37 protein-coding genes and 1 pseudogene are annotated in these 42,612 nt (G+C 66.6%); 17 read left to right on the top strand and 21 right to left on the bottom strand.

Going from position 1 to position 42,612, the window contains the following annotated elements; all coding sequences use genetic code 11:
* Window positions 1–108: pseudogene (locus GO615_RS28975) on the top strand (IS110 family transposase); the annotation flags it as partial.
* Between the two features lie 110 nt (window positions 109–218).
* Window positions 219–1,148 (top strand): carbohydrate kinase family protein, encoded by a 930-nt coding sequence (locus GO615_RS20585; protein ID WP_169131521.1) that lies wholly within the window; start codon window positions 219–221, stop codon window positions 1,146–1,148.
* A gap of 30 nt (window positions 1,149–1,178) precedes the next feature.
* On the opposite strand, the gene GO615_RS20580 is transcribed toward GO615_RS20585, so the two are convergent.
* The 5 genes from GO615_RS20580 to zwf all read right to left on the bottom strand — a co-directional run bounded on the left by GO615_RS20580 (window position 1,179) and on the right by zwf (window position 7,669).
* Window positions 1,179–2,501, bottom strand: a complete 1,323-nt coding sequence (locus GO615_RS20580; protein WP_169131519.1) for an amidohydrolase family protein — start codon at window positions 2,499–2,501, stop codon at window positions 1,179–1,181.
* A gap of 322 nt (window positions 2,502–2,823) precedes the next feature.
* A complete protein-coding gene (gene pgi / locus GO615_RS20575) occupies window positions 2,824–4,461 on the bottom strand; it encodes a glucose-6-phosphate isomerase (protein ID WP_169131533.1) in 1,638 nt (545 codons plus the stop codon).
* Between the two features lie 2 nt (window positions 4,462–4,463).
* Window positions 4,464–5,381: a transcriptional regulator HexR gene (gene hexR, locus GO615_RS20570; protein WP_211167259.1), complete on the bottom strand. Its 918-nt coding sequence runs from the start codon at window positions 5,379–5,381 to the stop codon at window positions 4,464–4,466.
* Between the two features lie 75 nt (window positions 5,382–5,456).
* The gene (gene pgl, locus GO615_RS20565) at window positions 5,457–6,194 is read right to left on the bottom strand and encodes a 6-phosphogluconolactonase (RefSeq protein WP_246262390.1); all 738 of its coding nucleotides are present in this window, start codon (window positions 6,192–6,194) and stop codon (window positions 5,457–5,459) included.
* A gap of 2 nt (window positions 6,195–6,196) precedes the next feature.
* Window positions 6,197–7,669 carry a glucose-6-phosphate dehydrogenase gene (zwf, locus tag GO615_RS20560; protein WP_169131517.1) on the bottom strand — a complete coding sequence of 491 codons (1,473 nt, stop codon included), beginning with the start codon at window positions 7,667–7,669 and terminating at the stop codon, window positions 6,197–6,199.
* 367 nt (window positions 7,670–8,036) lie between these two features.
* Between zwf and edd the strand changes: the two genes are divergently transcribed.
* From edd to gloA2, 9 genes are all read left to right on the top strand, one after another.
* On the top strand, window positions 8,037–9,884 hold the full coding sequence (edd, locus tag GO615_RS20555) for a phosphogluconate dehydratase (protein ID WP_169131516.1): 1,848 nt from the start codon (window positions 8,037–8,039) through the stop codon (window positions 9,882–9,884).
* 25 nt (window positions 9,885–9,909) lie between these two features.
* Window positions 9,910–10,545 carry a bifunctional 4-hydroxy-2-oxoglutarate aldolase/2-dehydro-3-deoxy-phosphogluconate aldolase gene (eda, locus tag GO615_RS20550; protein ID WP_169131514.1) on the top strand — a complete coding sequence of 212 codons (636 nt, stop codon included), beginning with the start codon at window positions 9,910–9,912 and terminating at the stop codon, window positions 10,543–10,545.
* Window positions 10,546–10,607: 62 nt separating this feature from the next.
* Window positions 10,608–11,636, top strand: coding sequence for an aldose 1-epimerase (locus tag GO615_RS20545; RefSeq protein WP_246262389.1), 1,029 nt, complete (start codon window positions 10,608–10,610; stop codon window positions 11,634–11,636).
* Between the two features lie 8 nt (window positions 11,637–11,644).
* Window positions 11,645–13,159 carry a pyruvate kinase gene (pyk, locus tag GO615_RS20540; protein WP_169131527.1) on the top strand — a complete coding sequence of 505 codons (1,515 nt, stop codon included), beginning with the start codon at window positions 11,645–11,647 and terminating at the stop codon, window positions 13,157–13,159.
* Window positions 13,160–13,223: 64 nt separating this feature from the next.
* The gene (locus tag GO615_RS20535) at window positions 13,224–14,861 is read left to right on the top strand and encodes an NADP-dependent glyceraldehyde-3-phosphate dehydrogenase (protein WP_169131510.1); all 1,638 of its coding nucleotides are present in this window, start codon (window positions 13,224–13,226) and stop codon (window positions 14,859–14,861) included.
* A gap of 222 nt (window positions 14,862–15,083) precedes the next feature.
* Window positions 15,084–16,364: a phosphopyruvate hydratase gene (gene eno, locus GO615_RS20530; RefSeq protein WP_169131508.1), complete on the top strand. Its 1,281-nt coding sequence runs from the start codon at window positions 15,084–15,086 to the stop codon at window positions 16,362–16,364.
* A 322-nt stretch (window positions 16,365–16,686) separates the two neighbouring features.
* The gene (gene ppc / locus GO615_RS20525; RefSeq protein WP_169131505.1) at window positions 16,687–19,473 is read left to right on the top strand and encodes a phosphoenolpyruvate carboxylase; all 2,787 of its coding nucleotides are present in this window, start codon (window positions 16,687–16,689) and stop codon (window positions 19,471–19,473) included.
* A gap of 28 nt (window positions 19,474–19,501) precedes the next feature.
* Window positions 19,502–19,780: a SemiSWEET transporter gene (locus GO615_RS20520; protein ID WP_169131503.1), complete on the top strand. Its 279-nt coding sequence runs from the start codon at window positions 19,502–19,504 to the stop codon at window positions 19,778–19,780.
* The gene (gloA2, locus tag GO615_RS20515; protein ID WP_169131501.1) at window positions 19,777–20,181 is read left to right on the top strand and encodes an SMU1112c/YaeR family gloxylase I-like metalloprotein; all 405 of its coding nucleotides are present in this window, start codon (window positions 19,777–19,779) and stop codon (window positions 20,179–20,181) included. Before GO615_RS20520 ends, gloA2 begins: the two co-directional genes overlap by 4 nt.
* A gap of 56 nt (window positions 20,182–20,237) precedes the next feature.
* Here the strand turns inward: gloA2 and GO615_RS20510 are convergent, their stop codons facing one another.
* Both GO615_RS20510 and GO615_RS20505 read right to left on the bottom strand, forming a co-directional pair.
* Complete coding sequence (locus GO615_RS20510; protein WP_169131499.1) at window positions 20,238–20,924, bottom strand: DUF6946 family protein; 687 nt, start codon at window positions 20,922–20,924, stop codon at window positions 20,238–20,240.
* 29 nt (window positions 20,925–20,953) lie between these two features.
* Window positions 20,954–21,910, bottom strand: a complete 957-nt coding sequence (locus tag GO615_RS20505; protein ID WP_211167258.1) for a helix-turn-helix transcriptional regulator — start codon at window positions 21,908–21,910, stop codon at window positions 20,954–20,956.
* A gap of 140 nt (window positions 21,911–22,050) precedes the next feature.
* Between GO615_RS20505 and GO615_RS20500 the strand changes: the two genes are divergently transcribed.
* The 4 genes from GO615_RS20500 (at window position 22,051) to GO615_RS20485 (ending at window position 25,180) form a co-directional block, all read left to right on the top strand.
* Complete coding sequence (locus tag GO615_RS20500) at window positions 22,051–22,860, top strand: ThuA domain-containing protein (protein WP_169131497.1); 810 nt, start codon at window positions 22,051–22,053, stop codon at window positions 22,858–22,860.
* Window positions 22,857–23,972 (top strand): Gfo/Idh/MocA family protein, encoded by a 1,116-nt coding sequence (locus tag GO615_RS20495; protein ID WP_169131495.1) that lies wholly within the window; start codon window positions 22,857–22,859, stop codon window positions 23,970–23,972. The genes GO615_RS20500 and GO615_RS20495 overlap by 4 nt, the downstream gene beginning before the upstream one ends.
* Before the next feature lie 256 nt (window positions 23,973–24,228).
* The gene (locus GO615_RS20490) at window positions 24,229–24,378 is read left to right on the top strand and encodes a helix-turn-helix domain-containing protein (protein WP_169131493.1); all 150 of its coding nucleotides are present in this window, start codon (window positions 24,229–24,231) and stop codon (window positions 24,376–24,378) included.
* 37 nt (window positions 24,379–24,415) lie between these two features.
* Window positions 24,416–25,180 carry an enoyl-CoA hydratase-related protein gene (locus GO615_RS20485; RefSeq protein WP_169131491.1) on the top strand — a complete coding sequence of 255 codons (765 nt, stop codon included), beginning with the start codon at window positions 24,416–24,418 and terminating at the stop codon, window positions 25,178–25,180.
* Between the two features lie 221 nt (window positions 25,181–25,401).
* Here GO615_RS20485 and GO615_RS20480 read toward each other — a convergent pair whose 3' ends face one another.
* The 8 genes from GO615_RS20480 to GO615_RS20440 form a co-directional block, all read right to left on the bottom strand.
* The gene (locus tag GO615_RS20480) at window positions 25,402–26,121 is read right to left on the bottom strand and encodes a hypothetical protein (protein WP_169131489.1); all 720 of its coding nucleotides are present in this window, start codon (window positions 26,119–26,121) and stop codon (window positions 25,402–25,404) included.
* A 608-nt stretch (window positions 26,122–26,729) separates the two neighbouring features.
* Window positions 26,730–27,011, bottom strand: a complete 282-nt coding sequence (locus GO615_RS20470; protein ID WP_169131487.1) for a hypothetical protein — start codon at window positions 27,009–27,011, stop codon at window positions 26,730–26,732.
* Between the two features lie 34 nt (window positions 27,012–27,045).
* Window positions 27,046–27,342, bottom strand: coding sequence for a hypothetical protein (locus GO615_RS20465; protein WP_169131485.1), 297 nt, complete (start codon window positions 27,340–27,342; stop codon window positions 27,046–27,048).
* A gap of 98 nt (window positions 27,343–27,440) precedes the next feature.
* Window positions 27,441–27,971, bottom strand: coding sequence for a PDDEXK-like family protein (locus GO615_RS20460; RefSeq protein WP_169131483.1), 531 nt, complete (start codon window positions 27,969–27,971; stop codon window positions 27,441–27,443).
* 90 nt (window positions 27,972–28,061) lie between these two features.
* Window positions 28,062–28,325: a hypothetical protein gene (locus GO615_RS20455; protein WP_169131481.1), complete on the bottom strand. Its 264-nt coding sequence runs from the start codon at window positions 28,323–28,325 to the stop codon at window positions 28,062–28,064.
* Between the two features lie 162 nt (window positions 28,326–28,487).
* On the bottom strand, window positions 28,488–28,757 hold the full coding sequence (locus GO615_RS20450) for a hypothetical protein (protein WP_169131479.1): 270 nt from the start codon (window positions 28,755–28,757) through the stop codon (window positions 28,488–28,490).
* Window positions 28,758–29,117: 360 nt separating this feature from the next.
* Window positions 29,118–29,504, bottom strand: coding sequence for a DUF488 domain-containing protein (locus GO615_RS20445; protein ID WP_169131477.1), 387 nt, complete (start codon window positions 29,502–29,504; stop codon window positions 29,118–29,120).
* Between the two features lie 58 nt (window positions 29,505–29,562).
* Window positions 29,563–31,086 carry a sigma-54-dependent transcriptional regulator gene (locus GO615_RS20440; protein ID WP_169131475.1) on the bottom strand — a complete coding sequence of 508 codons (1,524 nt, stop codon included), beginning with the start codon at window positions 31,084–31,086 and terminating at the stop codon, window positions 29,563–29,565.
* Between the two features lie 270 nt (window positions 31,087–31,356).
* On the opposite strand from GO615_RS20440, the gene GO615_RS20435 reads away from it, so the two are divergent.
* Entirely contained in the window at window positions 31,357–32,880 is a 1,524-nt protein-coding gene (locus tag GO615_RS20435) for an alanine/glycine:cation symporter family protein (RefSeq protein ID WP_169131473.1), read from the top strand.
* A gap of 169 nt (window positions 32,881–33,049) precedes the next feature.
* Here the strand turns inward: GO615_RS20435 and GO615_RS20430 are convergent, their stop codons facing one another.
* The 4 genes from GO615_RS20430 to GO615_RS20415 all read right to left on the bottom strand — a co-directional run bounded on the left by GO615_RS20430 (window position 33,050) and on the right by GO615_RS20415 (window position 40,039).
* Window positions 33,050–34,528 (bottom strand): efflux transporter outer membrane subunit, encoded by a 1,479-nt coding sequence (locus GO615_RS20430; protein WP_169131471.1) that lies wholly within the window; start codon window positions 34,526–34,528, stop codon window positions 33,050–33,052.
* Between the two features lie 10 nt (window positions 34,529–34,538).
* Window positions 34,539–37,781 carry an efflux RND transporter permease subunit gene (locus GO615_RS20425; RefSeq protein ID WP_169131468.1) on the bottom strand — a complete coding sequence of 1,081 codons (3,243 nt, stop codon included), beginning with the start codon at window positions 37,779–37,781 and terminating at the stop codon, window positions 34,539–34,541.
* Between the two features lie 25 nt (window positions 37,782–37,806).
* The gene (locus GO615_RS20420; protein WP_169131466.1) at window positions 37,807–39,054 is read right to left on the bottom strand and encodes an efflux RND transporter periplasmic adaptor subunit; all 1,248 of its coding nucleotides are present in this window, start codon (window positions 39,052–39,054) and stop codon (window positions 37,807–37,809) included.
* A gap of 124 nt (window positions 39,055–39,178) precedes the next feature.
* Window positions 39,179–40,039: an alpha/beta hydrolase fold domain-containing protein gene (locus tag GO615_RS20415; RefSeq protein WP_169131464.1), complete on the bottom strand. Its 861-nt coding sequence runs from the start codon at window positions 40,037–40,039 to the stop codon at window positions 39,179–39,181.
* Window positions 40,040–40,321: 282 nt separating this feature from the next.
* On the opposite strand from GO615_RS20415, the gene GO615_RS20410 reads away from it, so the two are divergent.
* Window positions 40,322–41,236, top strand: coding sequence for a LysR family transcriptional regulator (locus GO615_RS20410; protein ID WP_169131462.1), 915 nt, complete (start codon window positions 40,322–40,324; stop codon window positions 41,234–41,236).
* A gap of 613 nt (window positions 41,237–41,849) precedes the next feature.
* Here GO615_RS20410 and folB read toward each other — a convergent pair.
* Together folB and GO615_RS20400 are read right to left on the bottom strand one after the other, a co-directional pair.
* Complete coding sequence (folB, locus tag GO615_RS20405) at window positions 41,850–42,308, bottom strand: dihydroneopterin aldolase (RefSeq protein ID WP_169131460.1); 459 nt, start codon at window positions 42,306–42,308, stop codon at window positions 41,850–41,852.
* Window positions 42,309–42,313: 5 nt separating this feature from the next.
* The coding region (locus tag GO615_RS20400) for a sarcosine oxidase subunit gamma (RefSeq protein ID WP_246262388.1) at window positions 42,314–42,612 on the bottom strand (299 nt) is incomplete at its 5' end.

Raw genomic sequence — 42,612 nt, 5'->3', positions numbered from 1 at the left:
AAACCGCCCATGCTCATCATCGGTGCCATGATGCGAAAGCTCGTTCATGTCGCCTTCGGCGTGCTCAAATCGGGAAAGGCTTTCGATCCCGCTATACATGGCGCTTGACCCGGATAACAGTATCTACGAAACCGATCCATCACGACACGCTCCACAGCTCATGCGGTGCCCATCACTTTGCTGCGGTGCCCCCAACCCCAACGAAACGGTTCCCGATCATGTTCCTGGTATGTGGCGAAGCCCTGTTCGATGTCTTCATCGGTAGCGAGACCGACAATGCCCTGCATCTCGACGCGCGCCCCGGCGGCTCACCCTTCAATGTCGCCATCGGGCTGGCGCGGCTCGGCCAGCCGGTGGCCTTCCTCTGCGGACTCGCGAAGGACATGCTCGGCGACCGCCTCGCGCGGGTACTGGCGCGCGAAGGAGTGGACACCCGCCCCTGCCCGCGTTTCGACGCGCCGACCACACTCGGCATGATCGAGCTCGACGCGGCGGGCGTGCCGCGCTATGCGTTCTACGGCAACGGCGCGGCCGACCGCCTGCTCTCGGCGGCCCAGCTTCCCGAGTTCGGTCCCGAACTGCAGGCCATCCATCTCGGCTCGTACGCCACAGTGGTCGAACCGGTCGCCAGCGCACTCGAAACGCTGGTGCGCCGCGAGCGCGACCGACGCCTGATCGCCTACGACCCCAACGTGCGCCTCAACGTCGAACCCTCGATCGACCGCTGGCGCGAGCGCGCCGACACCCTGGCGGGCCTCGCGCATCTGGTGAAGATCAGCGACGAGGACGTGCGTCTGCTCTACGGCGAGACGGACGAGGCGGCGCTCGCGCGGCGCTGGCTCGCAGCCGGCGCGAGGCTCGTCGTCGTCACGCGCGGCGCGGACGGCGCGAGCGCCTGGAACTCGAACGGGCGCACCGATGTGCCCGCCCCGCGCGTGACGACCGTCGACACGGTGGGCGCCGGCGACACTTTCCAGTCGTCGATGCTGGCCTACCTCGCCGAAGCCGGCCGCCTGAGCCCGGACGCGCTCTCGGCAATGGACGCTGACGAGCTCGCCCGCATCCTCGCCTTCGCCGCCCGCGCCGCCGCGATCACCTGCTCGCGCCGCGGCGCGGACATGCCGCGGCGGGGGGAACTCGGCGCATAGGCCATCGCGCACACCCGCCACGGCGACGGATCAACGCTCCTGCTCGATCAGGTCCCGCACGACGAACTTCCCGCCCGAGATCACGAGCCCGGGGTATTCGAGCACTTTGAGCCGGTGCAGCGGGTTGCCCCGGACCGCGATCATGTCGGCCGGGGCGCCCGGCGCCAGCTGGCCCAGTGGCGCGAGCCCGGCCTGTTCGCCGGCCAGGGCCGTGGCGGCGGAGAGGACCTTCTCGGCCGACAGTTGTCCGTGGCCGACGTGCATCATCAGTTCGAGCTCGCGGGAATCGATTCCCCACGGCAGCTCCGTATGCGCCATGTCCGTGCCATAGAGCAGCGTTCCACCCTTCTCGACGAAGCGCTGCGCGTTGGCGAAGGCGCCGCCGCAGTGCGACAGGGTGTCCAGCGTGCCGACGATCCGCACGCGCGCCTCGACGGCCCGGGCGATCAACGCTTCCGGTAGCGCATCGCACGGCATGTGCGCCCATTCATCCACGCCGGCATCGAGCGCGAGTCGGGCACCTGCCACCCCGCTGAGATGCGCCGAGACGATGCGGCCGCGGCCATGCGCCTGTGCGACGACGGTTTTCACGACCTCTGCACTCGGCAAGGGCCAGGGCGGCAGCGTGCCTGCTTCATGCATGCTCCACGGTGCTCCGGCCGAGCCGCCCGGTTCCAGGGCGATCTTTATCACCGACGCCCCCGCTTCGACGATGTGATCGACGACCCGCCGCGCCTGCGCCGCATCCGCGACCTCCACGGCAAGTGCCGCGGCACCGTGACCATGCCCAGCCCCGCTCTTGCCCTGACCGAACACGGGGATCGGGTAACCGCCGGGCGCGGTAATGATCGGCCCCGCGCTCAGGTGCCGGAGGCTGCCATCTCCGCCGCTGACGGGCTTCGGCGGACCGCCCAGATCCCGGACGGAGGTGATTCCATGCCGCAGCACCGTCGAAAAGGACACGTCCTGGGCGGCGAGGTGTCCGTGAAGGTCGATGAAACCGGGAAGGAGCGTCGCACCGGGCAAGGGCACCCGTCCTTCGGCGGGCAGCGCATCGACCGGGCCGACGGCAACAATCCGGCCGCCGCTCACGGCGACGCCGTGGCCCTCGCGCATGTTCCGCCCATCGAAGAGGCGATCGGGAATCAGGACGTAGGAATCGGCGACCCGGTCGGCCGCTCTGCCCGCCTCCCGGGCGAGTCGCGGATCGGGAGCCTTACTGACGCAGGCCGCGAGCGCCACCGAGGCGGCCACCAGCGTCGGCCACAGCATGCACCTGAAGTACGACGAACGGAACACGATCCGACTCCCATGCCGAAACATTGAAGCCGGAATGAGGAAGATGCGCAGCATCTGAGCCTCCTTTGCGTTCCCGATGGGGAAACGCGCGAGCCCGCCTCCGACAACGGGAAACTGCGACCGGGCCGATCTACACCTTGGGTGATTTTCCCCAAAAATCCCCCGGTGTGTTCAACATAGGCGATCTCCAAGCGCAATCAAGCGAAACTGCGCATGCGAGTCGGCTATGCACCGGACCCACCGCAGGGGCGAACGCCGCCACGCCACCGGCTACCGCCAGATGAAGCGCCACGGCATGATCCCGCCCAATCAGGCGTGAGTGTGCCGGGGCGCATCGGTCCCGGCGCGCGCCCAGGCTTCGCGAGGCTGTGGAACCTCAGCCTGCGGCGCGTACCGCCGCGATCAGCCCTTCCGTCGACGCATCGTGCTCGCTGCGCGCCCCGCCGGCTAGTTCGCCCGCGATGCGCGTCGCGATCTGTTTGCCCAGCTCCACGCCCCACTGGTCGAAGGCGTTGACGCCCCAGATCACGCTCTGCACGAACACCTTGTGTTCGTAGAGGGCGATCAGCGCGCCGAGCGCCCGCGGCGAGAGATCGGGCAGAAGCAGCGTGTTGCTCGGGCGGTTGCCGGGGAAGACGCGGTGCGGCACCTGTGCTTCCAGCGCGTCGCCCGACAGGCCGCCGGCGGAAAGTTCGGTGCTCACCTCGTCGGCCGTCTTGCCGACCATCAGGGCCTTGCTCTGCGCGATGCAGTTCGCCAGCAGCAGGCGATGGTGTTCGGCCAGAGCGTGGCTCGCCTTCAGTGGCGCGATGAAGTCGACCGGGATCAGGTCCGTGCCCTGGTGCAGGAGCTGGAAGAAGGCGTGCTGGCCGTTGGTGCCGGGCTCGCCCCAGATCACCGGGCAGGTCGCGGTCTCGACAGGCTTGCCGTCGCGCGTGACCGACTTGCCGTTGCTTTCCATCTCGAGCTGCTGCAGGTAGGCCGGCACCCGGCCAAGTGCCTGAGCATAGGGCGCGATCGAGATGCTCGCCGCGCCGAAGAAGGCGCGGTACCACACGCCCAGCAGGCCCAGCACGACCGGCATGTTGGCTTCGAGCGGCGCCTCGGCGAAGTGGTGATCCATCGCGTGCGCGCCTTCCAGCAACTGCTCGAAGTTGTCGCGGCCGACGTAGAGCGCGATCGGCAGGCCCACGGCCGACCACATCGAGTAGCGACCGCCGACCCAGTCCCAGAAGCCGAACATGTTGGCGGTGTCGATGCCGAAGGCGGCGACGCGCTCGGCGTTGGTGGACACGGCGACGAAGTGCTTCGCGACGTCAGCCTCGCTGCCGCCGTTGGCGAGGAACCACGCACGCGCGCTGGCGGCGTTGGTCATCGTCTCGATGGTCGTGAAGGTTTTCGAGGCGATGATGAAGAGGGTGCGCGCGGGCTTGACCTTCGCGAGCACGCCGGCGAGGTGATCGCCGTCGATGTTGGACACGAAGTGCATCGTCAGGCGTTCGTGGCCGCAGGCGGCCAGCGCCTGACAGGCCATCGCGGGGCCTAGGTCGGAGCCGCCGATGCCGATGTTGACGATGTCGGTGATCGTTTCGCGCGTGAAACCGCGCCAGCGGCCTTCGCGCACGCGCTCGGCGAAGTCGCCCATACGTGCGAGGACCTCACGCACTGCAGGCATCACGTCGCGGCCGTCGACTTCGACCGGCGCGTCGCCGCGGTTGCGCAGCGCGACGTGCAGCACGGCGCGGTCTTCGGTGGTGTTGATGCGCTTGCCGGAGAACATCGCGGCGCGCGCCGCTTCGAGGCCGCGGTCGCGCGCGAGCGCGGTGAGCAGTTCCAGCGTCCGCGGCACGATGCGGTTCTTCGAGTAGTCGAGGAAGAGGTCCGCAGCACGCAGCGAGAAGCGCTCGAAGCGGCCTGCGTCGGCGGCGAAGAGATCGCGCAGATGCCGCTCGCCGAGTTCGTCGCGATGCGCGGCAAGCGCGCGCCAGGAGGGGGAGTTCGTCAGGGAATTCATGGTCACGCTTCGAATCCGCGGATGCGCTTGTCGCGCAGGGTCTGCTTGGTGCGCTCGAGGCGCTTGATGAGTTCGGGGCCGCTCGCGAGCGCGACGCTCACCGACAGCACGTCGATGATCGCCAGATGCGCAATGCGCGAGGTCATCGGGGCATAGACGTCGGGATCTTCCGGCACGTCGGCGGCGAGCAGCACGCTCGCGGTGCGGGCGAGCGGCGAGCCGCTGGCGGTGATCGCGATCACTTCGGCGCCGGCCTCGCGTGCCAGTTCGCAGGCGCGGATGATCTCGGGCGTCCGTCCGCTCGCGGAGATCGCGACGACGACGTCGCCCTCCTCCAGCAAGGTCGCGGCCATGCCCTGGGTGTGCGGATCGCTGTAGGCGACCGACGGGATGCCGAAACGGAAGAATTTGTGTTGCGCATCGGAGGCGACGATACCGGAATTGCCGATGCCGTAGAACTCCATGCGCCCGGCGCGCGTGACGAGCTCCACCGCGCGTTCGAGGCGCCCGGCGTCGAGCTGGTTGCGCACGCTCATCAACGCGCCGATGGTGCGATTGAAGACCTTGGGCGCGACTTCGTCGAGCGAGTCGTCGGGGCCGACGTCGCGATGCACGTAGGGCACGCCGCTCGCGAGGCTCTGCGCGAGGCGCAGCTTGAATTCCTTGAAGCCGGTGAAGCCGAGCGCATTGACGAAGCGCGCCACGGTCGGCTGGCTGACGCCCACACGGTAGGCGACCTCGGCGATCGAGATGTTGAGCACCTCGTTCGGATGGTCGAGCACGAATGTAGCGACGGCTCGTTCGGACTTGCGCAGCTCGTCGAAGGACGCCTCGATGCGGGCGAGCAGCGGACTCGCCTGGCGGGCGCCCGTCTCGGCAGGGGCTTCGCCGGGCGATTGGATGATCGGTTGGTTTTCCATTTCAGTAGCCTGGTTCCAGTGTTGCGCGGCTTCGTGTGCCGCTGCCTCGGATCGGAAGACTAGCCCATCCGCATGTCACGTGGAGGAGCAGAAGAATACATGCATCGGGGTACGCCGTTGTCGCAGAAGTGTGGCGATCGGAAAACTTTCGTTTCCGGCGGCCGCAGCCTCGATCACTTTGCGCTTCACCGCGCCGGCGATCGGCAGCAGGATCCGGCGTGCATCGAGCAGCGCGGAGAGTCCCAGCGTCATGCGCGCGTGCGGCGCGGCGGGCGGAACGGTCGCCGCGAGCGCGGGACCGCCCTCCGACAGCAGCTCGCCCAGCCGCGGGATGCCGGGGAAGATCGACGCGAAATGCCCGTCGTCCCCCATGCCCAGCACGACGACATCGAAGGGGCGTCGAATCTCGTCGAGCCGGGCCGCGCATGCGGCCAGCCCGTCGCCGGGCGAGTTCTCGCCGCCATACAGCGGCACGAAGCGCGCCTCGGCGGCCGGCCCCTGCAGCAGGTTCGCGATCACGAGGCCGGCGTTGCTGTCGGGATGGTCGGCCGGCACCCAGCGCTCGTCGGCGAGCGTGACGGTGACGCGCGACCAGTCGAGCTTGCGCTGCCCCAACGCACGCAGGAAGGGAATCGGGCTGCGGCCACCGGAGACGACGAGGCTCGCGCGCCCCCGCTGGCCGATGGCGTGGCGCAGCATCGCGGCGACGCGGTCGGCGAGCGCCGCGGACATCGTCGCCGTGTCGGGAAAAAGGTCCTGCGCGACGTGGCGCGGGAGATCGAGGGCGTAGTCCAGTTCCATTGCGACTTCCATGCTCAGGAGTCCTGCAGCCAGGCGAGACCGTCGCGCCCGACCAGCGCGCTCGACGCAGCCGGGCCCCAGGTACCCGCGGTGTAGGGGCGCGGCGGCGTCGTGTCCTGCTCCCAGCCTTCGAGGATGGGCTCGATCCAGCGCCACGCGGCGTCGAGTTCGTCGCGACGCATGAAGAGCGTGAGCTTGCCGCGGATCACGTCCATCAGCAGGCGCTCGTAGGCGTCCCACTGGCGGCCGTGGTAGGTCTCGGCGAAGTCGAGGTTGAGCGCGACCGGGCGCAGGCGCATCTCGTCGCCGGGCACCTTGGCCATCAGGTGCAGCTCCAGGCCCTCGTCGGGCTGCAGGCGGATCACCAGGCGGTTCGGTGCGCGCTCGCCGGAGAGCGAGGGGAACAGCGCGTGCGGCACGTCACGGAAGTTCACCACGATCTCGGCGAGGCGCTCCTGCATGCGCTTGCCGGTGCGCAGGTAGAAGGGCACGCCGGCCCAGCGCCAGTTGTTGAGCTCGGCCTTCAGCGCGACGAAGGTCTCGGTGCGGCTGCCGGCGGGGATGCCCGGCTCCTCGAGGTAGGCTGGCACCGGACGGCCCTCGACCGCGCCGGCGCGGTACTGCCCGCGCACGGTGCGGGTGGCGACGTCCTCGGGCGTCATCGGGCGCAGCGCGCGCAGCACCTTGAGCTTCTCGTCGCGCATCGCGTCGGGGTCGATGCTCGCGGGCGGTTCCATCGCGACGATGCACAGGAGCTGCAGGAGGTGGTTCTGCACCATGTCGCGCAGCGCGCCGGTGTTGTCGTAGAACTCGCCGCGCCCTTCGACGCCGACGGTCTCGGCCAGCGTGATCTGCACGTCGCGCACGCAGCCGCGGCTCCACAGCGGTTCGAACAGCGTATTGCCGAAGCGCAGCGCAATCAGGTTCTGCACCGTCTCCTTGCCCAGATAGTGGTCGATCCGATAGATCTGCTCTTCCCTGAAGATCGCACCGACCTGTTCGTTGATTTGCCGTGCGGAGGCGAGATCACGGCCGAGCGGCTTTTCGAGCACGACGCGGCTGTCGGGCGTGACGAGACCGGCGCCGCCGAGGTTTTCGCAGATCGACGCGAACAGGCTGGGGGCGGTCGCAAGATAGAACACGCGCACGCGCGCGGGATTCTCGGCGAGCGTGGCGCCCAGGCGCTCGAAGTCGCCCGCCTCGCGGGCATCGACTCGCACGTAATCGAGCGTGGCTGCGAAGGCCGCCCACGCGCTGTCGTCGAAATCGCGCGCGGCGACGAACTTGCGCGCCGCGGCTTCCACCTTCGCGACATATGCCTCGCGCGAGAGCTCCTCGCGCCCGACGCCGACGATGCGCCAGCGCGCGGTGTCGCCGCCGGCGACGCTATCGCGGTGACGGTAATACAGCGCCGGGAGCAGCTTGCGCATCGCGAGATCGCCGCTGCCTCCGAACAGGATCAGGTCGAACGCTTCAAGAGGGATCAATTTTTTGCCTCGTCCATGTGTTCTTGTGGGGCCGTCGCCTTTCCGGGACTGCGGGAACGCGTCGGTAGTAAATCTACAGACCATTAAAGTCGGAAAAATGTAGCAAGTCAACACAAAATATCTCAACCCGACTTCGCTCCCGTACGGGGCGCAGCTCCGCACCCTTCAAGGCATTTGCCCATTAAAACTCAGTTCAAAGCGCTTCTGATTTCTGGCGAAATCGATCAGCCGGACTACAAGTTTTCACTTTTTCCACAAAAATGGGCTTGCATTTCTACATGTAGCAAATCTACACTTGTGTCAAAGCAAGTCGCCAGAACCCTCGCTGAGAGACAAGAAGGCGACGCCACGACACAAAGGAGACAGCATGTCCCTCAACCCCATCCTCGCCCGCGTCACCGACCGCATCCGCGCCCGCAGCGCCGCCTCGCGCGCCGCCTACCTGACGCGCGTCGACGCCGCCGCACGCGCCGCCGGCACCGCGCGCACCCATGTTTCCTGCGCCAACCAGGCGCACGCCTACGCGGCCTTCGAGCCGAACGACAAGCTGGTGCTGCGCCAGGCGCGCCTGCCCAACCTCGGGATCGTGTCCGCCTATAACGACATGCTCTCGGCGCACCAGCCCTTCGAGCGCATGCCCGCGCTGATCAAGGAAGCGGCCCGCGGTGCCGGTGCGGTCGCCCAGTTCGCCGGCGGCGTGCCGGCGATGTGCGACGGCGTCACGCAGGGCGAGGCGGGCATGGAACTCTCCCTCTTCTCGCGCGACGTGATCGCGATGTCGACGGCCGTGGCGCTGTCACACAACGTCTTCGACGGCACGCTGTGCCTGGGCGTGTGCGACAAGATCGTGCCGGGCCTGCTGATCGGCGCGCTGCAGTTCGGCCACCTGCCGACGATCTTCGTGCCGGCCGGCCCGATGACGACCGGCATCGGCAACGACGACAAGGCGCGCGTGCGCCAGCAGTTCGCGCAGGGACTGGCGACGCGCGAGGAATTGCTCGCCTCCGAGATGGCCGCCTACCACGGCCCCGGCACCTGCACCTTCTACGGCACCGCCAACAGCAACCAGATGCTGATGGAAGTGATGGGCCTGCACCTGCCGGGCGCAGCCTTCGTGAATCCCGGCAACACCCTGCGCGACGGGCTGACCCGCGCCGCCGCCCAGCGCCTCGCGCGCATCACGCGCCTCGGCAACGAGTACATCCCGATCGCGAAGGTCGTCGACGAGCGCGCGATCGCCAACGCCATCGTGGGCCTGCTCGCGACCGGCGGTTCGACCAACCACACGATCCACCTCGTCGCGATCGCCGCCGCGGCGGGCATCCACATCGACTGGAACGACTTCGACGAACTCTCCGCCGCCGTGCCGCTGCTCACCCGCATCTACCCGAACGGCAGCGCCGACGTGAACCACTTCCACGCCGCGGGCGGCATGGGTTTCCTGATCCGCGAACTGCTCGGCGCGGGATTCCTGCACGGCGACGTGACGACGGTGATGGGCGAAGGCCTCGCGCGCTACGCGGAGGAGCCCTGGCTCGACGGCGAGACGGTCGCGTGGCGTGCCACGGTCGCCGAAAGCCTCGACACCGCCGTGCTGCGCCCGGCCGCCGACCCGTTCAGCGCCGACGGCGGCCTGAAGCTGCTGCAGGGCAACCTGGGACGGTCGGTGATCAAGGTCTCCGCCGTCAAACCCGAGCACCGCATCGTCGAGGCGCCCGCGATCGTGTTCGACAGCCAGGACGACGTGATGGCGGCCTTCAAGCGCGGCGAACTGACGCGCGACTTCATCGCCGTGGTGCGCTTCCAGGGCCCGCGCGCCAACGGCATGCCGGAACTGCACAAGCTCACGCCCGCGCTCGCGGTGCTGCAGGACCAGGGCTACCGCGTCGCGCTCGTCACCGACGGCCGCATGTCGGGCGCCTCCGGCAAGGTGCCGGCGGCGATCCACGTGACCCCGGAATGCCTCTCCGGCGGACCGCTCGCCAAGGTGCGCAGCGGCGACCTGATCCGCCTCGACGCCGAGGCCGGCACGCTCGAAGCGCTGGTCGATGCCGCCGAGTGGGCCGCACGCGAGCTCGCGACGGCGAACCTCGACGCGAACCAGCATGGCGTCGGCCGCGAACTCTTCTTCAACGCGCGCGCCAACGCCTGCGGCGCCGAACAGGGGGCCAGCACTTTCGGCTCCACCCTGCCCGGCCCGCTGCCGCTCGCCTGACCCCCGAATTCCGGAGAACTGATCCATGGACATCCATACCCTCCTCGCCGCCAGCCCCGTGATGCCGGTGATCGTGCTCGACAAGGTCGCCGACGCGGTGCCGCTCGCCCGCGCGCTGGTCGCCGGCGGCATCCGCGTGCTCGAAGTCACGCTGCGCACCGCCGCCGCGCTCGAAAGCGTGCGCGCGATCCGCACCGAAGTACCCGATGCGATCGTCGGTGTCGGCACCGTCGTCACGCCCACCGACCTCGCCGCCGCGGCCGAGGCCGGAGCGGTGTTCGCGGTGAGCCCCGGCGCATCGCCCGAACTGCTGCGCGCCGGGCGCGAATCGGCGATCCCGCTGCTGCCGGGCGTGATGACGCCCTCCGACGTGATCAACGCGCTCGCCGCCGGCTACACCGCGATGAAGCTCTTCCCCGCCGCGCAGGCGGGCGGCATCGGCATGCTGAAGGCGCTCGGCGGCCCCTTCCCGCAGGTTCGCTTCTGCCCGACCGGCGGCATCGACCTCGCGAGCGCGCCGAACTTCCTCGCGCTGCCCAACGTCGCCTGCGTCGGCGGCTCCTGGCTCACTCCGGTCGACCGCGTGCGCGCCGGCGACTGGGCCGCGATCACCGAACTCGCCCGCGCCGCCGCGGCACTGCGCCCGAGCGAGGCCGCGTGATGATCGTCGCGTCCGCGCCCGTCGCCCCCTCTGTCGCGAGCCGGAACAGGAACACCTTCCATATGCGCAAGGTGCTGCGCTCCGGCATGGAAGCGATCGAACTGCATGACGAGCGCAGCGGTGCCTTTGCGGTGTTCGCGCACCGCGGCGCAACGCTGCTCGACTGGCGCGTGCGCGACGGCAGCGAACTGGTGGCGCTGACCGACGGCTACCTTTCCGCCGAAGAGCTCGCCAGCCAGAACGGCGTGCGCAACGGCATCCTTGCCCCCTTCCCCAACCGCATCGCAGGCGGCCGCTACCGCTTCGAAGGACGCGATCACGATCTGCTGCCCGGCGTTCCCGCCGCCGACCGGCTGATCTACCACGGTTTCCTGCGCACGATGGACCTCAAGGTCGCGAACGTGCAGGAGACCTCCACCGGCGTCAGTGTGCTGTTCACGGGAGTGATCGCCGCCGATTCCTTCCCCGGCTATCCCTTCGCGCTGAAATTCAACGTGCGCGTGAGTTTCGCCGCACGCAGCATCGGGCTCACGGTGACGGCGACGAACATCGGCGAGCGTGCAGCGCCCTACGCCGCAGGCTGGCATCCGTATTTCCGCCTGGGCGACGCGCCGCTCGACAGCATGGAACTGACGATCCCCGCGACCCGCTGCATCGTCACCGACGCGAAGCTCCTGCCGCTCGACGACGAGGCCGCCTACGCGCCGGTCGGCGAGGCAGCCCTGCCGGACTTCCGTCAGCCGCGCCGCATCGGCGACGCGGTGATCGACGGCTGCTACGGCGGCGCCCGCCCAGAAGCCGACGGCCTGATCCGCAGTCACCTGCGCGACCCCGCGACCGGCCGGCAGCTGACGATCTGGCAGCGCGGCGGCCTGACGCACGTCTTCACCGGCGACACGCTCGCCCGCGACCCGCGCCGTTCGATCGCGATCGAGCCGGTCGAAGCCATGACCGACGTCTTCAACCGCCCGGAATGCGCGCGCGACATCCGCCTGCCCCCGGGCGCGACCTCCAGTTTCAGCTGCGGCGTCGAGTTCGACGTCAATGCCGCAGGCACTCCTCCCAACCCGTTTTCAGCGACCACCGCATGAGACCCCAGATGCCCGGCAAGAACACCAAGATCATCGCAACCGTCGGCCCCGCGAGCGCCGACGAGAACACCTTGCGCGCGCTTGCGGAATCGGGGGCGGACGTCTTCCGCCTGAACTTCAGCCACGGCACGCACGACGACCACCGCGCCGTGTACCAGCGCATCCGCGCCGTCGAGGAGCGCCTCGGCCGCCCGATCGGCGTGCTGATCGACTTGCAGGGGCCGAAGCTGCGCCTGGGCACCTTCGCCGAGGGCGGCGTCACGCTGTCGCGCGGCGACCGCATCCGCTTCGACCTCGACCCGACGCCGGGCAACGCCGAGCGCGTGTCCATCCCGCACCCGGAGATCATCGCGGCTGTCGGCCCCGGCCACGTGCTGCTGGTCGACGACGGCAAGATGCGCCTGCAGGTGGTCGCGAAGAGCGAGGGCGTGCTGGAAATGGAAGCGCAGACCGACGGGCGCCTCTCCGACCGCAAGGGAGTGAACGTCCCCGACGTCGCGCTGCCGCTCTCCGCGCTCACCGCCAAGGACCGCCGCGACCTCGCCTTCGGCCTGGAACTGGGCATCGACTGGGTCGCGCTGTCCTTCGTGCAGCGCGCCGAGGACATCGCCGAAGCGCGCGCGCTGATCGGTGACAAGGCCTTGCTGATGGCGAAGATCGAGAAACCTTCGGCGATGGTCGAACTCGAACAGATCATCGCGCTCGCCGACGGCATCATGGTCGCGCGCGGCGACCTCGGCGTGGAGCTGCCGCCCGAGGACGTGCCGGGCCTGCAGAAGCGCATCGTGCGACTGTGCCGCCGCGCGGGGAAGCCGGTCGTCGTCGCGACGCAGATGCTCGAATCGATGATCTCCGCGCCCGCCCCCACCCGCGCCGAAGCCTCCGACGTCGCGACCGCGGTGTTCGATGGCGCCGACGCGGTGATGCTCTCGGCCGAGACCGCTTCGGGCAAGTACCCCGCCGACGCGCTCGCGATGATGAGCCGCATCATCGCCCGCACCGAGGCCGATCCGCTGCAGCGCCAGCTGATGGAAGCGGTCGGCGCGGATCCGAAGGGCAACACCACCGACGCGATCGGCACCGCGATCCGCGCCGTCGCAGCGACCTTGCCGCTGTCGGCCACGGTCGCCTTCACGGCCTCCGGCTCGACCGCACTGCGCATCGCGCACCAGCGCCCGCGCTCGCCGATCCTGGGCCTCACGCCGTCGCAGTCGGTCGCGCGGCGGCTGTGCGTCGTGTGGGGCGTGCGCTCGCGCCGGTCGGTCGAAGCCTGCGCGGTCGAGGAGATCGTCAACGTCGCACTCGAACACTGCCGCGCCGAAGGCCTCACCGCACCGGGGCAAGCGGTCGTCGTCACCGCCGGCGTGCCCTTCGGCACCCCCGGCAGCACCAACCTGCTGCGCCTCGCGTGGCCGGAGGGGGATATCACGGCTGCCGACACCGAAGGCGAGATCCCATCACGTGGGAGCGGCTTCAGCCGCGAAGGGGCCGCCACCGGAGCGACGCCGTCGATTCGCGGCTGAAGCCGCTCCCACATCAAGTGCGCCCCACGAACAAACTATTCAAGAGAGAACGAGAGAGACAACCATGAACGCCACCACCATCCAGGCCCGCCTGCATTCCCTGTTCCCCACCGAGGCCGACATTCCGGCCGACTGCCGCGTGCTCGCGCCGCTGCACCAGCGCGCGATCCTGCTCAACGGCGAGATGCAGATCTGGAAGGGCGAGACGCGCCCGGTCTATTCCCCGGTCGCGATGCGCGCCGCCGACGGCAGCCTCACGCACGTCGAACTCGGCAGCTTCCCCGTCACCGGGACCGATGAGGCCGACGCCGCGATCGCCGCCGCCGCCAAGGCCTACGACAACGGCCGTGGCCAGTGGCCGACGATGTCGGTCGCCGACCGCATCGCCTGCGTGGAGAACTTCACCAACCAGATCGTCGCGCGCCGCCGCGAGATCGTGAACCTGATCATGTGGGAGATCGGCAAGAGCCTCGCCGACTCGGAGAAGGAATTCGACCGCACGATCGACTACATCAAGGCGACCATCGCCGAGCTGAAGAACCTCGACAACGCGAACTCGCGCTTCCAGATCGTCGACGGCACGATCGCGCAGATCCGCCGCTCGCCGCTCGGCATCGTGCTGTGCATGGGCCCGTACAACTACCCGATGAACGAGACCTTCTGCACCCTGATCCCGGCGCTGATCATGGGCAACGTCGTGCTGTTCAAGCCGCCGCGCTTCGGCGTGCTGCTCTACTACCCGATGCTGGAAGCCTTCCGCAGCGCCTTCCCGGCCGGCGCGATCAACATCGTGTACGGTCAGGGCAGCGTGGTCGTGCCGCACATCATGAGTTCCGGCAAGGTCAACGTGCTCGCGCTGATCGGCACCAGCAAGGTCGCCGACCAGCTGAAGAAGGCCCACCCGAAGACCAACCGCCTGCGCGCGGTGCTGGGGCTGGAGGCGAAGAACGCCGCGATCATCCTGCCGGACGCCGACATCGAGCTGACGGTCAAGGAATGCATCGCCGGTTCGCTGTCCTTCAACGGCCAGCGCTGCACCGCGATCAAGATGATCCTCGTGCACCAAGCCATCGCCGACCAGTTCCTGCGCCGCTTCTGCGAGGAGATCGGCAAGCTCAAGATCGGCATGCCGTGGGAAAAGGGCGTGACCATCACGCCGCTGCCGGAGATGGCCAAGGTCGGCTACATGAACGAGTGCATCGAGGATGCTGTCGCGAAGGGCGCGAAGGTGCTCAACGACAACGGCGGGGCCTCGGTCGAGACGATGTTCTACCCGGCCGTGGTGTTCCCGGTGAAGGAAGGCATGAAGCTCTACCGCGAGGAGCAGTTCGGCCCGGTGATCCCGGTCGCGCCCTTCGAGGACATCGAGACCGCGCTCGATTACGTGATCACGTCCGACCACGGCCAGCAGGTGTCGATCTTCGGCACCAACCCCGACCAGATCGCAAGCCTCGTCGATCCGCTGGTGAACCAGGTGTGCCGCGTGAACCTCAACGCCCAGTGCCAGAGGAGCCCCGACGTCTTCCCCTTCGCCGGCCGCAAGGACTCGGCCGAAGGCACGCTGTCGGTGCATGACGCGCTGCGCTCGTTCTCGATCCGCACCATGGTCGCCGCGAAGCAGACGGAAGCGTCGAAAAAGCTCCTCGACAGCATCGTGCTGGGGAACAAGTCGAACTTCGTGAATACGCGCTTCATCCTGTAAGCGAACCGCTCGCCGCGTTCACACCGCCGCTCCCTCCCCTTCAAGGGGAGGGTTGGGGTGGGGATGGGGGGACTCCGCAGCGTCTGCAAGAGCCCCATCCCCATCCTGTCCTTCCCCTTGAAGGGGAAGGAACCTTCTAAGCCTCCCCTTCAAGGGGAGGGAGCAGTCCGTGCCGACCGAGCCTCTTATGCGATTGACTGCTCCCTTACGAGACACACCGCAATGACCGCCATCACTTCGATCGAAGCCCTCGAAATCCTCGACTCCCGCGGCAACCCGACCCTGCAGGCCACGGTTCGCCTCACCTCCGGCCACGCCGGCACCGCCGCCGTGCCCTCCGGCGCCTCCACCGGCGCGCGCGAAGCGCTCGAACTGCGCGACGGCGACGCCGCCCGTTTCGGCGGCAAGGGCGTCACCAAGGCCCTCGCCAACGTCGAAGGCCCCATTGCCGCCGCCCTGAAGGGCCGCGACGCGCGCGACCAGGGCGCGATCGACGCGCTGCTGTGCGAACTCGACGGCAGCCCCGACAAGTCGCGCCTCGGCGCCAACGCGCTGCTCGCGGTGTCGCTCGCGACCGCCCATGCCGCCGCGAACGCGCAAGGAATCCCGCTCTACCGCCACCTCGGCGACGCCGCACGCGGCTTCACGCTGCCCGTGCCGCTGATGAACGTCATCAACGGCGGCGCGCACGCGAACAACAGCCTCGACATCCAGGAATGCATGATCGTGCCGCACGGTTTCGAGCGCTTCGGCGACGCACTGCGCGCCGGCGTCGGCGTGTTCCACGCGCTGAAGGGCCTCCTCGACAAGAAGGGTTACCCGACCTCGGTCGGTGACGAAGGCGGCTTCGCGCCAAACGTCAGCGGCACGCGCGAGGCGTTGGACCTGATCCTCGAAGCCATCGAGCGCGCCGGCTACAAGCCCGGCTCGCAGATCGCGCTCGCGCTCGACTGCGCCGCGTCCGAATTCCATAGCGAGGAGTCCTACCACCTCGAAGGCGAAGGCAAGCGCTTCTCCCGCGCCGAGTTCTGCGGCTACCTCGCGGACCTCGTCGGCGACTACCCGATCGTCAGCATCGAGGACGGCATGGCCGAGGACGACTGGGCCGGCTGGGGCGTGCTCACCGACCGCCTCGGCCGCCGCGTGCAGCTCGTCGGCGACGACCTCTTCGTCACCAACACCGAAATCCTCGCGAAAGGCATCGAGAAAGGCATCGCCAACGCCATCCTGATCAAGCCGAACCAGATCGGCACGCTGAGCGAAACGCTGGCGGCGATGGAAATGGCGCGCCGCGCCGGCTACGCGTCGATCGCGTCGCACCGCTCGGGCGAGACCAGCGACACGACGATCGCCGACCTCGCCGTCGCCACCGCCTGCGGCCAGATCAAGACCGGCTCGGCGAGCCGCTCCGACCGCGTCGAGAAGTACAACCGCCTGCTCGCGATCGAACGCGAGTTGGGTGCCGACGCGCGATTTGCCGGCTCGAAGGCGTTCCGAACTTGAGGTTCATGGCAGATTCACGAGCAGATGGAGACCGCACGGGCACTCCCTCCCCTTCAAGGGGAGGGTTGGGGTGGGGATGGGTTAAAGCAGCCCCGCCAGAAACCCATCCCCCTCCTGACCTCCCCCTTGAATGGGGAGGAACCGGACCCCAAGCCGAGCTCATCTCCTGCCCGAACGGTATTTGACTGCCGCGCCATCAACAAACGATTGCTCTCCAACCGGCACCGCATCACAACGCTCACTCCCTGGCGGTGGTGCCGGTCCTTTTTATTCCCCCTCGGCCGCGCCGCACGGCGGGCCGTTCGCTTTCCGGAGCCTTGCCGTGAACGCTGCCCTCCCCGCTGATCCGACCGCCGACAAGGACCAGGCCCTGCGCGAAGACATCCGCCTGCTGGGCCGCCTCCTCGGCGACACCGTGCGGGCCCGCGAAGGCGAAGCCGTATTCGAGCTCATCGAACGCATCCGCCGCGACTCGATCCGCTTCCGCCGCGACGCTGATCACGGCGCACGCGACGAGCTGGAGGCCGCGCTCGACCGCCTCTCGCGCGAGGACACCCTGCACGTCGTGCGCGCCTTCAGCTACTTCTCGCACCTCGCGAACCTCGCCGAGGACCAGCACCACATCCGCCGCTCGCGCGCGCACCTGATCGCGGGCTCCGCGCCGCGCGAAGGCAGCCTCGCGCTGGCGATGAACCGCGCCCTCGACGCCGGCCTCGACGCCACCGCCCTGTCCGACTTCTTCGCCAGCGCGCAGATCGTGCCGGTCCTCACCGCGCACCCCACCGAAGTCCAGAGGAAGAGCATCCTCAACTGCCAGACCGCGATCGCGCGCCTGCTCGACCAGCGCGACCGCATGACGCTCACGCCCGAAGAGCGCCGCGAGAACGGCGACGCGCTGCGCCGCGGCGTGCTGACGCTGTGGCAGACGCGCATGCTGCGCCCGGCCAAGCTCTCGGTCGTCGACGAGGTAAACAACGGTCTCGGCTACCACGACACCACCTTCCTGCGCGAAGTGCCGCGCCTCTACGCGAACATCGAGGACGCGCTGGCCGAGCGCGACGAAAGCCTTGCGGCGGACGACCTGCCCGCCTTCCTGCAGGTCGGCAGCTGGATCGGCGGCGATCGCGACGGCAACCCCTTCGTCACCGCCGACATGCTCGAACAGGCGCTGGCGATGCAGTGCGAGCGCGTGCTCGATCACTACCTCGACGAGCTGGAGATCCTCGCCTCGCAGCTCTCCCTCGCCTCACTGCTGGCGCCGGCCTCGGACGAACTGCTGGCGCTCGCCGACGCCTCGCCCGACCGCTCGCCGCACCGCAGCGACGAACCCTACCGGCGCGCCGTTACAGGCATCCGCGCCCGCCTCGCGGCGACCCGGCATGCGCTGCTCGGCGGCCCCGCCGCACCGGCGGCGGCACGCCCCAACGCGCCCGACGCGGCCCCCCCTTACACCGACCCGCAAGCCCTCGCCGCCGACCTCGACATCGTTCATCACTCGCTGCTTGCGAACGGCTCGGCCGAGCTCGCCCACGGCCGCCTGCGCCGCATCCGCCGCGCGGTCTCCGTGTTCGGCTTCCACCTCGCGCCGATCGACCTGCGCCAGAACTCCGAGGTGCACGAGCGCGTCGTCGCCGAACTGCTCGAAGTGGCCCAGCCCGGCACCCGCTACGGCAAGCTCACCGAGGAACAACGCATCGCGCTGCTGGTCGCGGAGCTTTCGAGCGCACGGCCGCTGCACTCGCCGCACTATGCCTATTCCGACGAAACCGCCTCGGAACTCGCAATCTTCCGCATGGCGCGCGAGGCCCATCGCCGCTACGGTCCGGCGTCCGTGCCCAACGCGATCATCTCCAAGACCGACGGCGTCTCGGACCTCCTCGAACTCGCCGTGCTGCTCAAGGAAGCCGGGCTACTCGATCCGCGCAGCGACACGCTCGCCGTGAACGTAATCCCGCTCTTCGAGACCATCGCCGACCTGCAGGCGAGCGGCCCGGTGATGGACCGCCTGCTCTCGCTACCGACCTGGAAGCGCCTCCTCCCCTCGCGCGACCGGACGCAGGAAGTCATGCTCGGCTACTCCGACTCCAACAAGGACGGCGGCTTCCTCACCTCGGGCTGGGAGCTGTACAAGGCCGAGATCGCGCTAGTCGAAGTCTTCCGCCGCCACGACGTGCGCCTGCGCCTCTTCCACGGCCGCGGCGGCTCGGTCGGGCGCGGCGGCGGGCCGAGCTACCAGGCCATCCTCGCGCAACCCGGCGGCGCGGTGCAGGGCCAGATCCGCCTCACCGAACAGGGCGAGGTGATCGGCGCAAAGTACGGCAACCCTGAAGTCGGCCGCCGCAACCTCGAAGTGCTGGTCGCCGCGACCCTCGAAGCCACGCTGCTCGCCGGCAAGGAACCCGCCCCGCGCGCGGAGTTCCTGGAAGCCATGGACGAACTCTCCGACTCGGCCTTTCGCGCCTACCGTGGCCTGGTCTACGAGACCGACGGCTTCGAGACCTACTTCCGCGAATCGACCATCGTCGACGAGATCGCCCAGCTCAACATCGGCTCGCGTCCCGCCGCCCGCAAGAAGAGCTTCGCGATCGAGGACCTGCGCGCGATCCCCTGGGTGTTCAGCTGGTCGCAGTGCCGCCTGATGCTGCCCGGCTGGTTCGGCTTCGGCGCCGCCGTCACCGACTACCTCGACCGCCACGGCCCCACCGGCCTCGAGCGCCTGCAGGCGATGCACCGCGAATGGCCATTCTTCACGACGCTCCTCTCCAACATGGACATGGTGCTCGCCAAGAGCGACATCGCCATCGCCAGCCGCTACGCCGGCCTGGTGCGTGATGCGGCCGTGCGCGACGCGATCTTCCCGCGCATCCGCGCCGAGCACGAGGCCACCGTCGCCGCGCTGCTGAAGATCACCGGGCAGAACGAGCTGCTGGACGCCAACCCGCTGCTGAAGCGCTCGATCCGCAACCGCTTCCCCTACCTCGACCCGCTCAACCACGTGCAGGTCGAGCTGCTGCGCCGCCACCGCGAAGGCGCCGACGACGAACGCATCCGCCGCGGCATCCACCTGTCGATCAACGGCATCGCGGCCGGCCTGCGCAACAGCGGATAATGCCGACCTTTCACCGACACCCCCGGCCATGACCGCCACCGAAGCCATCGGCTACCTCGCCGCCCTCCTCACGACCGCCTCCTTCGTGCCGCAGGCGCTGCACATCTGGCGCACGCGCGACGCCCGCGCGATCTCGCTCGGCATGTACGCGGTGTTCTCCACCGGCGTCGCGCTGTGGCTCGCCTACGGCGTGCTGGTCGGCTCGTGGCCAGTGACGCTCGCAAACGTCGTCACGCTGTTCTTCGCCCTGAGCATCCTGTTCATGAAGCTCCGCTACGACCGCGAGCGGCGGAACCGGCGGCCATGAAGGGAGTCGAGCTGGCCGGCCTGCACCACGTCGCCATCATCTGCAGCGACTACGCGCGCTCGAAGCGCTTCTACACCGAAGTGCTCGGCCTGCGCGTGATCGCCGAGACCTGGCGCGCCGCACGCGACTCCTGGAAGCTCGACCTCGCCCTGCCCGACGGCACGCAGCTCGAACTGTTCTCCTTCCTCGATCCGCCGCCACGCCCCACCCGCCCCGAAGCCTGCGGCCTGCGCCACCTCGCCTTCGCCGTCACCGACCTCGACGCCGCCGTGCGCGCGCTCGAAACCCGCGGTGTCGCGGTCGAACCGATCCGCCTCGACGAACTCACCGGCCGCCGCTTCACTTTCTTCGCCGATCCCGACGGGCTGCCGCTGGAACTCTACGAAAACGCGGCGCGGTAATCACCACCACCACAAGGCGATGTCACCACGCAAAGCCCCTATCCGGGCGGAACGAATCATGGCGTTGCGGTTGTGCGCCGTTCACCATGCACCCAACCGAGATGCAGAGAGATTCCGTCGATCGGCGCCGCGGAAACGAGTCGGTTCACTTCCGCCTCCACGCCGGTGCCGAAGAGAGCGACAAAATCGGCGAAGTCCTGGAACCATTGGTGCTGGTCGCTGAACGAGTGCACCAGCATCACCGCGTCGCGGGCGCAGAAACGCCTGGCTTCGATCAGCGCGGAGGCAGTCCGGTGGAGTAACTGGTAACGAATGCCATCGGGAATGTTACCGTCCAGCCCGAGGGTCTCGGCCAGGTATTTCAGGCGTAGCGTCTTGCCGGGGGAGGCATCCGCGCGCCATTCACCGACCGTCTTGTCGAAGGGCTCCTCGACCTTCCCCTCCACGGCGATGGAGATGAGACCGCTGCCCCCCTTCGCCAAGGTCCAGATGTCATTTTGCGACGGACGTGCACCGCCGGGTAGCGGAACCTTCCATTCGGGAAAGATCAGCAGCGGTTCCGCGTCCTCAAGAGCGGGATGTTGGTTGAGAACGCGCGCGATCTCGATCGGATAACCACTCTGGGTCTCCCATGCGTACGCGAGCGTTTTCGCGGAATAGCCGGACACCCAGTGCTTGTCCGGGTCCGCCAGAAGGGCGCGCCAGTCCTCGGGGCCACGGGTCGGGACGTAGATGCGGTTCATGGTCTTCCTTTCCTTTTTCGTTAATGCATTTAGACGAGGGCCCGCTCACCCACGCTCGCCCGCCACGCCTTCGGCGTCACCCCGAACTGCGCGCGGAAGTTGCGGATGAAATAACTCGGGGTCGCGAACCCACAAGCCCAGGCGACCTCCTTGCCCGCCAGTTCCGTATGGCGAAGCAGGTGCGCGGCCCGCTCCACGCGCTGGCGGGTGATGTAGGCAATCAGATGCTCGCCGGTCGCCCGGCTGAACACATGCGAAAGATAGTCCGCGGTGCATCCCGACTGCTGCGCCAGCCGCCGCACGCTCAGTGCGTGATCGCCCAGCTGGTTCTGCACGAGCAGCCGCACCCGCGCCACCAGCGGCGGCTCGGCGCGCGGGTCCGCCGACGTGTCGTCCAGCGCCCTGAGCACTCCCCCGATGGCGGCGACCACCAGACCGCAGCGCTGCGCACGGCCCCATTCGTCCTCGCCCGAGGTGACGATTCGCGCGGCGTCGCTCATCCACTCCCGCACCCGGGCAGCCTGCGCGTGCCGGCGCGCTTCCAGATGCAGGATGCCGGGCACGCCGGGGGCCGCCTCGTGCGCGAAATGGCAGGTCAGCGAGTCGCCTGCCGCATAGATCACGATATTGCGAAACGCCTCGCCTTCCGCGCCGCCCACGCGCTCGGCGTGAAGGAGCTGCGGTGGCATGAGCAGCGCCTCGCCCGGACCGAGCCGACACTCCGCATGCGGAAAGCGAAACTCCGTCCAGCCCGAGAGCTGCACGAACAGCTCGGGCGCCACATGGAAGTGCCCTTCACCGCGCGTCACGATCTCCGGCGGCAGCCCGGGCAATTGCAGGGGCATGCGCCCGGCGCCGATCCGCGCAAGCGCCTCACCTAGGCTCGCACGCAGTTCCCCCGCCAGTCGGGTCTCCAGCCCATCCCGCCGCAGGCCTTCGGAAAGCGTCGTCGGATCAGCCGCCTGCGGATCAAAGATTTCTTTCATTCTTTGCAGCTTTGTCGCACTGATTTTCGTTGAGACGGCCCATCCCCGCTCGCTAAGATTTCCCTGCTAGCGCACCAACCTGCAGGACATCAAGGCCTCCCCCGCAACAGAGCGGGCAAACCACATCTTGGAGCACTCACGTGTCAAAGACAAAGATTTCTGTGATCGTCTGGAACGAGTTCCAGCATGAACGCGAAAATGACGCGATTCGCGCGATCTACCCCGACGGCATCCACCACGCCATCGCCAGCGCATTGCGTGAAACGCCAGCCCTTCAGCCCGGCGCCCTGCCCCTCGAGATCGGCACCGCCACGCTCGACCAGTCCGAACACGGTCTCAGCGAAGCGCGCCTCGCCGACTGCGACGTGCTGCTGTGGTGGGGGCACAAGGCGCACGACCAGGTCTCCGACGCCGTCGTCGAGCGCGTCCAGCGTCGCGTGCTGGAAGGCATGGGCCTGATCGTCCTGCACTCCGGCCACTTCGCGAAGATCTTCCGCCGCCTCCTCGGCACCAACTGCTCGCTCAAGTGGCGGGAGGCCGACGAGAAGGAACGCGTGTGGGTCGTCGAACCCTCGCACCCTATCGCCGCCGGCCTCGGCGAGTACTTCGAACTGCCCAACGAGGAGATGTACGGCGAACGCTTCGACATCCCGCAGCCGGACAGCACCGTGTTCATCTCCTGGTTCGAGGGCGGCGAGGTGTTCCGCTCCGGCTGCACCTGGGAGCGCGGCCACGGGCGCATCTTCTACTTCCGCCCCGGCCACGAGGCCTACCCCACCTATTACGACGCCAATGTCCAGCGCGTGCTCGCCAACGCCGTCCAGTGGGCCGCACCGCGCGTGAACATCGTCGACCGCTGCCCGATGGCGGCACCGCTGGAAAGACTGAGCCCCAAGCAGATCAGCTTCTCCAAGGTCGGCATCCAGCAAAACAAGGGAGACATCGAATGAAGGACTCGTACAAGGTCGAGGTGAAGGAAGCCACCCCACGCGCCGATTCCCGCCGCCTGCGCGTCGGCGTGGTCGGACTCGGCATCGGCCGCCTGCACATCGAAGGGTGGCGCGAACACCCCCAGGTTGACGTCGTCGCGATTGCGGACCCCGACGGCGAACGGCTCGCCCAGGTCGGCGACGCCTTCGCCATCGGCGCCCGCTACGACAGCGCCGAGGCCATGCTCGCCGCCGAGAAGCTCGACGTCGTCAGCGTCTGCACCCCCAACAAGTACCACCAGGCAATCACCCTCGCCGCCTTCGCCGCCGGTTGCCACGTGCTGTGCGAAAAGCCGATGGCGATGAATGCCGAAGAGGGGCGCGCCATGCTGGCCGCCGCACGACGCAGCGGCAAGCGCCTGATGATCAACTTCTCCTACCGCTTCAGCGCCCAGTCGCGCGCGCTGAAGGCGCAGGTCGATGCCGGCCTTTTCGGCGACTTCTATTTCGGCCGCTCGACCTGGCATCGCCGCCGCGGCATGCCCGGTTTCGGCGGCTGGTTCGGCACCAAGGCCCTCGCGGGCGGCGGCCCGCTGATCGACCTCGGCGTGCATCGCCTCGACCTCGCGCTGTGGCTGATGGGCTATCCGAAACCGGTGTGGGTCATGGGCAGCGCCTACGATCACATCGCCCGCCCGCTTGCCGAACAGTCGGGCAAGACCTTCGACGTCGAGGATCTCGCCGCCGCCCTGATCCGCTTCGACAACGGCGCCACCCTCGCGCTCGAAGCCTCGTGGGCGGCCAACATCCGCGAGGCCGAACTGATGGAAACGCGCCTGCTCGGCACCCGCGCAGGACTGCTGCAGCACAACCTGAACGAGGGCTACACCTTCGACGCCCACATCTTCATGGAGCGCGACGGAGGGCAGTTCGACATGCGCGTCAATCCCACCTCCAACCAGGCCCGCTCGGCGATGCACGACTACGCCGACGCCATCCTCGGCGACCGTCCGCACCCCGCACCGGGCGAAGAAGGCCTGATCGTGATGGAGATCCTGGATGCGATCTACGAGAGCGCACGTATCGGCGCTCCCGTCCCAATCGCCCCACAGCCCATCGCCCAGGCCGCATGAGCATCATCGAGGGGGTTGATCGCCCCCTCGGTGCAAGCTCGCGCGTTCCCCGTTCCCCGACAATCCCGGCCGCTGCGCACTCAATGCGCGGCGGCAACCATTGGAGAATGGAAAAGGTACGACAGGAATTCGGGGGAGGCAGAAACGAGCGCGGACTTATCGAAAGCTCCGAAATTCTGGAAACTGCTATATAAAAGATCCACATTAATCTCGAACATTTTGCAGACCGATTCGGTCAGGATCGCGCAATCTCGACATGGGCCTCTTGCGCGCCCTCTTGGCCATTGTCGACAGCGGGAGCTTCTCGATCGCGGCCGCACAACTCGGCCGCACGCAGTCGGCTATCAGCCTGCAGATCAAGCGACTTGCGGTTGCCGCGCTCGAACGCTTCGAGCAGCGCATGTGATTACTGCCCCCCCGAGGCTTATGAGGAGAAAGGAACGATGGCAAATCTGCAGCTTACGATAGGCGACGGCGTCGGCCAGATCGTGCTCGGGCGTGCCGAAGCGCTGAATGCCCTGAGCCGCGCCTTCTGCGACGAAATCGATGCCGCCGTGGCCGCCTTCGAGGCCTCGCCCGAAGTGCGCGTGATCCTCATTTCGTCGGCCCTCAAGCACTTCTGCGCCGGCGCGGACATCCGCGAGATGTCGGCGATGACGCACGAGGATGCGGTCGCCGAGGCCTTCGTCGGCTGCGTGAAAACCCTGGCCGACGCGCGCAAGCCGGTGGTCGTCGCCGTGAATGGGCTCGCTGCCGGCGGTGGCTGCGAACTCATCGAGATGTGCGACATCGTCATCGCCGCCGAATCGGCGCGTTTCTGCCACCCCGAGATCACCCTCGCGGCGATGCCGGGGGCAGGCGGCACGCAGCGTCTCGCCCGCGTCGTCGGCAAGCACGTGGCGATGGACCTTCTGCTCACCGGCCGCGCGATGAATGCGCAGGAGGCACTCGCCGCCGGACTGGTGTCGCGCGTCGTGCCGGACGCCGACCTCGCGTCGACGGCGCTCGCCCTCACCCGCAAGATCGCCGCGTTCTCCAGCCCGGTGGCATGCCGCATCAAGGAGAGCGTGCGCAGCACGCAGACGGGACTCGCCGAGGGCCTGCTCGCGGAACGCGAGCGCTTCCACCTCTGCTTCCTGGAGGACGACTTCCGCGAAGGCCTGCAGGCCTTCCTGGACAAGCGCCCACCGGCGTTCCGCCATCGCTAGGCGCACGCCGCCGGCCGCAGGGGTAGGCTGACCTTGCCGCGAAGGCAGAGTTGAGCATGAGCTGAATATCCGGCCGAGAAAATGACACGGATATGAAACGCCGCTGGAGATCTATCATGCGTCCTGAGAGCTATTGCACTTCAACGTTGAAACTACGCCAGAGGCAAAGCGCAAAGCTACTTTGCCTGTTGTGCCAACCAGTGCCCCAGACAAAGTTGCCACTACGGAAGCTCCTTGCGCAACAGTGCAACAAAATCGGTGATGCGGGAGTGTGACCTTTTGATCAGGTGCAAGGTGTCCGTAGTCGTGCCAGGAAACCTAAACTCGACCCAGTCAAATTCTCTGGTCACTGGGATGAATCCAGGGAGTTCCGCCTTCATTTCTCTTACGGGACGCTGATCGCTGAGAACTAAGGGAGTTCCGTGACCCACCGGAACACCGTCAACGTAGCAATCTCTCATGATGATAGTTGAGTTGCCGCTGATCGATGCAAGCCGCCCAACTTTCGTGACATTTTTCGGTGAGTTCACTCGGACAGGCTTGCTTAGGCTGTTGTGCTTATTGAAATTCGTGTGCTTACAGAGCGACGTCAGCCAATCGTCCCCACAGTGAAATGGCTGGATATCCGAAATAAGCTCGAAAATGTTTGGGGCAAGTCGGTCGATGCCTGGTAGGTTATTAGAGACGCTTCCCATGAACTTTTTCAGATCGGCGCCGTATGGGAAGTAGGGGCTCTTGTCACCCCCAATTTTTCTTTCGTAAATATCTTGTGCCGTGTATTCCAGACAGCTTCTAAGGTGTTCGAGGCATGATTTGACAAGAGGACGAGAGGCCGCCTTTACATCCTCGTCCCGCGACGCGTCTGCATACGCGTCTTCGATTTTCGCAATACCTTGCGCGACCTCGTGTAGTAGTTCTTCGATATCTGAGTAGCGCTTCATATTGTTCTCCGCTTGGGGGTCTAACGTAAAACTTCAGACGACGGCAAAAAGCGCAGCTTTTTGACGGTCGGCTGCAAGCGCTTGTTAGGTGCTTTGCTCAATACTTGAGAAGTCATGATCTGGTTTTTCAAAAAACTTTTCTCGAACCATAGCGATGGATGTAGCGTCCATGACAACCCAATCATCCATCACTTCCCAAATATTGGACTTAATGGTGAGGTAACTATCGATTGCATCATACGTGCCTCCACCAGGGCCTGGGAGCAAAAAGCCAGAACTAACCAAAACACGAACAGCGGGGTCTCCCGGGTCGGTTCTACGTGTGTGGGTTCCTTGTTCGTAAAAGTCGATGAGTACGGCCTTAGACTCAGGTGGCAGCCCGGAAAGTAGGGTAATGATGTTTTTCTTTCGCCTTTTTGCAGAGCGCCATTCAATCCACCAAGAACGGAATCATCCGCCAAGGGCGCCAAGTAATGGAGCCACGATAGCGACGTAAACCCATTGGATTAATTCTATATCCATCACTGCCACATGCACCTAACGTTTGAATTCACCGGCCTGCGCGGCTTTTCGCGCAGGTCCGGTGGAATGATGGGTTGGGCAACAGGTCACCGAATTGCAAACCAAGGGGTCGCGCCAATTCCATCGGGATGACCAAAGTCGGGAACGAGCTTTCCATTCTTGATCGTGAACCAAGGGGAGGCTCCTATCCCCTCGGGGTGACCAAAATCTGGATATACCTTGTTACCACGAATGGAAAACCAAGGGGACGCGCCAATTCCGTCGGGGTGGCCATAGTCGGGATACAACTTGCCGTTTCTCTGCGAGAACCAAGGTGTGGCGCCAATACCATCGGGGTGTCCGTAATCGGGGTATAGCTTCTCTGACATATGCACTCCAATATGCTTACGTTGGTCGATAGGTTTAGGTTGTTCCAGCACCCCAAGCCCAGTCACCCCCGACAACTATGAAAATCTCTGACTTGAAGCGCCGTGCCGAGAATGCAGTACTAACGCGACTTCGAATATCGTCGCGCACAGACGCTGCACTACTGCCATTGAAAGTTCCCATTGCCGAGGTGGTTGGAATGACGACATCACCTCCACCATCTGCTTTTTGAACTTTCCTTAGACCAATCTTTTCCAGATCTGCGTATGCGTTTTGATAGTCTTGACTGCTACCGTTTTTCAGATCAAATGTGCAGAAAACGAGATAAGCCATACTGGTCTCCTATGCGATTAGTGTTGCCCAACGTTGGGCTTCAGCGGACGGCAAGAAGCGGAGCTTCTTGACGGTCCGCTGCAAGCAGTTGTTAGGCATTATTTGTAAGTTTGGTGTGCTGAAGCTTCGAGCGTGGGCATTGGGAGCGTTAGATGTGAGGTTCCAAACACGACAAACTTAAATTCCCCGGCCATCTCGGCTTGTTGAATAATGTGTTTGATCTGTTGCACATGATCTGGACCGAACTTCCACGGTTCAAGCGTTAACTCGTAATTTTGACCGACGTTGAGCGTGTACTCCCCCTTCCTGTTCTTGGGCCAAGTGTTAACGGTGCTCGGCAAGAAAAAGTAGAGACAACCTGCATCGGATTCTTTAGCCAAATAGGCGAGAAGTAGATAGCCCGCAGTCACGTGGTGCTCGGGAATCGTGATTTTCGCGCCGTGCTTTGACACTGTTCGGCCTTTGCATTGGACCCGACAGAACTTTACTCCATCTGCAATCTGATCAAAGACGAGGAGGTCAGTACCTAGTCGGTCGTTCTTTGGTTTCGCGACGAGAAGGCCCGAGCGTTGCAAGTGATGCGTAATCAGGTCTTCCGCAATATGAGCGAGGTGCGAAGTGTCGGTCATATGACGCCTAACGTGACGCTTCAGCGGACGGCAAAATGCGCAGCATTTTGACGGTCCGCTGGAAGCAGTTGTTGGGCACAGCGCGAAACCTCACGGCCCTTCATATGACCGCTCCACCCCGAATTTAGCGCAGGCGTCATCCAAGTCCGGACCCGCCTTCGAATCACCTTCGCTCCAAGACAGCTTCGCAAAAAGTAATGCATCGTTGTCAGTGATGACGTCATACATACGTTCCGATCTATTGCTCGACCACACCAGTAAGGCGTTGAGCGCATCTGTACTTGAAGTGTTCTTGCTGAAGAAGCCTTCAACGCTTCTGCTGCTACGTGAAAATTTATAACGTCCGCTTGGCATCGCGAATTTCCTTAGATTGGTTCATCTCTCATGCATTGGAGAACAGTTAGCGCCCAATGTGCAAGCTCAGCCGATGATAAACAGCGCAGCTTTTTGACGGTCCGCTGGAGCAGATAATTGGGAAGTTTGACTTAAATCCTTCGTCATAGAGCGGTGAGGAGATTATCTTGCGTTTCGTTTTCCGTTCTTTGCCTTTTTATCACCAGTCTCAATCCATGCGTAAGCCAACATGCCAACCCAGCCCAAACCGGCAAACCAGTACCCGCCGATTTTCGGGGCGAACAAATTTCCAAGGTAAATGAGAGTCGTCAAGCCGAGCCAAATTCCCAATAGAGCACTCAAGACATCGGCATTGCTCGGCCTGCTTGGTGATCTTGTGAAGTAGATGATCACGGGAAGAAAAAGAAGCGCGATTGCTATTACTGCTTCCATATCAAGTTGCCCAACAGTTCTAGTAGACCGAATCGGCCAATATCGAAATATGCGGAATCGGTCTAGCACCGACGGCGTGTGTGATCTGCACGCGGTTGCCCCCACCGGATCTGTCGCAGATTCGCCGGAAATATATTTCTACCATATCGACATGACCTACTCAAATCACATTCTCGTGGCGCATACCTAACCAACTGATTCTTCGAGAGAATCAATCGTGGAAGCACCCGACAAGGGCGGGTCAATGCCTACCTGCACGGAGGCGAGTGCCGGTACAGTCCGCTGCTTGCCGCGCCTACACACGCTGGCGGAATAGGCCGCCAGGAACCTTGCCACGAATGGAGTAGTGCCGCCCGCGCCCTACCGCACATCCGCCCCACGATCGACGAGCAGTTGCCGCAAGATCGACCGATGACAGCGCGCTTCGTCGGCGCAGTAGCAGCCGATGGAGAGATTGGTGTGATGCGACAGCGCGGCGAGGAGGTCGAGGTCCTTGCTCGCGGCGGGCGCCTTGAGTTCGGCGAGGAACTTGCGAGTGAAGCTCTTCCACGCGCGCTCGTCGGTGGCGCCCTGCCCTTCCTTGAGCAGCGCCTCGCTCGGGGCGAGATTGGGGAACCAGACGTCGTAGATGTCCTTGCGGGCGTAGTCTTCCTTCTTCACGCCGCGCGGCGGCCTGCGCACCGTGCCGATACGCAGGCCTTCGCCCTCTTCCCGCGGACTGCCGAGCCGCACGATGCTGATCGTCATGAGTCCTCCCGCGGGGCGAGTACGTTGGCGCGAATGATCGGGTGTTATTCCATCCAGCTCAAGGCTGCCCGATGCCGTAGCGCTTGAGGCGCGCGGCGATCGCGGTGTGCGAGGTGCCCAGGCGCTTGGCGAGCCGGCGCGTCGAGGGGAATTCCTGGTACAGGCGTTGCAGCAGCCTGCGCTCGAAATCGGCGACGGCAGATTCGAGGGTGTCCACGCCGGCGTCAACCGACGTATCCGGCGAGCCGTGGGACTGCGCGAGCTCCAGGTCGTCGGCGGTGATGATGGTGCGCTCCGCCATGGTCACCGCACGGAAGATGACGTTCTGCAGTTGCCGGATATTGCCCGCCCAGGCGTTGGCGAGCAGCGCAGCGCAGGCGTCCTGGGCGAGCCGCATCGCGGGGCGTGCGGCCTGTGCGCAGGCACGGGCGAGGAAAAGCTGCGCGAGCGGCAGGATGTCGCCCGGGCGCTCGCGCAGCGCCGGCATGTGGAGGTTGAGGACGTTGAGGCGGAAGAGCAGATCCTGGCGGAAGTGGCCGGCGGCGACCATGTCTTCGAGGGGCCGGTGGGTGGCGCTGATGACGCGCACGTTGACCTTCAGTTCGCGATCGCCGCCGACGCGGCGGAAGCTGCCGTCGTTGAGGAAGCGCAGCAGTTTGGCCTGCAGGTAGGGCGACATCTCACCCACCTCGTCGAGGAACACGGTGCCACCGTCTGCGAGCTCAAGCAGGCCCGGCTTGCCGCCGCGCAACGCGCCGGTGAAAGCGCCCGGCGCGTAACCGAACAGTTCGCTCTCGGCGAGGCTCTCCGGCAGGGCTGCGCAGTTGAGGGCGAAGAAGGGCTGGGTGCTGCGGTTGCTGCCGGCATGGCAGGCGTGCGCGAGCAGTTCCTTGCCTGTGCCGGTCTCGCCGGTGATCAGCAGGGGCGCGTCGACCAGCGCCATGCGCGCGGCGCGCTGCTTGAGCTGTTCGATCTCGGGAGAGGTACCGACGATGGTGTCGAAGCCGCCGGCCCCATAGTTCTGCAAGGCGCTCAGTCGTTCGCCCATGCGGCTCGGCGCGTGCAGCGTCAACACCGCGCCTGCGGCCCGGCCGCTGCTCTCGTGCAGCGGGAGGGTTTCGAGCATGAAGGACTCGCCGTTGAGTTCGATCTCGCGCACCGGCAGATGGTAGCCCTCGACGACGAGGCGCTTCGCGAAGTCGGCGTCGCCCAGGAGCTCGCCCATGGACACCCCGAGGACCGTCGCCTCGGTGCGCCCGCTCGCCGTCACCGCCGCGCCGTTGGCGATGACGACCATTCCCATCGCGTCGATCGCGAAAACCGGGTCGGCCTGCGAAGCCAGCAGGGCCTGCAGGTAAAGCCGCCGCTGAACACCGGGGAGCATGTCGACGACCTCGACCGAGCGCACCCCCTGTACACGCCGAAGCCGCGCGAACGCGGACTCGTCGAGGGCCGGCGCCTCGATGTAGATGTGTGGTGGCTCGACTTCGACGCCCGTCACATTCACGTCGCGGCTAGACAGGACGGCGAGAAGTTCCTGGGCGATGCCGACCCGGTCTTCGAAGAAAACGACGATGCGCATGCGAGGTGTCACGAATCCGAAACAGTGTCACGAAAACAATACATCGCATCCAAGGGGTTGTAAATCAACACATAAGGAAATTCTTGGAAGCTGTGCTGCGAGCATTGTGGAACGCAATCGTTACACGGGTAGTTCATAGACCACGACGCGCTCGCTTAAGCCAATGATTCTGCAGCGTTATCCATAGCTGGCATCGACTTTGCTAAAGGGCGCGGGCGCGCCGTTCGCGCTTCGGCCGGGCGGCATCCATTCGCGAGGAGACCCAAAACAATGACTGAAATCATCAACACGCTTAACGGCTACATCTGGAGCCCGGCGCTGATCTATCTGTGCCTGGGCGTCGGCCTGTACTTCTCGATCCGTACCCGCTTCATGCAGGTGCGGGGCTTCAAGGAAATGATCCGCCTGATGTTCGAGAGCAAGAGCTCGGACGCCGGGGTTTCATCCTTCCAGGCCCTGACGATGTCGCTCTCCGGGCGTGTCGGCACCGGCAACATCGCGGGGGTCGCCACCGCGATCACCTTCGGCGGCCCCGGTGCGGTGTTCTGGATGTGGATGGTCGCCTTCCTCGGCGCCTCCACCGCCTATGTCGAATCGACCCTGGGACAGATCTACAAGGAAAAGGATGACAAAGGCCAGTATCGTGGCGGCCCGGCCTACTACATCGAGAAGGCGATGGGGCAGAAGTGGTACGCGTGGATCTTTGCCGTCTCCACGGTGATCGCGACCGGCCTGCTGTTGCCCGGCGTACAGGCAAACAGCATCGCCGCGGGCCTGAACAACGCCTGGGGCATCGACACCGCGGTCAGCGCCGCCTGCATCTCCATCCTGCTGGGCTTCATCATCTTCGGCGGCGTCAAGCGCATCGCGCAATTCGCCGAGATCGTCGTCCCCTTCATGGCGCTCGCCTACATCCTGGTCGCGGTGGTCATCGTCTTCCTTAACATCGACCAGCTGCCCTCGATGATCGCGCTGATCTTCAAGAGCGCCTTCGGCCTCGAAGCCGGCTTCGGCGCGGTGCTCGGCATGGCCGTGCAATGGGGCGTAAAGCGCGGCGTGTATTCGAACGAAGCCGGCCAGGGCACCGGCCCGCACCCGGCGGCCGCGGCCGAAGTTTCGCACCCGGCCAAGCAGGGCTACGTGCAGGCCTTCTCCGTGTATGTCGACACCCTCTTCGTGTGCTCGGCCACCGCCTTCATGCTCCTGTCGACGGGCATGTACAACGTCAAGGCGCCGGACGGCACGATGCTCGTGAATGGGCTGCCGGGCGTCGAGACCGGTCCCGCTTACACGCAGGCCGCCGTCGAAACCGTGATGCCGGGCTTCGGTTCGAGCTTCGTCGCGCTGGCGCTGTTCTTCTTCGCCTTCACGACCATCGTGGCCTACTACTACATGGCCGAAACCAACATCGCCTACATCAACCGCAAGGTGCATCGCCCCTGGCTGTCCTTCGTCCTCAAGCTGGGGATCATCGCGACGGTGACCTACGGCTGCGTCAATGGCGCGGGCGCTGCATGGGACCTCGGCGACGTGGGCGTGGGCCTGATGGCGTGGCTGAACATCGTCGCCATCCTGATCCTGCAGAAACCGGCACTGGTCGCGCTGAAGGATTACGAGACGCAGAAGGCCGCGGGCCTGGATCCGGTGTTCGATCCGGAGAAGCTCGGCATCCGCAATGCGGACCACTGGAAACGCCCCGCCGGCAACGTTGCCGATGTGCGCCGGCCGCACGCGCATCCCGAGGTCCATGCGCCTGCGGGTCTCGAAGTGAGCCCCGCCGCGGCGCGCGACTGAGCGTCCCGCCCTCCCGTTCTCTCAACCCGTCGCAAAAGCGGGTACTTTCCCGGGGCCGCAGTCTGCGGCCCCATTTTTTTGCTACAGCGCCGCAAAGCACACGGGCGCGTGGTTCGGTCGTTGGCCACTCCTTTACCACGTACCCTTGAGCGCCGCGCCGGGCCGAAATTCACCCCCCGACGCTGCCACCCATCGCACGGCGCCCGGCCAGCGGCGGAGCATCGGCAGTTTCCCACCCACCGCCGAGGGCGCGAACCAGTCCGACGGTCGCCTGATAGCGGGCCGAACGCACCTGCAGCGCCTCCCGCCGGTTGCGCAGCTCGCTGCGGCGGGCGTCGAGCAGTTCGAGCTGGCTGACGAGTCCGTTGCGATAGCGCGCGTCCGACAGCACCGTCGCGCGGCTCGCCGCGGTGACCGCGCGCCCCTGCGCCTCGCCCTGCTCGGCGAGGAGGCGCAGGGACGACAACTGGTCCTCGACCTCCTTGAAGGCGACGAGCACCTGTTCGCGGTAGCCTGCAAGCGCGGCATCGAGCTCCGCATTGGCGCTGCGCACACCCGCGTCGCGTCGCCCGCCGTCGAAGATCGGCAGCGACAGCAAGGCGCCGATGCCCCAGGAACGGGCCGACCACTTGAAGAGGTCGCCCAGGTCCGTGGACGCAAAGCCCCCCGAACCGGTCAGCGCGATGTCCGGGAACCACGCCGCCTGCGCGACGCCGACGCGCGCCTGGGTGGCGAGCATCGATTGCCGCGCGGCGTCGATGTCGGGCCGGCGCGTGAGCACCGTGCTCGGGACGCCGGCCGGGATCATCGGGAGCGCGGTATTCCACTCGCCGGCGTCGAGGCCGAACTCGGACGCCGCGTCGCCGACCAGCACCGCGAGCGCGTGTTCGACTTCGGCACGCCGGCGGTCAAGGGCGAGCGCGTCCGATTCGGTCGCGGCCAGTTCGGTGCGCACGCGCGCGACGTCCAGTTCGGCGATATCCCCCGCTTCGAAGCGCCGTTCGGTGAGCGCCAGCGTGTCGCGGTAGGCGCCGACGGTCTCGCGCACCAGCGCGCGTTCGGCGTCGAGGGCGCGCAGCGCGAGATAGCTGCGCGCGACGTCCGCCTGCACGACGAGGCGTGCGTTGCGCAGCAGCGCTTCACGACTGCCGGCGTCGAGCGACGCGGCCTTGCTCGCCTGCGCGAGGCGGCCGAAGAGGTCGAGCTCCCACGAGAAGTTCGCGCCGGCACGCAGCAGGTTGCCGGCGCCACCGCCGGCCGGGGTGATCACCCCGCCCTGCCGCGTCGCGTCGGCGCCGATGCCGATCTGCGGCGCGCGCTGGGCGTCCGCCGCCTGCAGCAGCGCGCGGGACTGCGCCAGCCTTGCCGCGGCGATCTGGATGCTGTTGTTGCGCTCCAGTGCGCGCTCGACCAGCCCATCGAGGACCGGATCGGAGAAGGTCTTCCACCACGCGCCGTCGGCCTGCACCTGGGCCGGAAAGGCGTGGGTCCAGCGGCCGTCGCCTTCCTTGAAGGCCGCGGGGGCGCTGGGCAGCGCGGCAGGGTCGATCGCGGGCGCCGTCGCGCAACCAGCCAGCACGAGGGCGGCGAGGAGCGGTGCGAGCGCGGTGCGCAGCGGTTGAGTGCGCAGATGAGTCAGCAGTGTCATGTTCAACTCCTTATTCATGATGCGCACGCGGCGCAGCCAGGCCCGGCGCGGTTGCGGCGCCGCCGGTGACGGGCGAAGCGGCGAAGGCTTCGAGGTGCGGGATCTCGCCGTGCAGCTTCAGCGCGCGGTTGCCCGCGAGGCGGCGCAGCAGCACGTAGAACACCGGCGTCAGGAAGAGACCGAAGGCCGTCACGCCGATCATCCCGGCGAACACCGCCACCCCCATCGCGCTGCGCATCTCGGCGCCGGCGCCGGTGGAGAGCACCAGCGGCAGCACGCCCATCACGAAAGCCAGCGAGGTCATCAGGATCGGGCGCAGGCGCAGCCGGGCGGCTTCGATCGCCGCCTGGATCGGCGTGCGGCCGGCGAATTCCAGCTCGCGGGCGAACTCGACGATCAGGATCGCGTTCTTCGCCGACAGCCCGACCAGCACGATCAGCCCGATCTGCGTGAAGACGTTGTTGTCCCCGCCCGAAAGCCACACCCCGGTCATCGCCGCGAGGATCCCCATCGGCACGATCAGGATGATCGCGAGCGGCAGCGTCAGGCTTTCGTACTGGGCGGCGAGCACCAGGAACACCAGCAGGATCGCGAGCGGGAAGACCCACGCCGCCGAGTTGCCGGCGAGGATTTCCTGGTAGGTGAGCTCCGTCCATTCGAACGAGATGCCCGGCGGCAGCGTCTCGGCCGCGATGCGCTCGACCGCCGCCTTCGCCTGCCCCGACGAGTAGCCGGGTGCGGGCGCGCCGCTGATGTCGGCGGATAGAAAGCCGTTGTAGCGCATCGCGCGTTCGGGGCCGAAGCTCGACTGGATGTTCATCAGCGACGACAGCGGCACCATCTCGCCCGTCTGCGAACGCACCTTCAGCAGCCCGACGTCCTCGGCACGGGCGCGGAACGGGGCGTCGGCCTGCACGCGCACCGAGTAGGTCCGGCCGAAGCGGTTGAAGTCGTTCACGTACAGGCTGCCGAGGTAGATCTGCATCGTGTCGAACACCTCGGTCACCGGGATGCCCAGCTGGCGCGCGCGGGTGCGGTCGACGTCGGCGAAGAGCTGCGGCACGTTCACCTGGTAGCTGGAGAATAGCCCCGCGAGCTCGGGCGCCTTCGACGCCTTCGCGAGGAAGGCCTTGGTCGCCGCGTCGAGCGCCTCGTAGCCGAGCGATGCACGGTCCTCGAGCTGCAGCTTGAAGCCGCCCGTCGTCCCCAGCCCCTGCACCGGCGGCGGCGGGAACATCACGACGAAGGCGTCCTCGATGCCGGCGAACTTCCGGTTCAGCTCCATCGCGATCGCACCGGCGCTCAGCGCCTCGCCCTTGCGCTGGTCGAAGGGCTCCAACGGCGTGAACACGATCCCCGAGTTCGAGCTGTTGGTGAAGCCGTTGATCGACAGGCCGGGGAAGGCCACCGCGTGCTCGACGCCCGGCTGCTGCAGCGCGATCTCGCCCATGCGGCGGATGACCTCCTCCGTACGGTCGAGCGTAGCGCCGTCGGGCAGCTGCGCGAAGCCGATCAGGTACTGCTTGTCCTGCGCGGGCACGAAGCCGCCGGGCACTGCCTTGAAAAGCCCCGCAGTCAGGCCGATGAGCGCGAGATAGACGGCCATCATCACCGCCCTGCGCCCGATCGCGCCGCGTACCCCGCCGCCGTAGGCTTCCGCGCCGCGGCGGAAGGTCCGGTTGAAGGCGGCGAAGAAGCGGCCGAAGACCTTGTCCATGCCGCGCGTCAGCGCATCCTTGGGCGCGTCGTGCCCCTTCAGCAGCAGCGCGGACAGCGCCGGCGACAGCGTCAGCGAGTTGATCGCCGAGATCACCGTCGACATCGCGATCGTCAGCGCGAACTGCTTGTAAAACTGGCCCGAGAGGCCGGTGATGAACGCGAGCGGGACGAACACGGCGATCAGCACCAGCGCGATCGCGATGATCGGGCCGGAGACTTCGCGCATCGCGCGGTAGGTCGCCTCGCGCGGCGTGAGACCCGCCTCGATGTTGCGTTCGACGTTCTCGACGACGACGATCGCGTCATCCACGACGATGCCGATCGCGAGCACCAGGCCGAAGAGCGAGAGCGCGTTGATCGAGAAGCCGAAGAGGTGCATCACCGCGAAGGTACCGACGATCGACACCGGCACCGCAAGCAGCGGGATGATCGACGCGCGCCAGGTCTGCAGGAACAGGATCACGACCAGCACCACGAGCGCGACCGCTTCGAGCAGCGTCTTCACGACCGCTTCGATCGACGCGCGCACGAACTGGGTGGTGTCGTAGACGATCTCGTACTCGACGCCTTCCGGCATGTGCTGCTTCAACTGCTGCATCGTCTCGCGCACGCGGTCGGAGATCTCGATCGCGTTCGAGCCCGGCGCCTGGAATACCGGAATCGCGACGGCGTCCTTGTTGTCGAGCAGCGAGCGCAGCGCATAGTCGGCGGCCCCCAACTCGATGCGACCGAGATCGCGCAGGCGCGTCACGGCCCCATCCTCGCCCGTGCGCACGATGATGTCGCCGAACTCCTCCTCGCTCTGCAGGCGACCGCGGGCGTTCACCGACAGTTGCAGGTCGACGCCCGGCAGGCCCGGCGACGCACCGATGACGCCGGCCGCGGCCTGCACGTTCTGCTCGCGGATCGCGCGCACGACGTCGCCCGCAGAGAGGCCGCGCGCGGCGACCTTCTGCGGATCCAGCCAGATGCGCATCGAGTAGTCGCCCGAGCCGAAGAGCTGCACCTGGCCGACACCGTCGATGCGCGCGAGGCGGTCCTTGACGTTGAGCAGCGCGTAGTTGCGCAGGTAGGTCATGTCGTAGCGGCCGTTGGGCGACAGCAGGTGCACGACCATCGTCAGGTCGGGCGAGCTCTTGACCGTCGTCACACCGAGCCGGCGCACCTCCTCGGGCAGGCGCGGCTCGGCCTGCGACACGCGGTTCTGCACCAGCTGCTGCGCCTTGTCGGGGTCGGTGCCGAGGCGGAAGGTGACGGTCAGCGTCATCAGGCCGTCGGTCGTGGCCTGGCTGCCCATGTAGAGCATGCCTTCGACGCCGTTGATGGACTCTTCGAGCGGGGTCGCGACCGTCTCGGCGATCACCTTGGGGTTGGCGCCGGGATACTGCGCGCGCACGACGATCGACGGCGGCACGACTTCGGGGTACTCGGACACCGGCAGCACGCGCAGCGCGAGCAGGCCGGCGACGAGCATCAGCAGCGACAGCACACCGGCGAAGATCGGGCGGTCGATGAAAAAGCGGGAAAGATTCATGATGGTGCTCCGGACTACGGATGAATCAGGACTGCGGCGAGCCGGCCGCATCCGCGGCGCGGGCGCTGCGGTCGCTGTGGACCTGCTTGCGGCCGTCCATCGCCACCGACTGCGGCGCGACGAGCGAACCGGGGCGCACCCGCTGCAGGCCATTCACGACGATGCGCTCGCCAGCCTGCAACCCCGCGCTGACGATGCGCAGCCCGTCGGCCGTGCCGCCGAGCGTGACTTCGCGGTACTCCGTCTTGTTGTCGGCATCGACGACCAGCACGAACCTGCGGCTCTGGTCGGTGCCGATCGCGCGCTCGTCGATCAGCACCGCCGGCGCAGCCTTCGGGCGCCCCATCCGCAGCTTCGCGAACTGGCCGGCCATCAGGCTCTCATCGGCGTTGTCGAACACGGCGCGCACGCGCACGGTCCCGCTGCGGGCATCGACCTGGTTGTCGACCAGTTGCAGGTGGCCCGCGTAGGTCCGCTCCGGACTCATCGTCGTCGCCATCTGCACCGGGATGCTTTCGATCCGCCCCGCCTTGCCGTGGGCATCGCGCAACCCCTGCAGCGCACGCGCGACGACCTGCTCGTCGGCATCGAAGCTCGCGTAGATGGGGCTGACGGACACCAGCGTCGTCAGCACCGGCGCAGCGGGGCCGGCCGCGACGAGGTTGCCGACGGTGACGTCGAGCCGTCCGACGCGCCCCGACACCGGCGCCCTCACCTGCGTGTAGCCGAGGTTCAGGCGCGCCGACTGCAGCGCGGCCTGCGCGGCGCGCAGATCGGCATCCGCGGCGCGACGCGCATTGGCCCGTTCCTCGAACTCGCGCTCGGCGATCGCGCGCTGCTCCCACAGGCGATGCGCACGTTCATGTTCGCTCGTCGTGAAGGCGACGCGCGCCTGCGCGGCCGCGACCTGGGCCGCGGCGCGATCCACCTCCGCCGCGTAGGGCGCGGGGTCGATCGTGACCAGCAGGTCACCCGCCTTCACCAGCCCGCCTTCGCGGAAATGCACTGCCTGCACGGTGCCGGCGACGCGCGAGCGGATGTCGACGCGATCGACCGCTTCCAGGCGGCCCGAGAACTCGTCCCACATCGCGACCTCGCGCTGCTCGACGGTTGCGACGGAGACCGGCGTCGCGGCCGGAGCACCCGCACTCGGATTCGCCTCGACCGGTGCCGGGCGCAGGCCGAGGACGCCTGCGGAAATGGCGGTGAGGGCGGTGACGGCCAGGCCGGCGGTCCACAACCGGCGGTGCTTCGATTGGCTCTCTGGGGACATGGCAAACTCCTTTATTGCTTTGTTGATGTGTTCTGAACTGCGGTCGCAGCGTCGGGGAACGCGAGGCATCCTAAAGTCCGTAGTTAAGTACGGAGTCAACCCCTTTTTTCGCGGGGAAAATCGTTCAAGCGAGATCGACGGATTCCCGGCTGCCCGCCCTCGCGAGGAAGGTCGCAAAGCGGGCGCCCACTTCCTCCGTCCACGACCTGTCGGGGCTCGCAGGCTCCTGCAGGACGATCGGCCAACCGGTGGGCGCCGGTAGCACGAACTCGGATACCGGCACGCCGGCCTCCCCCAGCCTGCGCGCATAGGCAAGCGTCTCGTCGCGCAGCGGATCGTCGTCCGCGGTGATCAGCAGCGCCGGGGCGAGACCCGCCAGGCGCATCGCGCGACCGGGTGTTGCATAGGGGTGCTCGGCGGCGGCCGGCTCGCGCAGGTATCCGCACCAGCCCTTCGCCAGGGGGCAAGCGGCCGGCCCCTGATCGCTACGGCGAACCGATGCCGTGCCGAGACAGGGATCGAGCATCGGCGAGAGCAGGATCTGGCCGGCAAGCCGGGGCGCATGACGATCGCGCGCCATCAGTGCCGCGGCGGCGGCGAGATTGCCGCCCGCCTCCTCGCCGGCGACAAACAGCGCTGCCCCCTGCCCCGCGAGCCGGGCGCGCCTGCTCCACGCCCACTGCAGCGCGGCGTAGGCGGCATCGACCGCGGCCGGAAACGGATCGGCCGGTGCCAGCGGGTAATCGACCGACACCACGACCGCCCCCGCATCGGCCAGCAGACGGGCGACGGTCGCGCCGCTGTCGAGCGAACCGGAAACGAAGGCACCGCCGTGGAAATGCACGACCAGCGTGGCCCCGGCACGACGTTTCCCATAGACACGCACGCCCAGCGGGCGCGGGAGGCCGACGTCGATGCTGCAGTCTTCCGTGGCCGGAAGCTGGTTCGGGTTGGCAAGGCAGCAGGATTGCAGAAAGCGGAACATGGTCGTTGGGACCTGCAGTAGGCGCCGACAGCGCTGATGGCCTGAACGATAGTTCCCGCACTTCAATGAATAAATAATCGATTCGTAGCTTCTTTATTTCCTTTCGTGAATAATCGCGCCACAGCAATCGCGGCTGCGCATCTCCTAGCCCAATCTTGGATACATCCGTTCGCCCTGAGCTTGTCGAAGGGCAATGGCGGGGCTTCGACAAGCCTGTCCTGAGCATAGTCGAAGGGCTCAGCCCGAACGGTATTTGGCTGTCGGGTTACAAAGGAGAAGCGGATGGACCAATTCCTGGCACTGCGCGTGTTCGCGCGCGTCGTCGAAGCAGGCACCTTCACGAAGGCGGCCGACTCCCTCGGCATGCCGAAGCCGACCGTGACGAAGCTGATCCAGAGCCTGGAGACGCACCTGCGGGTAAAACTGCTCAACCGCACCACGCGGCGCGTCACGGTCACCGCCGACGGCGCGGCCTACTACGAGCGCACGGCGCGGCTACTGACGGAACTGGAGGAAATCGACGCCAGCCTGTCGAACGCGCAGGCTTCGCCGAAGGGGCGTGTCCGCGTGGACGTCCCCGCGGCGGTCGCCACCCGGATCATCATCCCCGCGCTGCATGGCTTCCACGCCCGCTATACGGATATCCAGATCGACCTCGGCGCGGGCGACCGCCTCGTGAACCTGATCGCGGACAACGTCGACTGCGTGGTGCGCGCCGGCAACCTCGCCGACGAATCGCTGGTAGCGCGACGCATCGCACAGATCGAATACGTCACGTGTGCCGCACCCGCCTACCTCGCCGAGCACGGCATACCCAGGCACCCGTCCGAACTCGGCGGGTCGCACCACGTCGTCGGCTATTTTTCGGCGGGCACCGGCCGGATCTCGCCCTTCGAATTCGAACGCAAGGGCGAGCGCATCGAGCTGCCGGGCCGGTACGCCCTAGCGGTCAACGACAGCAACGCCTACCTCGCGGCAGCCCTCGCGGGACTGGGGATCGTGCAGCTGCCCCGCTTCATGCTCGATCGACAACTGATCGAGGGGGAACTGGTACCGGTACTGGAGGACTGGACCTCACCGGGTTTCCCGATCTACGTCGTCTATCCCCCGAACCGTCATCTGAGCGCGAAGATCCGGGTCTTCGTCGACTGGGTCGCCGAACTTTTCGCGTCCTTCAATACCGAGGGGCGGCGCTGACTTCCGTCGGCGCCGCCCCTCGGGAACAGGGCTGCAGCAGGGGGCAGGCGAGCCCGCGTCAGCGCATCCGCAACGGCCGACGCGCACGCGGCGCACGGGATTGGGTGCAATCCCCGTCGTCGCAACGCCCCGCCTGAACGGGGTGCGCGAAGCTGGCGCGCGTCTTCATGATGATGCGCCGCGCGTTGGCCTCGATATCCGCTCGCGTGTCCGCCGCGCCGAAACCTGCTGTTGGCTGCGCTGCTGCGTGTAGCGACAACTCCATGGCCATCCTCCTTTGAAGTCGATCTTCTGCGAATGCTTTAATGGCTTGACTGCAGGCGCACTGTACCGACGACCATGGATGGAAATAAATACGCCAGAAGCGGCCACTTTATTTCCCTGCGTGAATAATAACGCCACCGCCACATTGCTTACCATCGTGGCAGCGGCATGGAGCGCCGCATAACCATGACTATCTCATGGTTATATAAATGCAATCAAGGTATTCCTTTGTCACGCGACGGCTTCGCATTCGAGCTCCGCAGGAGCGCGCTCGAGGTCGCCACAAAGGTGCGGAAGATAGTTGCAGGACGCGGCCTTCAGGCCGCGTCCATACGCCTTGCCGGCGTTCTCAGGCGTCGGCTGCCGCGCGACGCCGCCGGATCGTCACGCCGACGCTGTCGGCAGCATCGAAGATTGCCGGCTTGCTGACGCTGATCGCGACCGACGACAACTCGAAACCGGCGAACAACGCATCGGCGACGTTCTGCGCGAAGGCTTCGAGCAGCACGGCGCGATTGACCTGCGCGAGCCGGCGCACAGCCGCGAGCACCTGGCCATAATCGACCGCGTCGCGCAGGTCGTCGCTGGCGCAGCAACGCGCGTGCCGCAGACCCAGTTCGAGGTCGATCACGAGCGGTTGCGGTGCATGGCGTTCGTGTTCGTATACCCCGATCAGGGCCTCGACGCGGACGCCGCGCAGGAAGATGGTGTCCTCGCACGGCGCCGCGACCGTCGCAGGCCCGACCGGAACGGCCAGGCCCGGCAGGGCCCGCACCGACGCGGGCGCTTCGATGCGGTCGAGCTTCATCGCCCTTACCTCGCCTCCGCCGCGAGCTCGCGCTCAGCACCGCGACTGGCGGGACGGGCCACCTCCGCCGGCACCACAAACACCCCGAACTCCTCGGCCGCATCGAGGATCCAGCTGTACAGGTAATCCGCGAAGCTGCGGCGGATCACCAGTTCCCAACGCTCCTCATCGACGCGGCGGATCACCGCCGAGCTCTTCGCAAACACGCTCGACACCCCCTTGCCCACCGGGAAGGCGCGCGGATGCACGTCGTAGGGCGTGCACTTCATCAAGAGCTCGCGCACCTTGGGGCCGGTCAGCTCCA

Source organism: Aromatoleum evansii, assembly GCF_012910805.1.
Taxonomy (GTDB): Bacteria; Pseudomonadota; Gammaproteobacteria; order Burkholderiales; family Rhodocyclaceae; genus Aromatoleum; species Aromatoleum evansii.
This window is presented reverse-complemented; position numbering and strand designations above follow the sequence as displayed.

What these genes read in the sequence shown, in the direction of transcription:
- GO615_RS20585 (WP_169131521.1), top strand. Translation starts at nt 219, where the DNA reads ATGTTCCTGGTATGTGGCGAAGCCCTGTTCGATGTCTTCATCGGTAGC.
- GO615_RS20580 (WP_169131519.1), bottom strand. Translation starts at nt 2,501, where the DNA reads ATGCTGCGCATCTTCCTCATTCCGGCTTCAATGTTTCGGCATGGGAGT.
- pgi (WP_169131533.1), bottom strand. Translation starts at nt 4,461, where the DNA reads ATGAATTCCCTGACGAACTCCCCCTCCTGGCGCGCGCTTGCCGCGCAT.
- hexR (WP_211167259.1), bottom strand. Translation starts at nt 5,381, where the DNA reads ATGGAAAACCAACCGATCATCCAATCGCCCGGCGAAGCCCCTGCCGAG.
- pgl (WP_246262390.1), bottom strand. Translation starts at nt 6,194, where the DNA reads ATGGAAGTCGCAATGGAACTGGACTACGCCCTCGATCTCCCGCGCCAC.
- edd (WP_169131516.1), top strand. Translation starts at nt 8,037, where the DNA reads ATGTCCCTCAACCCCATCCTCGCCCGCGTCACCGACCGCATCCGCGCC.
- eda (WP_169131514.1), top strand. Translation starts at nt 9,910, where the DNA reads ATGGACATCCATACCCTCCTCGCCGCCAGCCCCGTGATGCCGGTGATC.
- GO615_RS20545 (WP_246262389.1), top strand. Translation starts at nt 10,608, where the DNA reads ATGCGCAAGGTGCTGCGCTCCGGCATGGAAGCGATCGAACTGCATGAC.
- pyk (WP_169131527.1), top strand. Translation starts at nt 11,645, where the DNA reads ATGCCCGGCAAGAACACCAAGATCATCGCAACCGTCGGCCCCGCGAGC.
- GO615_RS20535 (WP_169131510.1), top strand. Translation starts at nt 13,224, where the DNA reads ATGAACGCCACCACCATCCAGGCCCGCCTGCATTCCCTGTTCCCCACC.
- eno (WP_169131508.1), top strand. Translation starts at nt 15,084, where the DNA reads ATGACCGCCATCACTTCGATCGAAGCCCTCGAAATCCTCGACTCCCGC.
- GO615_RS20520 (WP_169131503.1), top strand. Translation starts at nt 19,502, where the DNA reads ATGACCGCCACCGAAGCCATCGGCTACCTCGCCGCCCTCCTCACGACC.
- gloA2 (WP_169131501.1), top strand. Translation starts at nt 19,777, where the DNA reads ATGAAGGGAGTCGAGCTGGCCGGCCTGCACCACGTCGCCATCATCTGC.
- GO615_RS20510 (WP_169131499.1), bottom strand. Translation starts at nt 20,924, where the DNA reads ATGAACCGCATCTACGTCCCGACCCGTGGCCCCGAGGACTGGCGCGCC.
- GO615_RS20505 (WP_211167258.1), bottom strand. Translation starts at nt 21,910, where the DNA reads ATGAAAGAAATCTTTGATCCGCAGGCGGCTGATCCGACGACGCTTTCC.
- GO615_RS20495 (WP_169131495.1), top strand. Translation starts at nt 22,857, where the DNA reads ATGAAGGACTCGTACAAGGTCGAGGTGAAGGAAGCCACCCCACGCGCC.
- GO615_RS20490 (WP_169131493.1), top strand. Translation starts at nt 24,229, where the DNA reads ATGGGCCTCTTGCGCGCCCTCTTGGCCATTGTCGACAGCGGGAGCTTC.
- GO615_RS20485 (WP_169131491.1), top strand. Translation starts at nt 24,416, where the DNA reads ATGGCAAATCTGCAGCTTACGATAGGCGACGGCGTCGGCCAGATCGTG.
- GO615_RS20480 (WP_169131489.1), bottom strand. Translation starts at nt 26,121, where the DNA reads ATGAAGCGCTACTCAGATATCGAAGAACTACTACACGAGGTCGCGCAA.
- GO615_RS20470 (WP_169131487.1), bottom strand. Translation starts at nt 27,011, where the DNA reads ATGTCAGAGAAGCTATACCCCGATTACGGACACCCCGATGGTATTGGC.
- GO615_RS20465 (WP_169131485.1), bottom strand. Translation starts at nt 27,342, where the DNA reads ATGGCTTATCTCGTTTTCTGCACATTTGATCTGAAAAACGGTAGCAGT.
- GO615_RS20460 (WP_169131483.1), bottom strand. Translation starts at nt 27,971, where the DNA reads ATGACCGACACTTCGCACCTCGCTCATATTGCGGAAGACCTGATTACG.
- GO615_RS20455 (WP_169131481.1), bottom strand. Translation starts at nt 28,325, where the DNA reads ATGCCAAGCGGACGTTATAAATTTTCACGTAGCAGCAGAAGCGTTGAA.
- GO615_RS20450 (WP_169131479.1), bottom strand. Translation starts at nt 28,757, where the DNA reads ATGGAAGCAGTAATAGCAATCGCGCTTCTTTTTCTTCCCGTGATCATC.
- GO615_RS20445 (WP_169131477.1), bottom strand. Translation starts at nt 29,504, where the DNA reads ATGACGATCAGCATCGTGCGGCTCGGCAGTCCGCGGGAAGAGGGCGAA.
- GO615_RS20440 (WP_169131475.1), bottom strand. Translation starts at nt 31,086, where the DNA reads ATGCGCATCGTCGTTTTCTTCGAAGACCGGGTCGGCATCGCCCAGGAA.
- GO615_RS20435 (WP_169131473.1), top strand. Translation starts at nt 31,357, where the DNA reads ATGACTGAAATCATCAACACGCTTAACGGCTACATCTGGAGCCCGGCG.
- GO615_RS20430 (WP_169131471.1), bottom strand. Translation starts at nt 34,528, where the DNA reads ATGACACTGCTGACTCATCTGCGCACTCAACCGCTGCGCACCGCGCTC.
- GO615_RS20425 (WP_169131468.1), bottom strand. Translation starts at nt 37,781, where the DNA reads ATGAATCTTTCCCGCTTTTTCATCGACCGCCCGATCTTCGCCGGTGTG.
- GO615_RS20420 (WP_169131466.1), bottom strand. Translation starts at nt 39,054, where the DNA reads ATGTCCCCAGAGAGCCAATCGAAGCACCGCCGGTTGTGGACCGCCGGC.
- GO615_RS20415 (WP_169131464.1), bottom strand. Translation starts at nt 40,039, where the DNA reads ATGTTCCGCTTTCTGCAATCCTGCTGCCTTGCCAACCCGAACCAGCTT.
- GO615_RS20410 (WP_169131462.1), top strand. Translation starts at nt 40,322, where the DNA reads ATGGACCAATTCCTGGCACTGCGCGTGTTCGCGCGCGTCGTCGAAGCA.
- folB (WP_169131460.1), bottom strand. Translation starts at nt 42,308, where the DNA reads ATGAAGCTCGACCGCATCGAAGCGCCCGCGTCGGTGCGGGCCCTGCCG.